Genomic DNA, 56,865 nt, shown 5'->3' with positions numbered 1-56,865 from the left:
ACCCGGCCACCTTCGTAGGAGATGTCTCGCAGGCTGAGCGGCGGGCTGACCAGGCCGGCCCGGTGCCGCCAGTGCCCGGTCGCGGGGTCGAAGCGATAGTCCTCGAGCAGCCGCCACCCGTCGCGGGCGACCAGGCGCACGGCCTCGACGATGTAGTCGACGACCGTGTCGGACACGAAGTAGTTGAAGTTGACCCGCACCCAGCCGGGCTTGATGCCCTCACAGCCACCGGCGATCTCGCGCTCGAACTCGTGCGAACGCTCGAGGTCGATCCCGAGCAGCCGGTGTCCGTACGGCCCGGCGCACGAGCAACCGCCGCGCGACTGGATGCCGAACAGGTCGTTGAGGAGCGCGACCACGTAGTTGTGGTGGAGGTAGCGCCCCGAGGGCGACCGGACCACGAACGACACGATCGAGAGCCGGTCGGCGTCGAGGTTGCCGAGCAGCTCGATCGCCGGCTCGTCGCTCCAGGCGGCCACCGCCTTGCGCAGGTGGCGCTCCTCCTGCTCGCGGATCGTGTCCGTGCCGACGGCCTCCTTGAGCTGGAAGACCATCCCGGCCCGGATCGACTCGATGATCGCCGGGGTGCCGCCCTCCTCGCGATGGGTCGGGTCGTCGAGGTAGCGGTGGTCGTCGTCGTTGACATAGGCGACCGTGCCGCCGCCGGGCACGTCGGGGACCCGGTTGGCGAACAGCCCGCGGCGCGCCACCAGCACCCCGGGGGTCGACGGTCCGCCGATGAACTTGTGCGGCGAGATGAACACCGCGTCCTTGTACGACAACGGCCGGCCCGGGCGCGCGCCCATCTCGACGTCGACGTACGGCGCGGCCGCGGCGAAGTCCCACAGGCTGAGGGCACCGTGCTCGTGGAGCAGCTCGGCGATCGCGGCGCTGTCGGACACGATGCCGGTCACGTTGGACGCCGCCGAGAACGACCCGATCCGCAGCGTGCGGTCGGCGTACTTCTCCAGCTGCTCGCGCAGGTCCGCCTGGTCGACTCCCCCGTCGTCGTCCTGGCGGATGGTGACGACGTCCGCGATCGACTCGCGCCACGGGAGCTCGTTGGAGTGGTGCTCGTAGGGTCCGATGAACACCACCGGCCGCTGTTCGGACGGGATGTGGTCGGACAGCGCGTGGGCGTCCTCCAACGCCGAGGGGATTCGCAGACCCAGCACGCCGATCAGCTTCGCGATCGCGCCGGTGCACCCCGATCCGGCAAAGAGCACGACGGTGTCGTCGTCGCCCCCGACCGCCTCCCGGATGATCGCCCGGGCGTCCTCGCGCAGCCGCGTGGTCTGCAGGCCGGTGCCGCTGGACTCGGTGTGGGTGTTGGCGTAGCCGGGCAGCACCTCGTCGCGGATGAAGTCCTCGATGAAGCTCAGTGCCCGCCCGGACGCGGTGTAGTCGGCGTACGTGACCCGGCGCCGTCCGTACGGCGTGTCCATGAGGTGGTCGTCGCCGATCACCGAGTCCCGGATCAGGCGGAGGAGGGCCTCCCGGTCACGGTCCGTCATGCACAACCACCCATGACGACCATGGTCCCACCGCGGGAGGCCCTCCCGCAGACCTACCGCACGACGAGCTGTGCCGAACGGTGTCCGGAGACGACTCCGTCGAACGGCCCGGCGACGTCGGTGCTGATGACATCGCCCCGTCCGCGGCGGCTGATCGAGGACAGCGAGACCTGGAGCTGGTCGTTGCGGACCAGGTTCTCCACCGCCGTGCGCGCCTGCGCGAGCGAGGTCATCGGGCCCAGTCCGCCCGTCTCCTGGCCGCCGACCAGCTCGAGCCCACCCATCTGACCCGCCATCCGTCGCGGCACCTGCACCCACAGAGGCACCGTCGTGGTGCCGCCGGAGCCGCTGAGCACCGCGCGCAGCGTGAGCGTGCTGCCGGCACGGACCGGGATCGAGTCACGACGGCTCAGCGTCGTCCACTTCCCGGCGACCTTCCGCTGCAGACCGGTGATCCGGTACGCCGTTGCGTCGTCGGTCGCGGTCGTGTTGTTCGTGACGCCGGTGATCGTGACGCCGGGGATCCCGGCCAACGCGTAGACGACGTCGCCCAGCGCGTAGCCGACCTCGTAGGACAGGTCCCACTCCGAGACGTAGCGGTTGGCGCTCGACAGCTCGAACGGCGCGCCGTCCGGCCCGGTGCCCGTGACGGTCCACCCGGCGACCTCGCTGCCCTGGATCGTGCCGTCGATGACGCGGTCGTGGTTGGCGATGAACTCGTAGAGCGTCGTGCTCGCCAGCGCGTCGGGGGTCTGCACGGACACGTGCGAGGTCCCTTCACGGCTCTGGCCGGCGTACGCGAGTGTCGAGGTCACGTCGGTCGTGGCGGGAATCGGGCCCAGCGCGCCGCTGATGCCGGTGAGCCGATCCTGGGAGATCGTGCCGGCCGGGCTGCCGAGGTTGGCCACCTTGAACCCGGCAAGCAGGTCTTCCTGGATGTAGATCGCGTCTGCGGGGTGCAGCGTCAGCGTGGTGGCGCCGAGGTGGTCCAGCGGGTGGCCGAAGCCGACGACGTTGGCGCCGCACACCGAGGTCGCGGTGCCGATCGCGGCCATCGTCACGTCGCCGTAGGCAAGGGACGCGGCCAGGTTGCCGCCCGCGACGACGGTCTCGGGTCCGGCGATGCCGGGCGCGGCCCGGCCCACGGCGTACGCCGAGCGCGGGATGTAGCTGCGGTTGCCGGCGTGCTCGGCCACCGCCGAGAGCTGGCGGGCGCCCACCCCCGCGACCGCGAACGGGGCCGGGAGCTGGTCGAAGCCCTGCGCGGCCTGGGCCGCGGTCACGTCGGTCGCTCGGGCGATCGTGCGGGCCGCGGCACTGTCGACGGCGACGGTGCGAGCCGGGTGGGCGGGGAGGTAGTCGTCCATGTCGGCGAACGGCGTCACACCGGCCACCGGCGACGGACCGGTTGCGAGCCCGTAGGCCACCGCACCGATCAGCCGGCCGTCCTGGGCGTAGACGGGGCTCCCGGACATGCCCTGCCAGATGCCGACCCGGTCGATCTCCGGCGAGGTCAGCCGGACCATCACCATGTCGATCCCCGGTGCCACTCCGTCGGCCAGGACGCCGAGGACCTCGCCGGTGAAGCCGTCCGGGGTGGTGCCGTGGCTGACCGTCAGGCCGGTGACGGCCTGCCCGCCCGCGAGGTCGGCGACCGGGTACGGCGTCGCGCAGTCGCCGGCCGGGGCCGCGGCCTGCGCCGTGCCCGTGACACCGGTGACGGCGGCGAGGCCGAGTCCGCCGACAGTGATGAGTGATGCCAGGGCACGACCCCGGCGGTGAGCGATGAGCCGCTGCATGAGCGTCGATCCTCCCGAAAGACCGGGCGCGGATCTCGCGCCCGTGACCATGAGACTCCGATGGGCACGAACTGGTTGCGAGGCCTGCCGATGACCCCACATTCGTGCGAAGGTGGGCTAGCCTGCGTTGCGCCGCTGCTCCGCCGAGCGGAGCCCGAGGGTGACCTCGCGAGAGCGGTTCGGACCACGACATAGGGTGGCGCGGTGACCAGCCCGTACCAGAGCCTCCGGCAGACGGAGGCCGTCGCCCGCCGCGCCCTCCTCGCCGTCGAGACCTACGACGTCCGCCTGGATCTCGCGAGCGACGAGCAGACCTTCGGGTCCGTCACGACCATCCGGTTCGCCAGCCGCGGTGGCCCGACGTTCGCCGATCTCAAGCCCGTGCGCGTCAACGAGATCCGACTCAACGGCCAGGTGATCGACCCCGACCTCCTCGTGCGCGGTCGCCTGGCGATCGACACCCTCGAGGGCGCCAACGAGCTCGTCGTCGACGCGGTGATGCCCTTCCGCAACGACGGCGAGGGGCTGCACCGCAGCGTCGACCCGGCCGACGGGCGCCACTACGTCTACGGCATGTCGTTCATGGAGGCCGCGCCCACGGTGTTCGCGTGCTTCGACCAGCCCGACCTCAAGGCGCCCTACACGTTCCACGTCCGCGCACCCGAGGACTGGACGGTGATCGGCAACGCACCCGGCAGCAACCCCGAGCCGGGCGTGTGGGAGTTCGAGCAGACGCAGCCGCTGTCGACGTACTTCGTCACGCTGGTCGCCGGGCCCTACCACGTGATCCGCGACGAGCACGACGGGATCCCGCTGGGTCTCTCGGCCCGCGCGAGCATCGCCCGCGACCTCGACGCCGATGCCGACGAGCTGTTCACGATGAGCCGGGCCTGCTTCGACGAGTTCCACCGGCTCTTCGGCATCCGCTACCCGTTCGGCGACTACCACCAGGCCTTCGTGCCCGAGTTCAACGCGGGTGCGATGGAGAACCCCGGGTGCGTGACGTTCCGCGACCCGCTGATCTTCAGCAGCCGGGTCACCCGGGGCGTGCGGATCCAGCGCGCCACCACCGTCGCCCACGAGATGGCGCACCAGTGGTTCGGCAACATCGTCACCCCTCAGTGGTGGGACGACCTGTGGCTCAACGAGTCGTTCGCCGAGTACATGGGCAACCGGGTCACCGCCGACGTCACCGAGTACGACGACGCCTGGACCCACAACGCCTACGCGCGCCGCCAGTGGGGGCTCGTCGCCGACCAGCGGCCGAGCACCCACCCGGTCGCGGGCAACGGCGCGGCCGACGCCGGCTCCGCGCTCCAGGACTTCGACGGCATCTCCTACTCCAAGGGCTCGAGCATCCTCAAGCAGCTCAACGCCGCGCTCGGCGACGAGGTGTTCTTCGCCGGGGCGATCGACCACTTCACCCGGCACCGGTTCGGCAACGCCACGATGCACGACCTGTTCGCGAGCTGGGAGCGGGCCGGAGCCGGCGACCTGTCCTCGTTCACCGAGAGCTGGCTGCGGACTGCGGGCCCCGACACGATCGTGCTCGACCGGGAAGCCGGCGCGGTACGACGTACTCCCCCGGCCGGCCACCCGGCGGACCGCTCCCACACGTTCCGCGTCGCCCAGGCGCTTCCCGACGGCAAGTGGGAGGTGGCGCCGCTGACCGTGGCGGGCCCGGAGACGGCGTACGCCGTTGCCGAGGGCGCCGCCGTGGTGCTCGATCCCTACGAGGACACGTGGGCGCTGGTCCAGCCCGACTCGACGACGGTCGCCACCCTCAAGGCCCTGCTGCCCGGCACCGAGGACACCCTGCTGCGCGCGGGCGTGTGGAACAACGTGCGCAGCGCGTTCCACAACGCCGCCATCGCACCCGCCGACGTGATCGACCTCGTCGAGGCGGGATTGCCGATCGAGGACAGCGACGACGCGCTGTTCTACACGATGCCCTGGGTGGTGGCGAAGGTCGTCCCGCTGACCGCGGATCCCGACGACGCGCTGGCCCGGGTCCACCGCGCGGCACTCGCTAAGGCCCACGCCTCGGGTCCGGCGACTCCGCTGCAGCTTGCCGCGTTCCAGGCCGCAGTGTCGTCGGCGGGTTCCCCCGACGACCTGCGCGGCTGGTTGACGGGCCGAGACCTGCCGGCCGGGGTCGAGGTCGATCTCGATCTGCGCTGGCGGGTGCTCGTGCGGCTCGCGGCGCTCGGGGAGACCGATCGCACCGAGCTGCAAGAGGCGCTCGATGCCGAGCCGACCGCTCGCTCCCGGGTCGAGCACACCCGCGCCGTGTCCTCGCTCCCGGACGCGGAGGCGAAGGCGTGGGCCTGGGAGCGGTTCACCGGGCAGGTGGACGTGCCCAACTACGAGCTGGAGGCTGCCGGCACGGGGATGTGGCGCGGCGGCCAGGAGGAGCTGCTGGCGCCGTACGTCGACCGGTACTTCGACGAGGTCGCCGCGACCGCCCAGGTGCGTAGTGGATGGGTGCTCGCCGACAGCGCCATGTGGTTCTTCCCGCTGCTCTTCGAGACCACCGAGACGCTGGAGCGCGCCCGGGCGCTGATCGGCGACGACGACTTCGACCTCGCCATGCGACGCCGCGTCGTCGACCTCGCCGACGAGCTCGAGCGCCGGATCGCGATCCGGGAGACCTACCCGGCATGACCTGCCCATGACCACCGACCGCGCGCGGCGCCCCGGACCGACGGTCCGCACGCGTGTGCTCGAGCACCTCGCGGACAGCACCGAACGCCGCCACGAGGACAGGCTCGCCACCGAGGAGCCGCTCGAGATCAGGCTCACCTGGCCTGGGGCGCCCGCCCGGCGGGTGTGGGTGACGATGCGGACACCCGGCCACGACTTCGAGCTGGCCGCGGGCTGGCTGGTCCACGAAGGGCTGACCGAACCCGACGGCATCTCGGGCGTTGCCTACTGCACCGACGCGGACCTCGCTCCCGAGCAGGAGTTCAACGTCGTCACCGTGACGCTCGCCGGTCCGCCGACCCGTGAACCCGGGCATCGGCACGTCGGCCAGTCCGCGGGCTCCTCCGCGTGCGGGGTCTGCGGCAAGGACACGGTCGCGGAGGCCCTGGCCGTCCCCGCCGCGCGCCGCTGGGAGGGCGGGCTGCCCTCCCCCGACGTCGTACGCCGGCTGCCCGCGCTGCTGCGCTCGCAACAGCCGCTCTTCGACCGGACCGGCGGTGTGCACGCGGCCGGGCTCGCCACCGCGGCCGGCGAGCTCCTCGTCGTCCGTGAGGACGTCGGTCGCCACAACGCCGTCGACAAGGTCACCGGCGCCCGGCTCCTGAGCGGATCGTCCCCAGCTGAGGCGTGCCTGGTGGTCAGCGGCCGCGCCGGGTTCGAGCTCGCCCAGAAGGCGGTGGCGGCCGGCGTCGGCGCCCTGGTGGCCGTCGGCGCTCCGACCAGCCTGTCGCTACGCCTGGCGACTGAGTCGGGGCTGGCGCTCTTCGGGTTCACCTCGAGCGAACGGTGCGTGCGGTTCGCCTAGCGGTTGTGCGCCGTCTGGGTCTCGACTGTTGGCGTCCTGTCGCCGCCGATGCCGCGAGGCGGGGACCTTCGAAGCTGCACGGCCGCGGATCGGTCCGGCCGTTGACAGCGTCTGGAGCCCACCGTCACCATCCAAGTGTGATCGGGCGCCTGTGGCATTCTCTCGTTGCAACCGCAGTCTTCGTACCTCTTGTGGTTCTCGGCGTGCAATCGCCATCGGACGCGGGATCTGACACCGTTGTCGACCCTGGCGGCGGATGGACGTGGTCGGATTGTCTCTACCACTCGCCTGCACTCGCCGGAAGTACTCAGGTGGAACGATTCACCGTCAGCGGCAAGGCCGCGGGGGACTACTTCTTGACCTGCACGGGCGTTCGGCACATCAAGGACGGCCACGGCTTCGACAGTGACACCGTGGGTTGCATCAACAAGGTGCTCACCAAGGCCAAGGCAAAGGAAACGTCGAACACCGACGCCTCGAACTGGTTGATCACGGCGACTCACGCCTACCCGCTGGGCACCCAGTACCTGTTCGGATACGTCGTCGCAAACAAGTCGAGCGGTGTGATTGTCACCGCCTACACGGAGTCGTCACCCACAGACACGGGCAGCGGTGACTGGAACAGTTGTCGGAACGACATCTGACGGCCATTCGTCACGAGATCGGCGAGAACGGCTGGGGCCGATTCATCGTCGAGACGCCGCGCGAGCGTGTCTCGACGGAGATCTCCTATGTCGTCAATGTGGTGGAGCAGCTCACGCAGGCCGCACGGCAGGTGGTTGACCAGCACGATCACGTGCGGCTCGAGTGGGACACGGAGCTGGCTCGGGCAACCGTTGAGATAGCGCCAGAACCAGAGGAGCGCGTCTCGTTCCAGATCACCTGGACGGGACGCGCGGACTCGCCCACGACTGGCTTCGGGTTCCACCTGGCCACGACCCAGTCGACACGACGTTTCGTCGAAACAGTGCTGGCATTCGTCGACAGCGTCGACGTGGACAGGTACACCTCGGAATGGTCGCCGAGCTGGCCGGCCGACGCTGTCGACTCGCTACGGCAGTGGGCTCTTCGCAGTTGAGGCTCTGATCACGGCCCGGCCGGACCGCGGACGACGGCGACCACGGCGTGTTCGCCGGGGTTCACGTCGAGGTGGCGGCCCACCGGATCGAGGTACCGGCTCCGGTAGTCCCGCGCATCGACGTCCTCGACCAGCTCCAGCCCCGCGTCCGCGAGCAGCCCAGCCATCTCGGGCGGGTCCACGCCGAAGAGCCAGGGCTCCGACGAACCACCCGTCACCCCGATGGTGAGCATCCACCCCTGGCCGCGCCCGCCACGGACGAGGTCGCGCAGCACGTAGGTGAGCACGATCGCGCTCCCGGGCGACGCCGTGCCGACGTACGCCAACGTGGCCCGCACCGCGTCCCCGGTGAGGTACTGGGTGACGCCCTCCCAGAGGAAGAACGCGGGCCGGTGCGGGTCGAACCCTGCCGACAGCAGCGCCGCCCCCAGCGGCTCGCGGCCCAGATCGACGGGCACGAAGCGCACCTCCCACGCCGTCGGGACCACGCCGCGCAGACGCGCACGCTTCTCGACCTGGGTCCCCGCCAGGTCGACCTCGAAGACCGTGGTCTCCGCGAGCGAGCCCAGCCGGTAGGCCCGCGTGTCGAAGCCTGCCCCCAGGATCACCAGCTGGTCGGTCCCGGCGGTCGCCTGCATCGTGACGACGTCGTCGATGTAGCGGGTCCGCATCACCTGGGAGCCGTACGTCCCCGCGCCGAGCGAGCGGACCACCTGGTCCTGCATCGGCCCCGACCGCGCCATCGCGGTCAGCATGGGATCGAGCAGCCGCGCGACGACGGGATCGTCGAACTGTCGCAGGCCCCCAGGCTGTGCCTGCTCCACCAACCGGCAGAACGCCGCTCCCATCGCCGTTCGACTCACCGCGGGCCTGGCCACGCCTCATCCAAGCACCGGGCCCGCCCGCGGACGCGTCGGACTCCCGCGCCGGCGACGAGAGCCTCGTCACCGAGGCGAGCCGCGTCGGCGCGCCCCCGCGGCGATGTCGGCGCCCGCTCCTAGCGTTGCGGTGTGCGCATCCTCCACACCTCCGACTGGCACCTCGGGCGGTCCTTCCACCGGGAGGGCATGCTCGGGCACCAGGCTGCGTACGTCGACCACCTCCTCGAGGTCGTCGAGCAGGAGGCGGTCGACCTGGTGGTGGTCGCCGGCGACGTCTACGACCGAGCCCTGCCTCACGTCGACGCGGTGCGACTGGCCGACGAGGCGCTCGCCCGGCTGGCCGCGAGCAAGGCGCGGGTGGTCCTCACGAGCGGCAACCACGACTCCGCGCAGCGGCTCGGGTTCAGCTCGCGGCTCATCGATGCGGCCGGGGTGTTCATCCGCACCGATGCTTCCGGCGTCGGCACCCCGGTGCTGCTCGAGGACGAGCACGGCCCGGTGGCCGTCTACGGCATCCCCTACCTCGACCCCGACGCGGTCCGTGAGCCCTGGGGCCTCCCGGTGCGCAGCCACGAGGCCGCACTCACCGAGGCGATGCGACGGGTGCGCTCCGACCTGGCCGGCCGTCCCGGCACCCGCTCCGTCGTGCTGGCCCACGCGTTCGTCGCGGGCGACCCGGCCCCGGTGGAGATCAGCGACTCCGAGCGGGACATCAGCGTGGGCGGGGTGTCGCTGGTGCCCACCGGTGTGTTCGACGGCGTCGACTACACCGCCCTGGGCCACCTGCACGGTCGCCACACCCTCACCGAGTCCGTGCGCTACTCCGGATCGCCGCTGGCCTACTCCTTCTCCGAGGCGTCCCAGGTCAAGGGCTCCTGGCTGGTCGACCTCGACTCCTTCGGCGTCCGCGAGGCCCACTTCATCGCGGCCCCCGTCCCGCGGGCCCTCGCCCGGCTCCGCGGCACCCTCGACGACCTACTGACCGACCCCCGCCTCGACGTCCACGCCGACGCCTGGGTCCAGGCCACCCTCACCGACGACGTCCGCCCCCTCCAGGCGATGGACCGTCTCCGCCGGCGGTTCCCCCACGCGCTGGTCCTCGGCTTCGAGCCCACCGGTGGCACCCCGACGGGAGTGCCGGCTGCTCCGCCCCGGGGGCGCTCCGACCACGCGATCGCCCTCGACTTCGTCGAGCAGGTTCGCGGCACGCCCGCCAGCGAGGCCGAGTCGGCCCTGCTGCTCGCCGCCTGCGACGCGTGCTGCGAAGACCCCGACGTCGACGTGCTGGTGTCGGGAGGGCAGGCCCCGTGAGGCTGCACCACCTCGAGATCACCGCGTTCGGGCCGTTCGCCGACACCGTGTCGGTCGACTTCGACGAGCTCTCCGACGCCGGACTGTTCCTGCTGTCCGGCCCGACCGGCTCGGGCAAGACCAGCGTGCTCGACGCGGTGTGCTTCGCGCTGTACGGCGACGTCCCGGGCGACCGCAGCACGGCCAAGCGACTGCGCTCCGACCAGGCCGCGCCCGGCGTACGCCCCCGCGTCACCCTGGAGGCCACGCTGTCCGGCCGCCGGTTCCGGATCGTCCGCTCGCCGTCGTGGGAGCGTCCCAAGAAGCGCGGCACCGGCACGACCACGGAGCAGGCCTCGGTCTCGATCGCCGAGCGTCTCGACGGCGCCTGGGTCACCCACTCGACGCGGCTCGACGAGACGGGCCACCTGGTGACGCGGCTGGTCGGCATGAACACCGCCCAGTTCACCCAGGTCGCACTGCTGCCCCAGGGCCGGTTCCAGGCGTTCCTGCGAGCCCGTTCCGAGGAACGGCACCACCTGCTCCAGCAGCTGTTCCGCACGGGCCGGTTCGAGGACGTCGAGCGCTGGCTGCGCGACCGGCGCCTGGCGCTGGGCCGTCAGGCCGACGACGTACGCCGCCGGGTCGACGAGCTGGTCAGCCGGGTCAGCGAGGCCACCGGCGAGGAGCCCCCCGCCGCTGAGACCGGCACCGACAGCACCGCGTGGGCACGTGGCCTGCTCGACGACGCCACCCTGCAGTGCTCCGAGAGCGCCGCGGCCGCAGCGCTCGCCGCCGACGACGAGGCCCGGGCGCGCGCCGCCTCCCAGGAGGGCCGCACGCTCACCGAGCGGCGGGCCCGTCTCGACGCCGCCACGGCCGAGCACCGCCGGTTGGTGGCGGCCGGCGTCGAGCACGAGGCCGCCCGCACGCGCCTCGACGACGCTCGCCGCGCTGCGGGGGTCGTGCCGCTCCACGCTGTCGCGGTCAGGGCGCAACGCGCCCACTCGGCCGCCCGGACCCAGGTGGCCGCCCTCGAGGTGACCGACCGCGAGGCCCTCGATGCGGCGGTCTCCGAGGCAGTCGACGCCGCCGCGCGCCTGCGCGCGCTCCGGCCGCGCGCCGCACGCCTCCGGGAAGTCGTCGCCGAGACCGGCCGTCTCGAACGACGACGAGTCGTTCTCGTCGCCGAGCAGGAGGCGGCGCACGCGGCCGCCGTCGCGCTCGTCGAGGGCCTCACGCTGCAGGTCGAGGAGGCCCGTGCCGCCCTCACCGAGGCGACCACCGAGGCCCAGCGGCTGCGCGGGCATGCGCTCGACCTCCGCGAGGCGCGCCTCGACGGCATGGCTGCCGAGATCGCCGGTGCGCTGGCCGTCGGTGCGTCCTGCCCGGTGTGCGGCTCCTGCGACCACCCCCACAAGGCCGCGGCACGCGCAGGTGCACCCGACGATGCTGCCGAGAAGGCCGCACTTCGCGCCGCCGACGACGCGGCGGCCACCGAGCATCTCCGCGACGTCGAGGTCCGCGACCTGGTCGCGCGCCTCGCGGCCGCCACCGAGCGAGTCGACCAGGTCCCGCCCGCGCTCGCCGCCGAGGAGAGCGCGGTGGTGACGGCTCTCGAACGGCTGGCCGACGAGGCCGCGGGACTCGACGCCGAGCTCGCCGACTACGACGAGTCGCTGGCGGCGGCGTACGCCCACCAGGAGCAGGCCGCACGCGCGGCCCTCACCGCGCTCGACTCGCTCGAAGCGGCCGACCGCACGCTCAGCGAGGCGCAGCAGTCCCTGGCTGTGGCCGTCGCCGAGGCCGGGTTCGACTCGGCCGACGCGGCGAGCGCCGCGAGCCTCGACCAACACGCCTACGACCGCCTCGCGACGGCTGTCGCCGAGCACGACCGGCGCCTCGCGGCGGTGGCCGCAGTGCTGGCCGAGCCCGGCGCCGCGGAGGTGGCGAGCGCGACGCTGCCCGACCTCGGCGCGCTGGAGCACGAGCACCGGGTCACGCTCGACGCGCTCGGCTCCGCCCGCGCCCGCGAGTCGGCCTGGACGACCCGGGCCCGGCGACTGGCCAGCCTCGTGACGGAGCTCGACGACGCCCTGGCCACCTGGGCGCCGCTCCGCGACGAGCTCGACCTCACGACCGGGCTCTGCAGCTTCGTGGAGGGCAAGTCGGGCGACAACCAGCTCCAGATGCGGCTCTCGGCCTACGTCCTCGCCTATCGGCTCTCCCAGGTCGTGGCCGCCGCCAACGCCCGGCTGAGCCGGATGAGCGACCAGCGCTACTCCCTCGAGCACACCGGGCGCCGCGGCGCCGGCGAGACCCGCGGAGGCTTGAGCCTGCTCGTGCGCGACGACTGGTCGGGCGAGTCCCGCGACCCTGCGACGCTGTCGGGTGGCGAGACGTTCGTCGTCTCGCTCGCCCTGGCGCTCGGGCTCGCCGACGTCGTCACCCAGGAGGCCGGTGGAGCCGACCTCGACACCCTCTTCGTCGACGAGGGCTTCGGCTCCCTCGACGCCGACACCCTCGACGACGTCATGGACACCCTCGACTCACTCCGCGACGGCGGCCGCGTCGTCGGTGTTGTCAGCCACGTCGCCGAGATGCGCGACCGCATCCCGACCAGGCTGGTGGTCACCAAGTCGCGCCGCGGCTCGACGCTGGCGATCAGCCGCTGACCTGCGGCGCGACCCTCAGACGTCGACCGAGCCGTGGTCGGCGTCGTAGGTGTCGCCGGTGAGCTTGGTCTTGGCGAAGCTGATCAGCGAGGCGACCTTGCCGCCCGGCGTGTCCCAGTACTCCCCCTGCTCGACGTCGACCCGCAGGAGCACGGCGTTGGGGTCCTCGGGGCCGCCGGGCAGCCACGCCTCGGCGAACGTGTTCCAGAGCTCCTCGAGCTTGGCGAGGTCGTCGACGACTGCGGCCTGTCCGTAGACCGCGACCCACGAGTCACGCGCGGAGAACGTCAGCGACACCCGCGGCTCATGCTCGATCGCCCGAGTGTGCGCGGTGTCGCGGGCCGTGATGAACCACAGCTCGGCCGAGGGCTCCACCTCTTGGCGGGCCATCGGCACGCTCCGCGGCCCCTCGGGTCCGAACGTGGTGAGCATCGCGATCGGGATGTCGCCGATCAGGTCGACGAGCTGCTTCTGGCTTGCGGAGTCGGTCATGGCCACGACGTACCCGAACCCCCTGCATCCCATCCGGTAGGTTCGCGACCATGAGCGGGCCGGTCCTGGATTCGTCGTTCACCGCACTCCCCTATCGCGCTCTCGGCGACGCCGCGCTGAGCCGGGCCCGCGAGCTCGGGGCGAGCCACGCGGACTTCCGCTTCGAGCGGGTGCGCTACCAGAGCCTCGGGGTGCGCGACGGCGTGCTGCAGGGCGCGAACGACACCGAGGACCTCGGCTTCGCCGTACGCGTGATCCACCAGGGCGCCTGGGGCTTCGCGTCGGGCGTGGTCCTCTCACCCGACGAGGCGGTGCGGGTCGCGGAGACGGCGGTCGCCGTCGCCCGGGTCGCGGCCGAGATGACGAGCGCTCCCGTCGAGCTCGCCGACGAGCCGGTGCACAACGACGTCACGTGGGTGTCGTCGTACGTCGTGAACCCGCTCGACGTGCCGGTCCGCGACAAGGCCGAGGTGCTCATCGGCTGGACCAACCGACTGCGCGCGAGCGCGGCCGTCGACCACGCCTCCGCGCACCTGCTCCAGGTGCAGGAGAACAAGTACTACGCCGACCTCACCGGCACCCGCACCACCCAGCAGCGGGTGCGGCTGCATCCCGGCTTCGAGGCGATGGGGTCCACTGCGGACGCGTTCGACTCGATGGCCAGCATCGCCCCGCCCGTCGGTCGCGGCTGGGAGTACCTCACCGGCGGCCCCGGCAGCTGGGGCTGGGACACCGAGATCGAGCAGGTCCCCGAGCTCCTCGCCGAGAAGCTCGCCGCCCCCAGCGTCGAGGCCGGCACCTACGACCTGGTGATCCACCCGTCCAACCTGTGGCTGACGATCCACGAGTCGATCGGGCACGCGACAGAGCTCGACCGGGCCCTGGGCTACGAGGCCAACTACGCCGGCACCTCGTTCGCCACCCCCGACCTGCTCGGCACGCTGCGCTACGGCAGCCCGGTCATGAACGTCACCGGCGACCGCACCGAGCCCCACGGCCTCGCCTCGATCGGGTACGACGACGAGGGCGTGGCCACTCAGCGGTGGGACATCGTCAAGGACGGGGTGCTCGTCGGCTACCAGCTCGACCGGGCGATGGGCCGAATGTTCCCGGACCTGAACGGCGCCCGCTCCAACGGCTGCGCCTACGCCGACTCACCCGGCCACATCCCCATCCAACGGATGGCGAACGTGTCCCTCCAGCCCGCGCCGGACGGCCCCTCGACCGAAGAGCTGATCGGCCGGGTCGAACGCGGGCTCTACGTCGTCGGCGACAAGTCGTGGTCGATCGACATGCAGCGCTTCAACTTCCAGTTCACGGGCCAGCGCTTCTACCGGATCGAGAACGGCCGGCTCGCCGGCCAGGTCCGCGACGCGGCGTACCAGGCGACGACCACCGACTTCTGGGGGTCGATGGAGGCGGTCGGCGGCCCTGAGACCTGGGTCCTCGGCGGCGCGTTCAACTGCGGCAAGGCCCAGCCTGGCCAGGTCGCGAGCGTCAGCCACGGTTGTCCGACCGCGCTGTTCCGCGACGTCCGCATCCTCAACACCACCGACGAGGCCGGCCACTGATGAGCACTCCCGTCTCCCCCCAGTCCTTCGTCGAGCACGCGGTGGCGACCTCGGTCGCCGACGACTGCGTGGTGATCGTGCGCGACCGCACCAGCGCCAACCTGCGGTGGGCCAACAACACGCTGACCACCAACGGTGTGATGCGCGGCGTCGACGTCACGGTGATCTCGTTCGTCCGCACGGCTGCGGGCGTGGCCACCGGCTCGATGACCGGCAGCGTCACCACCCAGGAGGGTGTCACGGCGCTCGTCGACGCTGCCGACGCCGCCGCCCGCGCCGCGTCACCCGCGGAGGACGCCGCCGACCTGGTGCGCGACGCGGTCTCCCCCGACTGGGACGACCCGGCGGTCCCGACCGACATACACGTGTACGACGCGGTCGCGCCCGCGCTCGGCGAGTCCTTCCGCCGTGCCGCCGCCGAGGGGCGGGTGCTCTACGGGTTCGTCAACCACGAGTCGACCACGACGTACCTCGGCTCCACGACCGGACTGCGGCTGCGCCACGTGCAGCCCACCGGCCACGTCGGGTGCACCGCCAAGAGCGCCGACCTGGCCCGCAGCGCCTGGATCGGCGCTGCGACCCGCGACTTCACCGACGTCGACCCGCTCGCACTCGATGCCCAGCTCGCGCAGCGACTGCGGTGGGCCGAGCGCCAGGTCGACCTGCCGGCCGGGCGCTACGACACGATCCTGCCGCCGACCGCGGTCGCGGACCTGATGATCGACGCCTACTGGTACGCCGGCGCGCGCACCGCCCACGAGGGCCAGTCGGTCTACAGCAAGCGCGGCGGCGGCACCCGCATCGGCGAGACGCTCGCCCGACCGGGGGTGAGCCTGTTCTCCGACCCGGCGTACCCCGGACTGGAGTGCGAGCCGTTCGCGCTCGCCACCAGCTCGAGCAACGAGTCGTCCGTGTTCGACAACGGCCTGCCGCTCGAGCCCACCGACTGGATCCGCGACGGCCGGTTGGCCGCGCTGTTGCAGACCCGCCACTCCGCGGCGATGACCGAGCAGCCCGTCACGCCGGCGATCGACAACCTGGTGCTCGCCGTCGACGGCGCCTCGGGCTCCATCGAGGACCTGGTGGCCGGGACCGAGCGCGGGCTCCTGCTCACCTGCCTGTGGTACATCCGCGAGGTCGACCCGCAGACGTTGCTCCTCACCGGCATCACCCGCGACGGGGTCTACCTCGTCGAAGGCGGCGAGATCACGGGGGCGGTGAACAACTTCCGGTTCAACGAGAGCCCGGTCGACCTGCTCACCCGCTTCACCCACGCATCGGTGACCGTCCCGGCGTTCAGCCGCGAGTGGGGCGACGACTACTTCTCGCGCACCGCGATGCCGGCGCTGCGGGTGCCCGACTTCAACATGTCGAGCGTGTCGCAGGCTCGTTAGCCGACCCGCGTGGCCAACGAGCCCAGCACGTACGACGCCAGGTTCGCGGCCACGAAGGCCACCGTCAGCGCGGTCGCGAGGTACGCCGGCAGCCGGACCCGGTGCAGGTCCTCGTGTCCGGCCCGCACGGCGTACCGCCAGGCCACCGCGGTCGGCACCGCGAACACCAGCAGCGCCGGCGCGCCGGCGCCCACCGCAACCCACCACGGCACCTGGTCGTCGCTACCGGGCTCGTAGCCATAGACAGTCGCCAGCCCCTCTCCGACCACGAAGGCCGCGACGAAGGCGAGCGGGTAGAGCAGCAGCGAGAGCCAGGCGCGGCGGTAGGCGGCCCGCTCGGCGAGGGACATCGTCATCACGACCTCCTTGCCTCTCCCGGCGTCTCCATGGTCCTCGTCGGCGCTCCGGAGCGGCAGAGCCCAAGGACCCGCGATCGTGACCGGGGTCTCTTGCAACCGGATCGGCGGCCCGGGCGTATCCCCCGTGTTCGATCCCGAACGACCACCCCGACACACACGATCAAGGAACGTCCCATGCGCAGCACCCAGTTGATCACCGGCGCCCTGGCCGTCGTCGCGACCTCTGGCCTGATCGGCCAAGGGTTCCCGGCGTCGGCAAGCGAGCCGACCACCACCCGCGAGCGCGGCATCGTCGTCGAGTGCACGGGCACCATCAAGGGCAGGCCGGTCTACACGAGCCTGTACGAGAGCAACGTCGCCCGGAACACCATCCAGATCCTGGTCGGCGACGACGACCACCAGGCCGGCGGCAGCCGCGACACGGACCGCGACTTCCGCGAGGGACGCCAGGTCTCCGGGGCGCTCAAGGTCGCGGGCAGCCGGGCCCTGGTCGAGGGGACGGCCCGCAAGGTCGGCACCCGGCTCGCCGTGCACGAGGAGCACGACGACGCCGGTCAGCACATCACCGTCGACGGCTTCCACCGTCGCCTCGCGACCGACCTGACCCTGCACTGGAAGGGTGCGACCGCACCGCTGACGTGCGACAACGCGTTCGTCTACGACCTGCAGGTCACCAAGGAGTCCACGGTCTGACCGTCGGCTAGCAGCAGCGGCCTCCCGCGTCCCGGGCGTCTCCGACAAGGCGCCCGGGCCGCTGGTCTCCCGACCGGGCCAGGCGCATCCGACGCGTCAGTCGACGGTTGCATGACATCTCGGTGATCTCCCGGACAGCGCGGCCGCGGTTGGCCTAGGTTCGAGCGCGCCCCCTCACCGGAATCGAGATCCTCATGCGCACCAGCGTCCGCGCACGCCTGACCGGCGTCCTCGCGGCTGCCGTCCTCGGCGTCACCGTCCTCAGCGCCGCACCGGCCAGCGCTGACGACACCCCACTGCCGATTGTCGTCCCCGACAGCGTCACGCTCTACCCCGGCCAGACGACCCAGATCAACGTCCTCGCGAACGACAGCTCGCCGACGGGCGCCGACCTGGCGCTCTGCCGCGTCCCGGAGCCGGACCTCAGCAGCACGCTGCCTGTCATGGTGGCGGAGCTCCCGGCGATCCTCGGCGGCGAGGCCGGCGACCTCCTGGTCGGCGCCGGCTCCCGGTCCGGCACCTTCACCGTCGACTACTTCGTCTGCGACGAGGTCCACCTCGCCCCGGCCCAGCTGACCGTCGTCATCCTGCCGGTCGAGCCGGTCATCGTGCAGAAGGTCGCCGACCGGCCCAACAAGCTCAGCGTCACCAACACCAACACGGCCTCGGTCGGCTTCTGGTACGCCGACCCGCGTGCGCGCCGCCCCGACGGGCGCCTCCGCATCCCGGCCGGCGCCACGGTGACCGTGACCGTGCGCCGGCACACGATCCTCTGGTTGGCGCTCATCGGCGGCGGCCACGGGAAGGGCTCCCCCTTCGGCTCGCCCGGTCTCGCCGACTCCGGCGTGGTGCGCCACATCAAGCTGCGTCCCGGCACGGAGCTGCCGCCACCCCGGCACGGCGGCATGGTCCTGCCGCCCGGCCTGACGGTCGCCGGGCGATGGGGTGCCATCGACCGCGGTTGATGGCTCCTCAGCTGCGCGGCAGACCCCCAGGGATGGGGGCCTCCGGGTCGTACGGCTCCTTCGTGTAGACGAAGGTCGCGACCTCGAGGTGGCCGACCGTGCCGTTTGGACGGCGTACGACGTGCAGGGTCTCACCGGCGTGGTAGCCGGAGGTGCCCACGACCCGGCCGTCGCGCACCGCGAAGCGGTAGGCCTCCACCCCGTTGCGGCGGGCGACCAGCTCATCGCCCTCCCACACGAAGACGACCGGCGTGTTGCCCCAGTGCCACACGCCGGGCACGCCCGCGAGCACGGGCGGCAGGGCGGACGGCGGGCGCCAGGGCGCCGGCAGCGTCGGCTCGCAGCGCTCCAGGTCCTCGAGCAACCCGATCACGGTCTCGGCCGGCGAGAAGCCCGTCGTCGCGTTGGCCAGCACGACGCCACCGGTACGCCGACGTCGGTCCACGAGGACCGTCGCGAGGAACCCGGGCATCGAGCCGGTGTGCCCGGCCAGCGTGCCGGAACCGCCGGCGAACAGCTGGAACCCCAGGCCGTGCGCGGACCGCAACCCGTCCTCGGGGCTGCCGGACTGGGGCGCGAACGCCCGCGCGAGGTCGTCGGCAGAGAGCACCTCGGGGTGCCCGGTGCCCAGGAACGCGGCGTACGTCGCCAGGTCGGTGATCGTCGCCCACGCTTGTCCGGCGGGCGCCATCGCGCCGTTGTCGGTGGCGGGTTCGTCGACCAGCGTTCCCTCGTAGGGGTGCACGGAGTGGCCCTGCGCGGACGCACCGGTCGCCAGGTACGACGTGCGCGTCATGCCCAGCGGCACCAGCACGCGGTCCTGGACCGCGTCCCACCACGTCGAGCCGACCAGCCGGGCGGCCACCTCGCCGAGGATCGCGTAGCCCAGGTTGGAGTAGTGGAACCGCTCGTGCGCGCCGAACGCGGCACCCGTGCCGTCGTTGGCGGCCATCAGGTCCGCGAACGACCCTCCCGGGGTCCGCTCCCACCACGACCCGGCCGGCTCGGACTGGAGCCCGGCGTCGTGGGCGAGCAGCGTCCGCAGCGTGCGATCGGCGTACGGGTGCCCGGCCAGGTCGCCCAGCACGGCCGACGCGGGATCGTCCAGCGCCACCCGCCCGTCGCGCACCTGCTGCAGCACCAGGACCGCGGTCATCGTCTTGGTGATCGAACCGATGCGGTACTGCACGTCGAGCGGGTCGTGACCCGCCACCGCAGGTCCGCCGTACGACCCGAACCACGCCGGCGCACCGTCGCGCACCACCCCGGCGACCACCGACGGCAGCCGCCCGGACGCCTGGGCCGTGGCCAGGCGAGCGAGCAGACGGCGCGCGGTGGTGTCCGTGACGGTCGGTGGGGTGTTGCTCACTCCGCGAATGCTTCCAGGGGCGGGCACGAGCACACCAGGTGCCGGTCGCCGTAGGCCTGGTCGATCCGCGCCACCGGCGGCCAGTACTTGTCAGGGTCGATACCGGTCGGGAACACCCCGAGCTCACGCGAGTAGGGCCGGTCCCACTCGCCGACCAGCGCGCGAGCGGTGTGCGGCGCGCCGCGCAGCGGCGAGTCCTCGGGCGTCCACTCCCCCGCGGCGACCCGATCGATCTCGCCACGGATCGCGATCATCGCGTCGATGAACCGGTCGATCTCGGCGAGGTCCTCGGACTCGGTCGGCTCGACCATGAGCGTGCCGGCGACCGGGAACGACATGGTCGGTGCGTGGAACCCGTAGTCCACCAGCCGCTTGGCGACGTCGTCGACGGTGACTCCGGAGTCCTTGGTCAGGCCGCGCAGGTCGAGGATGCACTCGTGCGCGACCAGCCCGCCGTGGCCGCGGTAGAGCACCGGGTAGTGCTCGCCCAGCCGCGCCGCGACGTAGTTGGCCGACAGCACCGCCGCCGCGGTCGCACGGGTCAGGCCCGCCGCGCCCATCAGCCGGATGTAGGCCCAGGAGATCGGCAGGATGCCCGCGGACCCGTACGGCGCCGCGCTCACCGGGCCGATGCCCGACCGCTTCGACTCCTCGGGGTGCATGCCGTGGGAGGGCAGGTACGGCGCGAGGTGCGCGCGCACCGCGACCGGACCGACACCGGGGCCACCGCCGCCGTGCGGGATGCAGAACGTCTTGTGCAGGTTGAGGTGGGAGACGTCACCGCCGAACTGACCCGGCTTGGCGTAGCCCAGCAGCGCGTTGAGGTTGGCACCGTCGACGTAGACCTGGCCGCCGTGCGCGTGCACGATCTCGCCGAGCTCGGTGATGGTGTTCTCGTAGGCGCCGTGGGTCGACGGGTAGGTCACCATGATCGCGGCCAGGTCGTCGGCGTGCGCCTCGCACTGGGCACGCAGGTCGTCGAGGTCGACCTCGCCACCGGCGCCGGACTTCACGACCACCACGCGCATGCCGGCCATCACTGCCGAGGCGGCGTTGGTGCCGTGGGCCGACGACGGGATCAGGCACACGTCGCGCTGCTCTCCACCGTTGGCCCGGTGGTAGGCACGGATCGCGAGGAGGCCCGCGAACTCACCCTGCGACCCGGCGTTGGGCTGGATCGAGACGGAGTCATAGCCCGTGACCTCGGCCAGCCAGGTCTCGAGCTCGGTGACGAGCTGCCGGTATCCCTGGGCGTCCTCGGCCGGCGCGAACGGGTGCAGATCGGCGAAGCCCGGCAGCGAGATCGGCTCCATCTCGGTCGTCGCGTTGAGCTTCATCGTGCACGAGCCCAGCGGGATCATCCCCCGGTCGAGCGCGTAGTCGCGCGCCGAGAGCCGCCGCAGGTAGCGCAGCATCGCGGTCTCGCTGTGGTGGCTGGAGAACACCTCGTGGGTGAGGTACGCCGTGCTGCGTCGAAGTGACTCCGGCAGCGCGTCGGCCGTGGCGGCGTCGACCGCGTCCAGGTCCACGCCCGCGACCCCGAACGCCTTGAGGACGCTGGACAGGGTGGAGCGCGTGGTGCACTCCGAGGTGCTGATCCCCACGTGGTCGGCGTCGACGAGACGCAGGTGCAGCCCGAGGGCGCGCGCGGCGGTGACGACGTCGGCCGCCCGTCCGGGCACCGGCACCGTCAGCGTGTCGAAGTAGCTCTCGTGCGCGACGGCGTACCCGCCCTGTCCCAGCGCCGCGGCCAGCACCGCGGCGTAGCGGTGGGTGCGGGTCGCGATCGCGCGCAGGCCCTCGGGGCCGTGGTAGACGGCGTACATCGCGGCCGCCACCGCCAGCAGCACCTGAGCGGTGCAGATGTTGGAGGTCGCCTTGTCGCGGCGGATGTGCTGCTCGCGGGTCTGCAGGGCGAGCCGGTACGCGGGGCGGCCCTCGGCGTCCACGGAGACGCCGACCAGACGGCCGGGCAGGTGTCGCTCCAGCCCGGCGGAGACCGCCATGAAGCCCGCGTGCGGGCCGCCGTAGAACAGCGGTACGCCGAACCGCTGGCTGGAGCCGACCACCACGTCGGCCCCGAGCGTGCCGGGCGCCTCCAGGACGGTCAGCGCGAGCAGGTCGGCGGCGACCACGGCCAGCGCGTCGCGCTCGTGGGCTTGCGTGATCACGGTCCGCGGGTCGAGCACCCGGCCCGAGGCGCCGGGGTATTGCACCAGCACACCGCACAGCGGGCCGTCGGGCAGTCCGTCGGTCAGGTCGGCGACCACGATCTCGATGCCGAGACCGTGGGCGCGGGTGCGGACCACCTCGATGGTCTGCGGGAGCGCGTCGGCGTCGACGACGAACGGGCCCTCCGCGGACCGCTTGGCGCGGCGTACGAGCGTCATCGCCTCCGCCGCCGCCGTGCCCTCGTCGAGCAGCGAGGCGTTGGCTGTCGGCAGCCCTGTCAGGTCGCCGACGACCGTCTGGAAGTTCAGCAACGCCTCGAGCCGGCCCTGGGAGATCTCCGGCTGGTACGGCGTGTAGGCGGTGTACCAGCTGGGGTCCTCGAGCACGTTGCGGCGGACCACCGGCGGCGTGATCGTGGCGTGGTAGCCCAGGCCGATCATGGTCTCCCCCGGCCGATTCGCCTGGGCGATCGTGCGCAGCTCGCGCGCCACCGCGGCCTCGGTCAGCGGCTTGGGGAGGTCGAGGTCCTCGGCGGAGCGGATGCCGCCGGGCACGGCCGCGGTCATCAGCGCGTCCAGCGAGTCGAACCCGAGCCGGCCCAGCATGGCCTCGACGTCCTCGGGACGCAGCCCGATGTGGCGGTCCACGAACGGCAGCGCGTCGTCGAGCTCGGTGAGCGGGCGGTGGTCTGACATGAGGGGCTCCTCGAAGGACGTTCGGGTGCCTCCCCCTCTGTCACACCGCCGGGTGGCGCTCCAGAGTGCCTGACCCGCACGGTCCTGAGGCCTGAGAGGTTCCGGGGAGGAATTGCCCCTTCGGCGCCCCGTCCGCAAACCACCGGCCGGGGACTCTCCCGTGCAGGAGTGTCAGCACGACCAATCTACCTTGGCGACCCCGAAAGCACGTTGACCCGCCCGAAAAGTCTGATGGCGGGCTCGCAAGCTCGCCCGCTTTCGGGCGGGTCGACGTGGAAGCGGTGGTGTCAGCCGGTCTTGCGTGCGGCGCGGCGCGCGGCGAGCTCGTCGCCGGCGGTCGGGACCGCCTCGGGCTCGGCGGTGCGCTCGCTGGGCAGCTCGGCGAGGGTGCCCTCGATCTCCTGCCAGACACCGCCGATCGCGATGCCGAAGACGCCCTGTCCGCCCTGGAGCAGGTCGATGATCTCGTCGTTGCTCGTGCACTCGTAGACCGAGACGCCGTCGCTCATCAACGTGACGCGGGTCAGGTCGTCGGTGCCGCGCTGGCGCAGGTGCTGCACCGCCGTACGGATCTGCTGCAGCGAGATCCCGGCGTCGAGCAGCCGCTTGACGACCTTGAGCAGCAGGATGTCCTGGAAGGAGTAGAGCCGCTGCGACCCGGAGCCCTTGGCGCCGCGCACGGTGGGCTCGATGAGGCCGGTGCGAGCCCAGTAGTCGAGCTGCCGGTAGGTGATGCCGGCGGCGTTGCACGCGGTCGGCCCGCGGTAGCCGGTGTCACTGGGCAGCGGGGACACGTCGTCGGTGAAGAGCAGACCCTGCTCCTCGGCCTGCTCCGCGGCGCGGGCGACCTCGACTTCCTGCTGCTTCTCGTTCTCGTTCACGCGGTCCTCCGGGACGGCTATCCGTTGCGCGTAACACCGGGGAAGTAGTTACAACGGCGATAGTTCAAGGTAGGCCCCCACCGGACCGCCGTCAAAGACGCCCGCGGCGTGTCGCAAACCCTCACCCTCTACCTGAGAGTTAGGGATCGACAGCCGGCAGAATGGTCGTCGTTTGGTCCCCAACGGCAGAACTTCGGCTCGAATCTCTGTCGTTGGGGACCAAACGACGCCAACTTCAGGCGTGTGCAGTCGGCCCCGACGCAGCCATGCCCAGGGGGCGAAGGCGGCCTGGATCGAAGCGGGCGTCGAGCGACGACAACGCGGCCAGGTGCGTGCCGTCGGTGCGCTCAGGGTTCGGTGGGGGCGTCGAAGTCTTCGGGGGTGACCTGGTCGAGGAACTCGCGGAACTTCTCGACCTCGTCCTCCTGCTCGGCGGGTACGGCGAGGCCGGCCTCGTCGAGGACCTCCTCGGCGCACACGATGCGGCTGCCGGTGCGCAGCGCCAGCGCGATCGAGTCCGAGGGTCGCGCACTCACCTGGGCGCCCGATCCGAAGACGAGGTTGGCGAAGAACACACCGTCCTTGACGTCGGTGATCTGCACCTCGGTGAGCTCGTTGCCGGTCGCCTCCAGCACGTCCTTCATCAGGTCGTGGGTCAGCGGCCGCGGCGGGACCACGCCCTGCTGGGCGAAGGCGATCGCCGTCGCCTCCGCGGCCCCGATCCAGATCGGGAGGTAGCGCTCGCCCGAGACCTCGCGCAGCAGCACGATCGGCTGGTTCGAGGGCATCTCCACCCTGACTCCCATGACATCGACTTCGCGCACGCCACCACAGTAACCCCCGGCGCCAGGACCCGCGTCAGGCTCAGGTGGAGCGGAGGCCGGCCTTCACCAAGGTCGCGTGCAGTCGCACCGAGAGCGCGGCGATCTCGCTGACGGTCTCCTCCGCGCGCGCCTTGGCGGCGGCGTCGCGGCCGCGCTTCTGCGGGGCGACCACCTGCTCGACCAGTCCGACCTCGCGGTCGGCGGCGGTCTTGTAGGCACGCAGGTGCCGCGGCTCGAAGCCGTAGTCCGCGAGCTCGCGCGCGGTCTGGGCGATCACCAGCGCATCGGTGTCGTAGTGACCGGTGCCCGCGCGGGGGGTGATCAGCCCGAACTGCTCGAGCTGGTCGAGCAGGTCCTCGGTGATGCCGGCGATCTTGACCAGCTCTCGCCGGGAGAGCCGGACCTGGTCGCGCCGGGCGAACGAGGCAGGGCTGGGCAGGCCGTCGGCAGCCAGGGCCACGGTGGGCACCGTGGGTACGACGGGCTCGATCGGCGGCGGCTCGAGGCCGCGGTCGATCGCGTCGAGGTGCTCCCCGATCACCTTCAGCGGCAGGTAGTGGTCCCGCTGCATGCGCAGGACGTAGCGCAGCCGTTCGACGTCGTCGTGGGAGAACTTCCGGTAGCCCGCGGCCGTCCGCTCCGGCTTGATCAGCCCCTTGTCCTCCAGGAAGCGGATCTTGGGGATCGTGATCCCCGGGAAGTCCGGGCGCAGCTGGTCGAGCACCTGCCCGATGTTCATCCGCGCCCGCGCGGCCGACGAGGCGCCCGTGGCCGCGGACACGTCCCGGCTCACCTGCCTGCGTGCCCGGAGAAGAACACGAGGCGGTACTTGCCGATCTGGACCTCGTCACCGTCGGTCAGCTGCACCCGGTCGATCCGGTCGCGGTTGACGTAGGTGCCGTTGAGGCTGCCCACGTCGCTGACGGTGAAAGTGTCGCCCGAGCGGTGGAACTCGGCGTGCCGGCGCGAGACCGTGACGTCGTCGAGGAAGATCTCGCTGTCGGGGTGTCGCCCGGCGTTCACGACGTCGGCGTCGAGAAGGAACCGGCTGCCGGCTCCGGGACCGCGCTGCACGACGAGCAGTGCGTGCCCACTCGGGAGCGCGTCGACCGCCGCGGCGTCGACGGCGTTGAGCTGGCGGTCTGAGGTCTCGACCTTGTCGCTGCCGAGGCCGATCGAGATCGTGGCCGTGGACTCCTCCGAGAGCTCCGCTCCCCCGGGCGCCGGGGTCGCCGGTGATCCAGGAGTCGCGGTGACGAGGCGGTTCCCACACTGGGCGCAGAAGCGCGCGTCATCGGGGTTCTGCGTGCCACACGCTGTGCAGAACGGCATCGGTCTGTCCTTCGGTCGGGCGGCAAACCCTCAAGTCCGGGCTGAGGTTGATGGTTGCTCCGAACCTATCAGCCCCGCCGTGGTGATCAAGACCGATTGCGACAGCAGGACGCTCAGGCGTCGAGCGAGCCCTCGTACGACGAGGCGTCCATGAGCCCGTCGAGCTCGGTGCGGTCGCTCGGCACGACCTCGAAGAGCCACCCGCCGCCGTAGGGGTCGTTGTTGACCAGCTCGGGGGTCGCGTCGAGGGCGTCGTTGCGGGCCACCACCTCGCCGGAGACCGGCGCGTAGACGTCGCTGACCGACTTCGTGGACTCGAGCTCGCCGCAGGTGCTGCCCGCGGTCACGGACTCGCCCAGCTCCGGGAGGGAGACGTAGACGATGTCCCCGAGCGCGTCCTGGGCATAGTGGGTGATGCCGATCCGGACCGATCCGTCGTGCTCCCCGGGCTCGCGGACCCACTCGTGCTCGGTGGTGTACTTCAAGTCGTCGGGGTACAAGGCGTCTCCTCCAGGATGGACCGCGCGGGCGGCACGTGACGGGTGCTCAGCGCTGACGTTACTGCTCCGAATCGGGTTCGGCGTACTCAGGTTCGGACGGCTTGACGACACTCTCGATGTCGAGCGATCCGAGCTCGTCCACGGTGACGCTGGCGCCGTCGCCCTCGAAGAGATCGCGGGGTCCGTCGGGGAAGTCGACGCCCGAGCTGGCGAGCGTGTGGGGCTCGCCGATCACGTCGATGACGTACGGCGAGCTGACCAGCTGTCCGCCGATGAGCAACCCTCCGGCGGTGTCCTCGACCGCGGTGTTGGCGACCACGCGCACCTGACCGTTGACCTGGATCGCCTCGGCCCCCGAGGTGCGCAGCTCCTGGAAGGTGTCCACCATCGTCTGCACCTCGACGGTGCCGGTCTCCTCGGTGACGGTCAACCGGATGCCGGGACCGGTGACCGGCACGAGCCCGGCGAGGATGGACAGGGTGTCGGCCTCCTGCTGCGCCTGGGCGAGGGCGGCCTCGCGGGCCCCGGTGGTGGAGAGCAGGTCGTCGCGAGCATGCTGCAGGCGGGCGATCTGTGCCTCGGAGCGCTGGCTGGTGCCGGCCAGGCCGTTGAGGAGGTTGATCAGGTCCTGCTCACGCAGGCTGCCGTAGGTGTCGTCGACCTCGGTGAAGCGCACCTGGGTGACCGCGGCGAAGCCGAGGACGGCGAGCAGGACCGCCACCATCACCTGCCCGCGCGAGGGTCGCAGGAGCGCCCGGGCCAGCCGCTCCCGGCCGGTGCTGCCGTCCGCGGCGCCGGTGCCGGTGGTGTCCGGGGTGGGGTCAGGCATGGAACAGGTGCCTGCGGATCGCGGCGGCGTTGGAGAAGATCCGGATGCCGAGGACGACCACGACGCCGGTGGTCAGCTGGCCGCCCACGCCGAGCTTGTCGCCGAGGAAGACGATGGCTGCGGCGATGACCACGTTGCTGAGGAACGACACCACGAAGACCTTGTCGTCGAAGATGCCGTCCAGGTAGGCGCGCAGCGCGCCGAACACGGCGTCCAGTGCCGCGACCACGGCGATCGGCAGGTAGGGCTCGAGGCTCGGGGGTACGTCGGGCTGGAACACGACCCCCAGCACGATGCCCACCAGGAGTCCGAGTGCGGCGATCACGGCGCTGCCTCCTTCCGAGGCTTCTCGAGGTTCTGCTTCGCGGTCCCCTCGGCAGCCCAGGCGAGCCGGAGCAGGCGCGGCGGGGCGGCCGGGAGGGAGAGCCGGTTCTCATTCTCCATGGTCACGGGGAAGCCGAAGTGCGCGGCCGTGTTGCGGAACCGCAGGCCGCTCGTGGTCTCCATCAGGTCGGCCTGCAGCGTCCCGGGATTGCCGATGGCCGTGACGACGTACGGCGGGGACAGCGACCGGTTGTTGCCGGTGATGCGGACCGTGATCCCGGAGTTGCGGATCGCGGAGCGGGCGGTGAGGCGCTGGCCGTTGACCGCGATCGCCTCGGCGCCGGCGTTCCAGAGGCCGTCGACCAGCGACCGGAGGTCGCGGTCGCGCACGGCCACGCCGTCGGCGTCGTCCACGGTGATGCGCACCCCCGGGCCGGTGACCGCCCGGAACCCCGTGACGACCCCGAGCCGCTCGACCCGTGCGAGTGCGGACTGGGACGACGCGCTGACGTCGTCGAGGTTGTCCTGCAACGAGACGTCGAGCTCGCGCAGGTCGACGACGCGGGCCTCGAGCTTCGCGACGTCGCTGCGACGCTCGTCGATGTTGGCGATCAGCGAGGCGCGGCTGGCGGTCTGGACGCCGGCCTGCTCGGAGTTCTGCACCGCTGCGATCGTGACGAGCAGGCCGAAGACGGCGATCACCGCTGTGGCGGTGAAGAGTGAGCGGCGCCGAGACGTTCCGCCGCCCTCGCGAGCCCGGCGTTCGGCGACGTGGCGATAGTCCTCGTCGAGGGACTGCTGGGTGATCAACGTGAGCAGCGGGATGGCGACCCGCTCAGCCGGGGTGGTCTCAGGCATCGGGCACGACCTCACCCTCACGACGCCGCTCCGTGGTGGCCAGGAGCGTGCGCACCTGCCAGGCGTAGAGCAGGCCGGCCCACCAGTAGAGCCCGATCCCCCAGAGCGCGAACGCCCAACCGAAGACGTTGGCCAGCGTGGCGACCGTGCCGTCCCCGTCACCGAGGAGCAGCAGCGGGAAGGCGTAGAGGAGGTTGAACGTCGCGGCCTTGCCCAGGAAGTGGACCGGCAGCGCGCTGTAGCCGCGGGTCCGCAGCAGCGGCACCAGGCCCCACAGCAGCAGGTCGCGCAGCGGCAACGACAGGGCAGCCCACCAGGGGATCACCTCCCGCAGGGCCAGCCCGACGACCACCGCCAGGATGTAGAGGCGGTCGGCCACCGGGTCGAGGATCTGCCCGAGCGTCGAGGTCTGGCCCAGCCGCCGGGCGAGGTAGCCGTCGAGGAAGTCGGTGACCCCGGAGACCATCAGCAGGGCCAGCGCCCAGCCGTCCGCCTCGGGGCCGAGCACCAGCCACAGGAACACCGGCACACCGGCCAGCCGGACGAGGCTGAGCAGGTTGGGCAGCGTCCACACGCGGTTGCGCGTCGAGTCGTCCGCCACTGCTTGCCTGTCTGCCCGGGTGCGTTGCCGGGGCCACCCTACTGGCCGCCGGGCCCGGAACAGCGTCAGACGTGGTCCTCCAGGTGCGCGGCGTCGCGGATCTCGCCCACCAGTTCCTCGATGACGTCCTCGAGCGTCGCGAGCCCGAGCGTGCGGCCCTCCGCGTCGACCACGCGTGCCATGTGCGCGCCGCGGCGCTGCAAGGTCTCGAGCGCACCGTGCAGCGGCTCGTCGGCGTCGACCGGTGCGAACGGACGGATCCACTTGTCCTCGACCGGCCGGGCGCGGCGCGCCTCGTCGGGCTCGAGCACGTCCTTGATGTGGAGGTAGCCCAGGAGCGAGCCGTCGGCGGCCTCGACGGGGAACCTGCTGAACCCGGTGGCGGCGCACAGCGACTCGACCTCGGCGCCGGTCGACCCGCGCGGCACGGTCGTGAGGGAGTCCGGTGGCATCAGCACCGCGGCCACCGTCTTCTCGGTGAACCCCAACGCACCGGCGAGCCGGTCGTACTCGTCGGCCTCCAGCAGGCCCTCGCCGCGGGACTCCTCGACCAGCGCGGCGACCTCCTCGCGCGTGAACGTCGAGCTCACCTCGTCGGTGAGCCGCGCGCCCAGGAGGCGCAGCACGCCGGAGGCGATCGCGTTGATCACCACCACCACGGGCCGCAGCACCGTCACGATCCCCCAGATCGCCGGACCGAGCACGAGGGCGGCCCGGTCGGGGCCGGCGAGTGCGATGTTCTTGGGGATCATCTCCCCCAGCACCACGTGCAGGTAGACGACGACGGCCAGCGCGATCACGAACGACGTGGGGTGCAGGAACGACTCGGACACGTGCGCGGCGTGCAGCACGGGCTCGACGAGGTGCGCGACCGCCGGCTCGCCGACCGCGCCGAGCACCAGGGAGCACACGGTGATGCCGAGCTGGTTGACCCCGATCACCAGCGAGATGTTCTCCATCGCCTTGATCGTCGTCCGCGCCATCCGCGAGCCCGCCTCGGCTCGCGGCTCGAGCTGGGTACGCCGGGCCGAGACGAGTGCGAACTCGGCACCGACGAAGAACGCGTTGCCGAGCAGCAGCAGCACGGCGAGCGGGATCGCGGTCGCGGCGCTCATCGCTCCTCCTCCTGCTCGTCGGGGCCTTCGAGGAGCCGCAGGGTGAGCCGGTCGATCCGCAGGCCGTCCATCCGGTCCACCGTCAGGACCGCGAGCTGCTCGCGCGGCTCGTCCGGGTCGGACCGGTCCGGCACGCTCACCTCGGCCAGGTCGCCGACCTCCGGCACCCGCCCGAGCACCCTCAGCACCAGCCCAGCGATCGTGTCGTAGTCCTCGTGGTCGGGCAGCACGACCCCGGTGAGGTCCTCGACCTCGTCGGGGCGCAGCAGCCCCGAGAGCGACCAGGATCCGTCCCGTTGCAGCCTGGCGTTGGCGCTGAGCCGGTCGTGCTCGTCGGAGATGTCCCCGACGATCTCCTCGACGACGTCCTCCAGCGTGACGATGCCGGCGAACCCGCCGTACTCGTCCATGACGACCGCCAGCTGGAAGCCGTCCTTGCGCAGCAGGGCCAGCAGCGGGTCGAGGCGCAGCGAGTCGGGCACCACGATCGGCTTGGCCATCAGGTGCTTGACCTTGGTGGTCGCCCGCTCGTAGACGGGCAGGGCGACGGCGTTCTTGACGTGTACGGTCCCGACGACGTTCTCGTCGGCGTCGAGCACCGGGAACCGGGAGTGACCGGTCGCCCGGGTCAGCTCGATCACCGCGCTGGCGCGGTCGTTGGCCTCGAGGCTGTTGGAGCGCACCCGCGGGGTCATGATCTCCCCGGCGGTGCGGGCCCCGAACTCCACCGAGCGCTCCATGAGCTCGGCGGTCTCGACGTCGAGCGTCCCCAGGTCGGCCGAACGCTGGATCAACGAGGCGAGCTCCGTCGAGCTGCGGGCGGAGCGCAGCTCCTCCTGTGGCTCGATCCCGAGGCGGCGTACGGCGGCGTTCGCGGAGCCGTTGAGCACCCGGATCGGCCCGCGCGCGAGCGCGGTGAAGGTGCGCTGGAACCGCTGGGTGGCCCGCGCGACCTCCATCGGCTTGGCGAGAGCGAGGTTCTTGGGCACCAGCTCGCCGAAGATCATCGTCAGCACGGTGCCGAGGGTGAGCCCCACACCGACCGCCGTGGGGGTGATCGCGCCCTCCGGGGTGCCGAGCGCGCGCAGGGGCCCGTCGATCAGGTCCGCGATCGCCGGCTCGGCCAGGTAGCCGATCGCGAGGTTGGTGATCGTGATCCCGACCTGGGCGCCGGAGAGCTGGGTGGACAGGCTGCGGATCGCCTGCTGCACCCCGCCGGCGCCTGCGTCACCGGCCGCCGCCGCTCGTTCGACCTGGCTGCGGTCGACGGTGACGAAGGCGAACTCGGCGGCCACGAACACGCCGCAGGCGAGGATCAGGAGCAGCGCTGCCACCAGCAGCAGCCACGCGGTCATCGTTGCTCTCCCTGGGAGGAGAGCCGGGGACTTTGAGAGCCGTCCATGAGCTGGGCGTCGAGTCCTCACTGGGTATCGGGTTCGGTGCCCCCGCACTCTACCGGGGCGGGCGCCGCGGCGACATTCTCCGAACTCTCCCGGCAGCGGCCCCTCACGCTTACGCTGGTCGCGCCATGTCCCAGTCTCGGTCTCGGGTCACCACCCCTCCAACTCGCCGCGCCCTCGTCGCGGGCGCAGCCTCCGGCGTCGCCGCCGGGGCCGTGGTCGCCGCGAGTCCTGCGCGCGCGGCCACGACGTACGCCCCGGCCCACTACCGCGGCCACCGCCTGCTCGCGGCGTCCGCCCGGCACCTGGTCGGCCGCTTCTCCTATGGCGTGACGCCGGCGCTCGCGACCCAGGTCCGGGCCGCAGGCGGAGCGGCGCGGTGGTTCGAGGCCCAGCTCGCGCCCGCCTCCGTGCCCGACCCCGGCACCGACGCCCTGCGGGCGTGGTGGCCGAGCCTGTCGCGCGGCGCGACCGAGCTCTGGCAGCGACAGGTCGACGAGGTCGAGGGCGTCTGGGAGGTGATGTTCGACTACCAGCGCTGGGTGCTGCTGCGTCGGATGCGTTCGCGCCGCCAGCTGCTCGAGGTGATGACGGAGTTCTGGGAGAACCACTTCAACGTCCCGGTGAACGGCGACGCGCCCGGCTTCTGGCGACGGCAGTACGGCGACGAGATCCGCGAGCGCGCACTGGGCCGGTTCGAGGACCTGCTGCAGGCCACGATCACCCACCCGGCGATGCTGATGAGCCTCAACAACGTCGACTCCACCAAGTCCCACCCCAACGAGAACCTCGGTCGCGAGCTCCTCGAGCTGCACACGGTCGGCCGCGGGAACTACGACGAGGACGACGTCAAGGACTCGGCGCGGATCCTGACCGGCTGGGGCGTCGACATGTGGGAGACGTTCGCGCCCGTCTACCGCCAGAAGTGGCACGCCACCGGCCCGGTCCAGGTGATGGGCTTCAGCCACCCGAACGCCGACGCCGACGGCCGGCCGGTCACTCGGGCCTACCTGACCTACCTGGCGCACCACCCGGGCACCGCCCAGCGGGTCGCGCGCAAGCTCGCGGTGAAGTTCGTCAGCGACGACCCGCCCCAGGCGCTGATCGACCAGCTGGCGCAGGTCTACCTCGACCACGACACCGCCATCGCGCCGGTGCTGCGCGCCCTGGTCGCCTCGCCGGCGTTCACCGCCGCGGTCGGCGCCAAGGTCCGTGACCCGGGCGAGGACATCGTGGCGTCCTACCGCGCCCTGGACGTGCGGCTCACCCAGCCACCGGAGGGAGACGCGGGCGAGGAGCACGCGGCCAACGCGCTGCTGTGGCAGGTCGACGGCATCGGCACCAAGCCGTTCGACTGGCCGCGCCCCGACGGCCAGCCGGTCGACAACCGGTCGTGGGCGTCGCCCTCCCGCATGCTCGCCTCGATGTCGCTCCACCTCGACCTGTCCGGCGGCTGGTGGCCGACCGAGGGCATCACCTACCACCACCCGGCGTGGTGGGTGCCCGACTTCCCGATGCGCTTCGACCTGCTCGTCGACCACCTCGCGCAGGTGCTCCTCCATCGCCGATCGACCGCGCAGCTGCTCGAGGCGTGCTGCCTCGCGGTCGATGTCGCACCGCGTGACCGCATCACCCGCGACCACGACCTCGTGAAGTGGAACATGCCGCGACTGCTCACCACGTTCCTCGACTCCCCCGCCTTCCTGACCCGGTGACCGCCATGGACCCCTCCCTGCGATCCGCGCCGTGCTGCTCCGAGTACGCACGCCTGTCCCGGCGCGGCCTGTTCTCCGGGCTGGTGGCGCTGGCGGGCGCGACCACGGTCGTGGGCTCGGCCGCGATCACCACGTCCGCCGCCGCGCTGACGCCGGCCCGCTCGGTGCTCGTCGTCCTCTCGCTGCGCGGCGCGGCCGACGGCCTGTCCCTGGTCGTCCCCCACGCCGATCCCGTCTACTACAGCGCGCGGCCCGGCATCGCCGTGCCATCCGACCGGCTGCTCGCCAAGGACGGCGCGTTCGGCCTGCACCCCCAGCTGGCGCCCCTGGTGCCCCTGTGGGAGTCGGGTCGGCTGGCGGCCGTCCACGGCACCGGTCTTCCGGTCCCGAACCGCTCCCACTTCTCGGCGATGGAGGAGGTCGAGGACGCCGACCCGGGCTCGGAGGCCCGCACCGGCTGGCTGAACCGGTTGATCGGCACCGATGCGGGCACGTCACCGCTGCAGGGCTTCAACGTCGGCGGCGGAGTCGTGCCGACGTCGCTCTACGGTCCGCAGGCCGTCATGTCCGCGGCAGACGTCGAGTCGGTCCAGATCCCCGGGGACGACAAGTGGGACACCACGAAGGGCCGTCGCTCCTCCCTGCACCGGCTCTGGGACCAGGACCCGAGCACGCTCGGTACGGCGATGCGCTCGCTGTTCGGGGCGCTGGACGACTTCGGACCGGTGGCCTCGACCACGGACGGTGCCGCGTCGTACCCCCGCTCGGACCTGGGGCGCGCACTGTCCGAGGTGGCCCGGGTGATCCGCGGCAACGTGGGCGTCGAGGTGATCACCGTCGACCAGGGCAACTGGGACATGCACGCCGACCTGGGCGGGCCCGAGCGCGGCTGGCTCCACGACAACGCCCACGACCTGGCCACGTCGATCGCGGCGTTCTTCGGCGACCTCGGGAGCCAGGCCGACAAGGTCACGCTGGTCACGATCAGCGAGTTCGGGCGCCGGGTGGCGGAGAACGACAGCTCCGGCCTCGACCACGGCTACGGGAACGTGATGTTCCTGGCCGGTGCCGGGGTCAAGGGTGGCCGCTACTACGGCACGATGGCCCCGCTCACCGGCGACGTGGACTCCGACGTCCCCGTGACCACCGACTACCGAAGCGTGCTGGCCGAGGTCGTCTCGACGCGGTTCGGGGCCTCCACGGCCGAGGTCTTCCCGCGGTTCTCCCCCGAGCGTGTCGGCGTGATGACCTCGCTCTAGGCCCCTGCACGGACCGTCGACAAGAACGTGTTCTATCTGGGACCGTGTGGCCCGTGCGCGTCATCCAGTGGGCCACCGGCGGAGTCGGCCGAGCCGCGATCGAAGGCATCCTGCTCCACCCCGACCTCGAGCTCGTGGGCTGCTGGGTGCACAGCGCCGCCAAGCACGGGATCGACGTCGGCGAGATCATCGGCACCGACCCGATCGGCGTGCGCGCGACCAGCAGCATCGAGGAGATCCTGGCGATGGAGGCCGACGCGGTGCTCTACGCGCCGTTGATCCCCGACCGCGACCAGGTCGCCGCGCTGCTGCGCTCGGGCAAGAACGTCGTCACTCCCGTGGGCTGGTTCTACCCCACCGAGAAGGACGGTGCCCCGCTCGCCGCCGCCTGCGCCGAGGGACGTACGACGCTCCACGGCACCGGCATCAACCCCGGTGGCATCACCGAGCTGCACCCGTTGATGTTCTCGGCGCTCTCCTCCGCGGTCACGTTCGTCCGCGGCGAGGAGTTCTCCGACATTCGCACCTACAACGCCCCCGACGTGGTGCGCCACATCATGATGTTCGGGGGCCGGCCGGAGGAGGCGATGGGCGGCCCGATGCTCGGGCTGCTGTCCGGGGGCTTCATCCAGTCGGTGCGGATGTGCCTGGACGCGCTGGGGTTCTCCCCCGACGCCGAGATCCGCACCTCCCAGGAGGTCGCGCTCGCGACCGCCCCGATCCAGACGCCGATCGGCGTGATCGAGCCCGGCCTGGTCGCCGGCCAACGGTTCGTGTGGGAGGCGTTCGTGCGCGAGGACTGCGTCGTACGCATCGCCGTGAACTGGCTGATGGGCGAGGAGCACCTCGAGCCGGCGTGGTCCTTCGGACCCGAGGGTGAGCGGTTCGAGGTGGAGGTGCGCGGCGACCCCAACACGTTCGTCACGATCAAGGGCTGGCAGCCCGAGACCGTCGAGGAGGGGCTGGTGCGCAACCCGGGCGTGGTCGCGACCGCCCTGCACTGCGTGAACTCCATCCCGTACGTCGTGGCCGCGGAGCCGGGGATCCGGACCTACCTCGACCTGCCGCTCATCGCGGGACGGGCGCACCCCGACCTGCGGTGACCCGCACGCCGCGACGCGGCGTGGGCCGGGTCGGCTCCGCCGGTCCCAGGCGCGCCACCATCTGCGGCACGTGGCCGTGCAGGACCGCGCCCAGCCGTGCGCGCAGGGCCGGGCTCGCCTCGCAGGGCTGGTTCTCGAACGCCGCCGACAGACCGGCCTGGGCCGCCATCAGCAACACCCGCTCCAGGGCCTGCCCGGCGTGCAGCCAGTCGGCGGGCTCGTCGTCGTGGGTGGCGAGCACCACCACGGCGGGCGCCTCCTCGACCAGGCGGGCATCGGCCGCGCCGAGACGGTGCCCGAGGTCGAGGTGGGCGACCACGAAGCGGGTCGGCACCAACGACGCGATCGAGACCGGCAGACCGTCGCCGCTGCGCCGGATGCGGAACCATCGAGCCAGCTCCCGGCGCCAGCCACGGTCGCACCACAGGACGTGATCGGCCTCGCCCACCAGGGACGCGACCGAGTCGCGCTGGAGTGCATCCATCACGTGCAGGCAGGCACCCTCGGCGCTCGCCGCGGCACGGAGGGCGGCCAGGACGACGGGCTCGATGCGCGCCCGCTCGAACGGCCCGTGGTGGGTGCGTCGGACCGCGAGGGCGTCGTACAGCGCGGCCTCGTCGCCGGGCTCGCCGGTCAGGTGCACGGTGGCCAGGTGGTCGGGGTCGTCGTCGGGGAACGCTGCGACGACCGTGCCGCTGCCGGCATGGGCGGCCGCGACCCGGAGCGCGAAGAGCGCGGCGCCGCAGCTGATCACCAGCTCACGGCCGCGCGGGTCGTTGACCGGCAGGGCGCGGGCCCGGTCGGCGTAGAGCTCCAGCCGGGACTCGTCGGCCGAGACCGACCAGCGCCAGGGCTGGGTGTTGTGCGACGACGGCGCCCAGGCGGCGGCTGCGACGAGCTCGGTGACCGACATGAGACCTCCCATGCCCGAGCCTGACGCGCCGGGCCGGTGGCCGGTCAGGGGCGAAGGTCCGCGCTGCGGGAGCCGCTGGACCCGCACGTCGTCACCGACCCGTGCGGCCGATTGCGTCCTGGCCGGCGTGGGGGCCGCGGTCGACCTGCTGCACGCCCGCGTCGTCGTGCCTGAGCCGATCCACCTCGTGCTGGACGTCGGCGACCTGCACGATCGTGCAGAGGGTCGCGATCGCGATCACGAGAGCGATCGCCACGGCATGAAGTACGTCGCGCATCGGCAGTCCCCCCAGACCTGGTGATGCGGGTGATGTCCCTGTCCCCATGATGCCACCGCACCGCGCGCCAGACCCGTCGCTCTGCGTGATCTTCGCGACGCCCGCTGCCGGCCGAGGACAGCTACTTGCGGATCGACTCCAGGCGGGTGACGGCCTCCTCGAACTCGGAGACCAGGTCGGCCATCACGTCGGCGACCGGGCGTACGTCGTTCATCCGGCCGACGATCTGGCCGATCGGCATCGAGATCACGTCCGGGTCGCCCGAGGCGTTGATGCGGTTGTGGGCGTCGGCGACGAGCAGGTTCTGCAGCGGCATCGGCAACGGCTCGGGCGCCTCGGCCTCGGCCCAGGCCTCGGTCCACTTCGTCTTGAGCAGCCGCGCGGGCTTGCCGGTGTAGATCCGGGTGCGGACGGTGTCGGACGAGGTCGCCCGGGTGAACGCCTCGGTCCAGCCCGCGTTGGACTGGAGGTTCTGGTACTCCTCGGTGCCGAGCCAGATCGAGCCCGTCCACACGCCCTGCGAGCCCAGCGCCAGGGACGCGGCGATCTGGCGTCCCGAGCCGATGCCACCCGCGCCCAGCACGGGCACGTCGGGTCCGACGGCGTCGACGATGTCGGGCTGCAGCACCATGCTGGCGATCTCACCGGTGTGACCACCGGCCTCGTACCCCTGGGCGACGATGATGTCGACGCCATTGGCCACATGGGAGCGAGCGTGCTTCGCCGCGCCGGCGAGCGCGGCGACCAGGATGCCCTGCTCGTGGCACTTCTCGATCACGTCGACCGGCGGGGACCCGAGCGCGTTGGCGATCAGCACCGGCCGGTGGTTGAGCGCGACGTCGAGGTGGGACCGGGCCACCGAGTGCAGCCAGCCGAGCACCCCGTCGCGGCCCTCGCCCTCCGGCAGTGGCGGTACGCCGAGCTTCTGCAGGGTGCGCTCGACGAAGCTGATGTGCTCCTCGGGGATCATCGACTTCAGGTCGACCGAGGTGCCCTCGGTCGGGATCTTCATCGGCATCACGATGTCGACGCCGTACGGCTTGCCGTCGGTGTTGTCGTCGAGCCAGCTCAGCGTGCGCTCGAGCTCCTCGGTGTCGTTGAACCGGACGCACCCCAGGACACCGAGGCCACCGGCACGCGAGACCGCCGCGGCGACGTGCTCGGAGGGGGTGAACGCGAAGATCGGGTAGTCGATCCCGAAGGTGTCGCAGATCGCGGTGCGCATGGTCATCTCTCCTGAGATCGAGCCTGGACGGGGTGTGCGGTCAGACGGAGGTCGGGTCGACGGTCGGCGCCTTGGCGGCGAAGCCGGCCATCGCGAGCTCCTTGGCACGTGGGTACTGCGCCTTGCCGGTGGCGTTGCGCGGGATCCGGTCGACGATCGTCAGCGAGCGCGGGAGCTTGTAGCCGGAGAGGAACTCGCGCAGGTAGGCCCGCAGCTCCTCGAGCTCCAGGGTCGCGCCCTCGCGGAGCTCGACGACCGCGGCAACCGCCTGCCCGTACTTCTCGTCGGGGATGCCGACCACGAGCACGTCGTAGACCGCGGGGTGGCCCTTGACGGCCATCTCGACCTCTTCGGGGTAGACCTTCTCCCCGCCGGTGTTGACGCAGTTGGAGCCGCGGCCCAGGAGCGTGACCCGGCCGCCCTCCTCGATCCGGGCGAAGTCACCGGGGACCGAGTAGCGCGCGCCGTCGACCTCGATGAACGTGGCCGCGGACTTCACCGGGTCCTTGTAGTAGCCGACCGGCACCGAGCCACCACGAGCCAGACGGCCCGTGCGGCCGACGTGGGCCTCCATGTCGAGGATGCGATTGTCCTCGTCGAGGACCACGCTGCCGGGGCCGAGCCCGACGACCGGGCCGTCGGTGGAGATGTTGTTGGGGTCCTGCATGCCCATGCCGCCGAAGCCGGTCTCGGTGGAGCCGACGGAGTCGGTGAAGATCGCGTTGGGGAAGGCCGCCATCCACCGAGCCTTGACCGGAGGGCTGAAGATCGCCGCGCTGCTCGAGATCGCGAACAGGCTCGACCCGTCGAAGCCGCCGGCCTCGTAGGCCTCGATGAGGGGGCGCGCCATCGCGTCACCGGTCATGAAGATCAGCTGAACCTTCTCGCGATCGATGATCTCCCAGGTCCGCACCGGGTCGAACTTCGGCTCGAGGATCGTGAGGTGGCCCGCGAACAGGTGCATGAGGAGCCCGGCCTGGGCGCCGCCGTGCATGAGCGGGCTGAGCGGGAAGGTGACCATCCGCGGGTCGTTGGCCTGCTTGGACTGGTCGAGCTCCTCGAGCTCCTGCCCGGTGTAGAAGTCGATGCCGCCGCCGAGCACCCGCCAGAAGTCCTCGTGGCGCCACATCACGCCCTTGGGGAACCCGGTGGTCCCGCCGGTGTAGATGATGTGGATGTCGTCGGGGCTGCGCTCGCCGAAGTCGCGCTCGGCGCTCTGACCCGCGATCGCTTCGTCGTAGTGGACCCCGCCGTACGACGAGAAGTCGGAGGCGTCCGCGGGGTCCAGGGCGTCGTCGAGCACGACGGCGACCTGGAGCTTCTCGTGCTTCGGCCAGCACTTCGCGACCAGCGGCGCATAGGAGCGCTCGTGGATGAGCGCGACGACGTCGGCGTTGTCGAAGATGTAGTCGAGCTCGCTCTCGACGTAGCGGTAGTTCACGTTGATCGTCGTGGCCCGGATCTTGACGATCGCCAGCGTCGCGATGACGTGCTCGATGCTGTTCTTGGCGTAGATCGCCACGTGGTCCCCCGGCTGCACGCCCTGCGCCTGGAGGAAGTGCGCCAGCCGGTTGGACTCCGACTCCAGCTCGGCGTACGTGACGGTCCGGTCACCCACCTTGAGCGCAGCGTTGTCGGGCGCAGCATCGACGGCGTGTTCGAAGAGGTCAGCGATGTTGTGAGCCACGCGGCGAGACTAGAACACGTTCTCGTTCTTGGCTAGCATCGCGCTCCATGACCACCCCGGAGACCACCTCTGCAACCGAGACTCCCCACTGCCTCGTCGAGCAGGACGGCCACAAGCTGGTCGTCACGATGAACCGCCCCGAGACGCGCAATGCGCTCTCCGGGGAGATGCTGGCGATCATGGAGGAGGCCTGGGACCGGGTGAACTCCGACGACTCGATCAGGGCCTGCATCCTCACCGGGGCCGGCGGCGCCTTCTGCGCGGGCATGGACCTCAAGGCCGCGACCAAGCGATCGCCGGACGACAGCTTCAAGGCGGGCTTCGACCCCTCGGCGATCAAGGGCCTGCTCAAGGGGTTCCGGTTGACCAAGCCGTTGATCGCCGCGGTCGAGGGACCCGCGATCGCCGGCGGCACGGAGATCTTGCAGGGCACCGACATCCGGATCGCCGGCGAGTCGGCCCGGTTCGGCATCTCCGAGGCCAGGTGGAGCCTCTACCCGATGGGCGGGTCGGCGGTCCGGCTCCCCCGCCAGATCCCGTACACCGTCGCGCTGGACCTGCTGCTCACCGGTCGGCACATCAAGGCACCCGAGGCCAAGGAGATCGGGCTGATCGGGCACGTCGTACCCGACGGCGAGGCCCTCGCCAAGGCGCACGAGATCGCCGACCTCATCTGCGCCAACGGCCCGCTCGCGGTCCAGGCGATCCTCAAGACCGTCCGCGACTCCGAGGGCAAGCACGAGCAGGACTGCTGGGCCGAGGACGCCCGGGTCGGCATGGCGGTGTTCGCCTCCGACGATGCCAAGGAGGGCCCCCGGGCGTTCGCCGAGAAGCGCAGCCCGTCCTTCGAGGGGCGCTGACCGCTCAGAGGTAGGGGTTCCGTCCCGCCCCGCCGAGGTCGCTGGCAGACTGGGTGGGTGCCGTGGCCGACCTGGGACCAGGCCGCCGTGGCCGCCGTCCTCAGTCTCTTGCTGGGATGGACGCTGCGCCGGATCCGTTCCGATCTCGCTCGCACGCTGGAGCCGGCCGCCCTCGAGTTCGCGCTGATCTCCGCGCTGTACTCCGTGTGGCGGCTGGCCCGGATGCTGCCGCTGGCCACCGACTCCGGCGCCATGCAACGCGGCCGCGACATCGACCGCATCCAGCACGCGCTGCACCTGCCCAGTGAGCTGTCCCTCCAACACCTGGTGCTGCGCCATGACTGGCTCGGCTCACCGACCACGTTCTACTACGCGACGGTGCACGTGCCCGCACTGATCGCGTTCTTGGTCTGGCTCTTCGTCCGCCACCGGGACCGCTACCCCCACTGGCGCAACGGCCTGGCCCTCGTCACCGCGGCCTGCCTGGTGATCCGGTTCGTCCGGGTCGCGCCACCGCGGTTCTTCCCCGACCTCGGCTACGAGGACCTCTCGCACCACTACGGCATCTCGATCTACGGCTCCGACGTCACGTCCGGGGTCTCGGACCAGTTCGCCGCGATGCCGTCGATCCACGTGGCCTGGGCCGCGGTGGTCTCGTTCGGGATCGTCGCGGCCTCCACCAGCCGCTGGCGCTGGGTGTTCCTCCTCCACGTCGTCCTCACCGCGCTCGTGGTGTCGGCCACGGCCAACCACTGGTGGCTCGACGGCATCGTCGCGGTCCTGCTGCTCTGGGGCGGGCTCGGCCTCGACACGGCCGTACGCCGGCGCCTCGCACGACGTCGCGAGCTCGGCGCGCCGCCGCCGGAGCTCGTGCCGGCTCCGGCGTACGCCGAGGACCTCTGAGTTGAGGGCTCAGCGGGTGTAGACGCCGTCCGGCATCCGCACCTGCACCGGCTCGCCGGCCTCGGAGAGGGTGATCGCGATGTCGCCGAACCTCGCCCGGTGACCAGTGAGGTCCACCTCCCGCGGCTCCGCCCCGTGCCGGCCGGCGCGCCACTCCCCCCTGCGGCCGTACCACCACAGGGTCCCGTCGTCGTCAAGGAGGAAGTAGTCGGTGGTGTACGCCCCGTCCAGCTTCCAGGTCAGCGCGGAGGCGTTGATGCGGTCGATCGCGTACGTCTCGTCCACGTAGATCAGCAGCAGCTCACCGCTGGGTCCGTCGAAGGTGAGTGCGTCCCCGGGAACCATCGCGAGCCAGGACCGGCCCGGCGCAGACGACGGCGAGTCCGGAGGTGCGGAGGGCGACCCGGGCGAGGAAGCGCAGCCCGCCAGCAGGAGGACCACCAGGGCGACAGCGAGCTTCACGCGCGCCATCATCCACCCGGCTGGCGTCGCTCAGAGCGTCGCGCGCAGGTGGCGTAGCCGGCGTTCGTGGTGGAGGGCCGGCACGTCGTGGCGACCGAACGCGTGGACGGCGATCTCCTTGGGCGCGTTGATCTCGTGGTAGGCCGCGAACACCGTCGACGGCGGGCAGATCTCGTCCATGAGACCGACGCTCATCAAAGTCGTCGCCCGGATCCGCCGGGCCAGCAACGCGCAGTCGACGTAGCGCAGCGTGTCGAGGGCCTGGTCGGCCAGGTCGACCTGCTGGGCCAGGAAGTTGGCGACCTCGCGGTAGGGGAACTCACCGGTCAGGCCGACCGCCCGCTGCAGGTCGCAGAGGAAGGGCACGTCGGCATGGCACACCGAGACGAGGTCGGGCTGGAGGGCTGCCGCGGCGAGTGCGAGGCCGCCACCCTGGCTGGTGCCCTGGACGGCGAGCCGCGTGGCGTCCACGCCGTCGAGCTCGGAGGCGACCTGGACCGCGCGGGCCGCGTCGGTGATCAGCCGGGTGTAGTAGTAGGTCTCCGGGTGCGTGATGCCGCGCGTCATGACGCCCGGGTACTCCGGGCCGTCGGAGTCGCGGCCGGGGTCCCCGGTCGCGCCGATGGTCCAGCCCCCACCCTGTCCGCGGGTGTCCATGACGAACGTTGCGATGCCGATCGCCGGCAGCGCGAGGTGCTCCACGGGAAGGCCCCGGCCGCCGCCGTACCCGATGAAGGTGACGACGACCGGGACGTCCCGGGCTCCGGGGGGCTGGAGGAACCATCCCCGGATCCGATCACCGCGCGCGCCGGAGAACTCGACGTCGTGGACACGGACGGCGCCGTAGGCGTCCTCGGCGTGGCGGGTGAGCGTGGGTGGTGCGGCGGCCTCGGCGGCTTCGGCGAGGCGGGCCGCCCAGAAGCCGTCGAGGTCGCCGGGCTCCGGTGTGGAGATGCGGTAGTCGCGCAGCTCCGCCTCGGAGAGGTCGAACCAGGGCATCAGCGGGCCTCGATCGCGACGGTCGGCTCGAGCACACGCTCGGGTCCGACCTGTCGGGTGACCCCGGTCAGCTCGAGGTGCAGCACCGCGCGGATGTCGGCGCTGGAAGCTCCGACCTGCAGCTCGACCGCGCCCGGCTCGACGATCCGCACGAGGTCGCGCCCGGTGAACGACGTGAGGTCGGCCGACAGCTCGAAGCGCACCCGCGTGCGCTCCCCCGGCTGCAGGTCGACGCGGGCGGCGGCGACGAGCTGCTGCACAGGCCGGACGACCGAGGCCACCGGGTCGTGCAGGTAGACCTGGACGACCTCGGAGACCGGACGGTCGGCCTCGTTGGCGAGCTCGACCGCGATCTCACAGCTGCCCTCGGTGTCCCACTGCTCCCCGCTGAGCGTGGCCACGTCACCCCAGGTGGCACTGGCGTACGAGAGACCGTGCCCGAACGGGAACAGCGGGGTCGGGTCCACCACGCTGACCTCGCTGTGCCGGCCGAGCGGCGCGGCGAGGTACGTCGAGGGCTGGGTCGACCCGGCGCCGGGGAAGCTCACGGGCAGGCGCCCGGAGGGGTTGATCCGGCCGGTGAGCACGTCGGCGAGCGCGCGTGCGCCCTCCTCTCCCGGGAAGAACCCGCACACCACCGCGGCCAGGCGCGAGGCCTGCCGGCTCAGGTCGTAGGGCCGGCCGACGAGCAGCACGGCGACGACCGGCGTGCCGGTGGCGAGGAGCGCCTCGAGCAGCTCCTCCTGGCGACCCGGGAGGTCGAGCGTGGCGACGTCGCAGCCCTCGCCGGAGGTGCCCTTGCCGAACAGGCCGGCCTGGTCCCCCAGCACCGCGACGCACACGTCCGCCGCCTGTGCCGCAGCGACGGCCTCGGCGATCTGCTCGTCGGTGCCGTCCAGCACCGGGCAACCCAAGGCGTAGGTCACGTCGTGGTCCGCGGCGAGCGCCTCGCGGACCGTGGGCACCTCGAGCCCGATCTCGATGTCGTCGTAGTGGACGAGCACGTGCATCGGGAACGAGTAGCAGCCCATGAAGGCCTGCCCGGTGTCGGCCCGGGGACCGACCACGGCGAGGCGGGCGCCCTCCCGCAACGGCAGGACACCGTCGTTGGACAGCAGCACCGTCGAACGGCGGGCGAGGTCGAGCGCGATCGCCCGCCCCGCTGCGTCGTCGAGGTCCACGTCGCGCACCTCGGCGGGCGACCAGTCGGGGTCGAGCAGCCCCAGCTCGCACTTCTGGGCCAGCACGCGCGCCAGGGCCCGGTCGACGAGCTTCTCGTCGACGAGACCGTCCTCGACCGCCTTCAGCAAGGGCTCGCCGTAGGCGTTCACCGACGGCAGCTCGACGTCGATACCCGCCTCCAGGGCGAGCTGCGCGGCCTCGCCGGCGGACCCGGCCACGTGGTGGAGGGTCTCGAGGAAGGCGATCGCGAAGTAGTCGGCGACGACCGTGCCCGAGAAGCCCAGCGTGTCGCGCAGCAGCGTCGTGAGCAGCGCTCGGTCCGCGGCCGCGGGCACCCCGTCGGTGTCGGTGTAGGAGTTCATCACCGAACGCGCACCCGCACGCAGCGCCATCTCGAACGGCGGCAGCATCACGTCCGCGAACTCGCGCGGACCCATCGACACCGGCGCGAGGTTGCGCGCCGCGCGCGACGCGGAGTAGCCGGCGAAGTGCTTGAGGGTCGCGACCACGCCGCCGGACTCCAGGCCGCGCACGTAGGCGCTGCCGATGAGGCCGACGAGGAACGGGTCCTCGCCGAGGCTCTCCTCGACGCGTCCCCAGCGGGCGTCGCGGACGACGTCGAGCACCGGCGCGAGCCCCTGGTGGATGCCGAGGCTGCGCATGTCGGCCGAGATCTTCGCACCCATGCGCTCGACGAGCCCGGGGTCGAACGACGCGGCCCAGCACAGCGGTGCGGGGTAGACGGTGGCCTGCCATGCGTTGAGGCCGGTGAGGCACTCCTCGTGGACCTGGGCCGGGATGCCGAACCGGTTCGCGGCGATCACCTGGCGCTGCCGCTCGGCCAGCGCCTCGAGGCCGGCCAAGGGGGTGACCGGCTCGGTGCCGAAGGGCCGGGTCAGCTGACCGAGGCCGTCGGCGATGAGGTTCGCCCAGAGCTGGGCCGGACCCATGCCGTCGCGCAGCATCGGTGCCATCTCGCCGACCTCGGGGTCGACCTTCCAGATGCCCGAGAGCTGGCCGATCTTCTCCGACAGGGTCATGCGCCCCATCAGGTCGCCGACCCGGGCCTCGACGGAGGCCTCGGGGTCTTGCCACAGCTCGGTCACGTTGTTCCTTCCGGTGATGCCGTGGACTGCCGTGCGACCAGCGTGGTCTCGAGCGTCAGGCGCGTGTCGGCGACCGGGTCGCCGTCGATCAGGGCCACCAGCATGCGGATGGCGTCGTACCCCATCTGCCGGATCGGCTGCTGGACGGTGGTGAGCGGGGGGTCGGCCAGTGCCGACTCGGGAATGTTGTCGAAACCCACGACGGAGAGCTGACCCGGCACGGAGATGCCGAGCTCGGCCGCCACCTCGAGCGTGGCCAGCGCCGTGCGGTCGTTCGCCGCGAAGATCGCCGTGGGCCGATCGGGCATCAGCAGGAGCTCGCGAGCGGCGTCGCGACCCTGGTCGTGCTCGAAGGCGCCGAGCCTCAGCAGGCTCTCGTCGATCGGTACGCCGGCCGCCGCGTGCGCCTCTCGGTAGCCGCGCTCTCGCAGCCGGGCGGAGATCAGGTCGGGCCGTCCCGTGACCATGCCGATGCGCCGGTGCCCGAGCTCGAGCAGATGGTCGACCCCGAGGCGAGCACCCTGGAGGTTGTCCGCGGCGACCGTCGGCAGGCTGGAGCGGCCGGTGTGCGGGTCGACGGCGACGATCGGACCGTCGTGCTGCACGTCCGTCACGGTCGGGGTGACCAGGACCGCCCCGTCGACCAGCGTGCCCATCAGCCGGGAGAGGTAGCGCCGCTCCCAGCCGACGTGCTCGTCGACGCGACCGCCGGCGGAGTAGGCGAGGAGCTCGAAGCCGGTGCCGCGGATCGCGTCCGCCGCACCCTTGAGCACCTCGGCGCTGAAGGGCTCGAAGTCGGCGACCAGCACGCCGATCACGTTCGTGCGGCTGTTGCGCAGGCTGCGGGCCACGAGGCTCGCTTCGTAACCGAGACGCTTGACGACCTCGGTGACGTGCTCGAACGTCTCGCTCGCCACGCCGTACCGGCCGTTGATGACCTTCGAGACCGTCGACACCGAGACGCCGGCCTCGGCCGCGACCTGCTGCATCGTCACCCGGCCGTTGGTCGGCAGCGCACCTGAGCGTGCCTGCCCGTCGCGATCCGGGGTGCTGGTTTCCACTGTGAGGTCCTCCCGCAAGCTCTCGGGCCGTCAGCCCTTGACCGCACCCTGCAGTCCGCCGACGATGCGTCGCTGCATCGTCAGGAACAGCAGGAGGGCCGGAATCATCGCCAGCGTCGTGAAGGCGAGGACGCCCGCGGTGTCGGCCGAGTGCTCGGTGGAGTAGTCCGCCACGCCCAGCGGAAGCGTACGCATGTCGTCCTGCAGCAGCAGCAGCGGCAGCAGGTACGCGTTCCACGATCCGACGAAGGCCAGCACACCGGTGGTGATCAGGCCGGGCAGCGAGAGCGGCAGCGCGAGCCAGCGGAAGATCCCCACCCGGGAAGCGCCGTCGATGAGCGCGGCCTCCTCGAGCTCCTTCGGGATCGCCATCAGGAACGGTCGCAGGATCACCACCGTGATCGGCAGCGCGAACGCCGCCTGCGGCAGTGCGACTCCCCACCAGCTGTTGCCCATGTGCAGGTCACGGGTGACCAGGATGAACAGCGGGATGATCGCCACCGCGGCCGGGAACAGCAGGCCGAGGACGAACACCATGAACAGCGGCTCCCGGAGCTTGAACTGGTAGCGCGCGAGCGGGTACGCCGCCATCACCCCGAAGAGCACCGCGACCACCGTGGTGATCAGGGCGATGACCGTCGAGTTCACCGCATAGCGCCAGAAATCGGGGTTGCTCACCACGCCCGAGTAGTTCTTGAACACCCACGGATGGGGCAGACCGGCGGGGTCACGGGCCAGCTGCTCGTTGCTGCGGAAGCCGCCGAGGGCGCCGTACAGCACGGGCCCGAGCGTCAGCGCGGCCGCCGCGAGGGCGAGGCAGTAGACCAGCGGGCCGCCGCCCCCGAACTCCTTGCGTCGCGTTGCCATGTCCTTCACCTCACCGTTCGGTCTGCGTGTCGCGCCGCAGCACGAACGTCTGGTAGGCCAACGCCATCACGAAGCCGATGACGAACAGCACCACCGACGCCGCGCCTGCGATGCCGAAGTTGTGTCGCTGAGTGCCCTGGTTGATCAGGTAGGTCGCCATCGTCGTGGTCGCGTTGGCGGGACCGCCGCCGGTCAGGATCCACACCATGTCGAACAGCTGGATCGAGCCGATCATCGACAAGAAGGCCCAGGTCCTGATCGTCGGACCGAGCAGCGGGATCGCCACCCGCCGCTGGACCTGCCACCAGCTGGCGCCGTCGAGCTGGGCGGCCTCGTAGAGCTCCTCGGGGACGCTCTGCAGGCCTGCCATGAACAGCAGGATGGCCAGGCCGAGGTACTTCCACGTCAGCACCGCGAACACCGTCCACAGCGCCAGGTTGGGTGTGCCCAGGAAGCCCTGCTCGGGCGGGGTGAACCCCATCCCGGAGATCAGGCCGTCCACGACACCCGACTCCGGCTGCAGCAGCTGGAACCAGATGACGCCGGCGATCACCTCGGCCACGACGTACGGCACGAAGACGACCGTGCGCAGCACGCCCCGGAAGCGGATCTTGCGATTGAGCAGCAGCGCCACGGCCAGGCCGAGTGGGAGCTGCACGAGGATCGAGAGGATCACGATCGTGAAGTTGTGCACGACCGCGTCGGTGAAGACCTGGTCATGGAGGACGCGGTCGTAGTTGCGCCAACCCACGAAGTCGTCCATCGGGCCGAAGCCCTTCCAGCGGTAGAACGACATCCGCACCGCGGAGGCGATCGGCCAGACGACGAACAACGCCATCAGGGTCAGCGCCGGAGTCACGAACAGCGTGATCTCCAGCCGCTGGCGCCAGGGACCGTCCTGCCGGGGGGCCACCCGGCGCGCATTCGCGCGCCGGGTGACCTCCGCGTGCGCGGGTGCCGCGGTGACGGCGGCGCCCTCGTTAGACATCGTCAGATCATCCCTCGTCTGCCGCGGCCTGCTGGGTGGCGTCCACCACGTCCTGCGGGGTGGCCTTGCCGGCGAACAGCAGCGCGATCTCGTCGTTCATCGCTCCGCCGACGGACTCACCGAAGGCGGTGTCGAAGTACAGCTGGATGAACGGCGCCGCGTCGCGGACCTTGAGCAGACCGGCCAGGGCCGGGTCCTTGACCGAGCCGGACGCCGCCGGGTTGGTCGGCAGACCCATGTCGTTCTCGGCGAAGCCGATCTGGACCTTGTCGGACAGCAGGTACTTCACGAAGTCGACAGCCGCATCCGGGGCGTCCTTGGAGACGGCCCACGCGTCGCCACCACCGAGCTGAGCGGTGGGGTCGCCCGCGCCGCCCTCGACAGCCGGGAAGGGGAACCAGCCGGTCTTGTCGCCGAGGCCCAAGCCGTCATCGGTGAGGCCCTGCATGACACCGGGCTCCCAGTGTCCCTGCATCTCCATCGCGACCTTGCCCGTGGCGAGCAGGCCGGACGCGGACGTCGCGCCCTCCTGGGCCGGGGTGCTCAGGAAGCCGGGGTTGAACGGCTCGGTCTTGAGCAGGTCGTCGACGACCTCGCCGGCCTTGACGAAGCACGGGTCGGAGAAGTCGAGGCTCGTGACGGCGCCCTTGAGGACGTCCTCGGAGCAGGAGCGCAGCGCGGTGTAGTACCAATAGTGCGCGGCCGGCCACTTGTCACCGGCGCCCACGGAGATCGGGGTGATCCCGGCGTCCTTGAGCTTGCCGATCGCGTCGTAGAGCTCGGTCATCGTGGTCGGAGGAGTGGTGATCCCGGCCTGGGCGAACAGGTCGGTGTTGTACCAGAAGCCCACGACGCCCATCGAGAACGGCAGCGCGTAGGTCTTGCCGTCCACCTGCCAACCGGCGACGGAGCCGCCGATCTTGGCGATCTCCTCGGACGCGTCGTCGGAGATGTCGCGGACCAGGCCCGCCTCGACGTGGTCGGCGAGCTCGCCGCCGCCACGCTCCATGTAGATGTCGGGCAGGTCACCGCTCTGGAAGGAGGCGGCCAGCTTGTCGACCATGTCCTCGTGCGCCATAGCGCTGATCTCGATCTTCACCCCGGGATGGTCGGCCTCGTAGTCCTTGGCCACCTGCTCGTAGTAGCCCTTGCCGGGCTCGTTGTTCGAGTTGTGCCACCACGTGATGGTGGTGTCGCCACCCTTGCTCGACGACCCACCGCCGTCGCTGTCGCTGCCACAGGCCGACGCGAACATCAATGCGCCAGCACACAACGCGGCAAGCGCCGCGTTTCGAGTCTTCCGCCTCATTGGGAACCCTTCCATTTGCCCACGGCTGTGTGGGACGTCCGTCACACGAAGGAAACGTCCCACTTGCCCCTTGCGCATGTCAATCGTTATCGATAACGATTTCCATGTGATCACCGCCTCTCTCGCCCACCGCTCCCACTTCTCCCACGTCGTCGTGCGGCGCCCCGATGGGACCCCCGTCGCGGACACCGCGGTGGTGGTCCGACAGCTCCGGCACGCGTTCGCGTTCGGCAACATCGGCTTCGACTTCGTCGACCTCGCGGCCGGCGAGGCGGGCGCGTCCGGACGCGGGCCCAACGTCTTCGGTGGCGCCGACCGCGAGTCCGCCGAGCGCCTCGTCGACCTGTGGCTGGAGGTGTTCAACACCGCCACGCTCCCGTTCTACTGGGCCGGGTTCGAGCCGCTCGAGGGCCGGCCCGACACCGAGCGGCTGCTCGCGGCGGCCCGGTGGTTCCGCGACCGCGGAGTCGCGCTGAAGGGGCACCCTCTCGTGTGGCACACGCTCGCGCCGGACTGGCTCCGCACCCGGCCGGACACCGAGGCCGAGGAGGTCGTCCGGGCGCGGGTACGCCGCGAGGTCACGGCGTTCGCCGGACTCATCGACACCTGGGACGCCATCAACGAGGTGGTGATCATGCCGGTCTTCGACAACGAGTCCGAGCAGAACGCCATCACCCGGCTGTGCCGCCGGATCGGCCGCATCCCGATGGTCCGCCTGGCCTTCGACGAGGCCCGCGGCGCCGCGGACTCAGCCGATGCCCGGGTGCGGCTCGTCCTCAACGACTTCGACATGTCCACGGCCTACGAGTGCCTGATCGAAGGCGTCCTCGAGGCAGGCATCCAGGTCGACGCCATCGGGCTGCAGAGCCACATGCACCAGGGCTACTGGGGCGAGGAGCGCACGCTCGCGACGCTGGAGAGGTTCGCCCGCTTCGGCCTGCCGCTGCAGATGACGGAGACGACGCTGCTCTCCGGGGACCTGATGCCTCCGGAGATCGAGGACCTCAACGACCACCAGCCGGCCGGCTGGCCCTCGACGCCCGCCGGCGAGGAGCGCCAGGCCGACGAGCTCGTCCGGCACTACCGCACGCTGCTCTCGCACCCGGCGGTCGAGGCGGTCAACTACTGGGGGATCACCGACCGCGGCGCCTGGCTCGGCGCCCCGGCCGGCCTGGTGCGCACCGACGGCACGCCCAAGCCGGCGTACGACGCACTGCGCCGGCTGGTCAAGGAGGAGTGGTGGGTCTCCCCCACCACGTTGCACACCGACCACGAGGGCCGGGTGCGGGTCGAGGGCTGGTACGGCGACTACGCGCTCGACTGCGCCGGCGCCACCGCGACGTTCGCCCTCGAGCGCGGCGTGGCCGAGACGGAGGCGGTGCTCGCGTAGGGGTCAGCCGACGGCGCGCTCGCCGGTCCAGTACTGCGCCCGCAAGGCCTTCTTGTCGGGCTTGCCGAGCGCGGTGAGCGGCAGCGCGTCGGCCACGATCACCTGCTTGGGCGCCTGCACGGAGCCCTTGCGCTCCTTGACCATGTCTTGGATCTCCGCGGTCATCTGGGCGATGGCCGCGTCGTCTCGAGCCGCCTCCGACCGGAGCACGACGATCGCGGTGACGGCCTCGCCGAACTTCTCGTGCGGAGTGCCGATCACTCCGACCTGGGCGACGGCAGGGTGGGCCGCGACGACGTCCTCGACCTCGCGGGGGAACACGTTGAAGCCGCCGGTGACGATCATGTCCTTGGTGCGGTCGACGATGTACCAGAACCCGTCGTCGTCCTCGCGGGCCACGTCGCCGGTGTGCATCCACCCGTCACGGAACGTCTCGGCGGTCTCGTCGGGCAGGTTCCAGTAGCCACCGGCGAGCAGCGGGCCGGCCACGCAGATCTCACCGGGCTCGCCCACCGGTACCGGCTTGCCGTCCTCACCGAGCAGGGCGGTCCGGATGAACGCCGAGGGGCGACCGCACGAGGACAGCCGGCGCTCGTCGCCCGACACGTGGTCGTCCTTGGCCAGGTAGGTGATCGCCATCGGCGACTCGGACTGCCCGTAGTACTGCGCGAAGATCGGACCGAACCGGTCGATGGCCTCCTTCAGTCGCACGGGGTTGATCGCCGACGCGCCGTAGTAGACGGTCTCCAGCGAGGAGAGGTCGCGGGTCCGCGAGTCGGGGTGGTCCATCAGCGCGTAGAGCATCGAGGGCACCAGCATGGTCGCGGTGATCCGCTGCTCCTCGATCGTGCGCAGCACCTCGGCCGGATCGAACTTCGCCAGCACGTACAGGCAGCCGCCCTTGAGCACGGTCGGCACGAAGAAGGCAGCGCCGGCGTGGGACAGCGGCGTGCACATGAGGAAGCGGGGCGCCTCCGGCCACTCCCACTCCGCCATCTGGATCTGGGTCATCGTGTGCATCTGACGTGAGGTGCCGATGACGCCCTTGGGCTTGCCTGTCGTGCCGCCGGTGTAGGTGATCGACACGATGTGGTCCGGATCGAGGGTGACCGCCTCGAGCGGCCGCGGGTCGAACGACGCGGCCGCGGCGTTGAGGTCGTGACCCACGTGCGCCAGATCCTCGGGCACGGGTCCGATCGTGAGCACCTTCTCCAGCTTCGGGCACCGCTCCAGCAACCCGAGCGCCCGCTCCACGAACATCGGCACGGGGTCGATGGTGATGCTGGTGATCTCGGCGTCGTTGATCACGTAGGCGTGGTCGTCGAGGGAGCCCAACGGGTGGAGCGACGTACGCCGGTAGCCCTGGGTCTGGCCCGCACCCAGGATGAACAGCACCTCGGGCCGGTTGAGGGCGAGCAGCGCCCCCGCCGTGCCCCGGCCCGCGCCGAGCGCCTCGAACGCCTGCACGTACTGGCTCATGCGTTCCGCGGCCTGCCCACCGGTGATCGTCGCGTCGCCGAGATGCATCACCGGTTGGCGTCGGTGCCGCTTGAGCGCGGCCACCATGAGGTGGCCGTTGTGGGTCCCGAGTCGCATGTCGTCCGTCATAGGTCCCGAGATTAGAACGTGTTCCAGTTTCGCGCCAGTTGCCCGCGCGAACCGGGACATTCGCCACTGGCGGAGCGTCCCGCGCGGGAGTTGGCTGACGGCATGGCCGTGGTCGTGGTCGATCACCTGCACAAGACCTACCGCAGAGTCGTGGCCGTCGACGACGTCTCGTTCGAGGTCGAGGCCGGCGAGATCTTCGGGATCCTGGGGCCGAACGGTGCCGGCAAGACGACGACCGTCGAGTGCGTCCAAGGGCTGCGCCGCCCGGACTCCGGGACGATCCGGGTGCTCGGGCTGGACCCCACGACCCAGGGCGAGCGGCTCCGACAGCGCATCGGCTCTCAGCTCCAGGCATCGGCGCTCCCCGGCCGGCTGAGGGTCGCGGAGTCGATCCGGCTCTTCGCCGCCTTCGCCGACCACCCGGTCGCCCGCGACGAGCTCCTCCACCGCTGGCGCCTGGACGAGGTGCGCGACACGAGCTTCGACAACCTGTCCGGTGGCCAGCGTCAGCGGCTGTTCATCGCGCTGGCGTTCGTCAACTCCCCCGAGCTGGTCCTGCTCGACGAGCTGACCCAAGGCCTCGACCCCCAGGCGCGGCGATCCACCTGGGACCTGATCCGTGAGATCCGCGAGGGCGGTACGACGGTGCTGCTGGTGACCCACTTCATGGACGAGGCCGAGCATCTGTGCGACCGGGTCGCGGTGGTGGACAGCGGCCGGGTGGTCGCCGTGGACACTCCACAGGGACTCATCGACGGCCTGGGGCTGCCCTCCGTCGTGCGCTTCACCACCGCTGACGAGGACCTCGACTGGCTGGCGAACATCGCGGGGTTCGGCTCGATGTCGCGGCGCGGCCAGGCTGTCGAGGTCCGCGGGACCGGCCCGCTGCTGGCCCTGGTCGCCTCCGAGCTCGTCGCGCGCGGGAACGCGCCCCTCGACCTCCGGGTGGACCGCCCCACCGTGGAGGACGCCTTCCTCGCGCTGACCGGCCGCGACCTGAGGGAGTGATGGCGATGCGCGGCTACCTGACGATGACGACCGCCGAGCTCCGGCTCCTCCTCCGGGAGCCCTTCTCCGTGGTCTTCGTGCTGGCGTTCCCGCTCATGATGATGCTGCTGCTGGCGGCCGTCTTCGGCAGCGACGCGGCCGACGCGAGCGACATGGAGAACGGCATCCTCGTGTGGCGTGGAGCCAAGCCAGCCGACTACTACACCGCCGCATCGGTCGCGGTGATCGTCGCCGCCCTCGGCCTGATGACGCTGCCCATCACGCTTGCCGGCTACCGCGAGCGTGGCATCCTCCGGCGGTTCCGCGCCTCCTCGGTCTCGACCACCGCGCTCGTCTGCTCGCAGCTCACGATCGCGTTGCTGACGTTCGGGGCCGGAGCTGCGGTGATGGCGGTCGTCGCCAGGATCATCTACGGCACCATGTTGCCCCGTGACGCGATCGGGGTCGTCGTCGCGGTGTTGATGGGGACCGCCGCCTTCGGTGCGATCGGACTCATGCTCGCCAGCCTCCTCCGGACGAGCCGGTCGGCGCAGGGCATCGGGCTGCTGCTGTTCTTCGCGCTCTGGCTCATCTCCGGCACCTCGCCACCCCGAGCGGTCCTGCCTGCCGGTCTTCGCGAGGTCGGCGCGGTGCTACCGCTCGGCCCGCTGGTCGACGCGTTGCAGGACGCGTGGTTCGGCTTCGGCTGGAACGGGACCGGCCTCGCCGTCCTCGCGGCGTACGCCGTCGGTGCGGGGATCCCGGCCCTGTGGCTCTTCCGCTGGGACTGACCGGGTCCCAGCCGCGCCGGCCCGTCGCTCAGGCGAGCAGCTCGGCGACCGAGCGGATCTCGTCGGCGGACCGGCAGCTGAGGAGCAGCGTGGTCACGCCCGTCTCCTCCCACTGCGCGACCCGCTCCCTGACCTCGCCTGCGGAGCCGATGATGTGCATGTCGTCCACGAGCTCGTCGGGGACCAGCGCGGTGGCACGGTCCTTCTCGCCCGCGAGGTAGAGCCGCTGCACCTCCGCGGCCAGGTCCTCGTAGCCCATCCGGGCGAACACCTGGTTGTGGAAGTTCGCCTCCTTGGCGCCCATGCCGCCCATGTAGAGCGACACGAACGGCCGCATCGCGTCGAGCACGGCCTGCTTCTCCTCGGCGCTGGAGACGACCTGCAGGTGGCAGGTCGCGGCGATCTCGAAGTCGTCCCTCGTCCGCCGCGCGCCGGGTCGGGCGAACCCCTCGTCGAGCCAGGGCCGGTACATCGCGGCCGACTTGGGCGTGTAGAAGATCGGGATCCAGCCGTCCGCGATCTCGGCGGTCTGCGCGACGTTCTTGGGGCCTTCGGCGCCGAGCCAGATCGGGATGTCGGCGCGCAAGGGGTGCACGATCGGCTTGAGCGGCTTGCCGAGGCCCACGGAGCCCGGGCCGTGATAGGGCAGCGGGTAGTGCGGGCCCTCGTTGGTCACCGGCGCCTCGCGGGCCAGCACCTGGCGGATGATGCCGACGACCTCGCGGGTGCGCGCCAGCGGCTTCTCGAACGGCTGGCCGTACCAGCCCTCGACGACCTGTGGCCCGCTCACGCCCATCCCGAGCACGACCCGGCCACCGGAGAGATGGTCGAGGGTGAGCGCGTGCATCGCGATCGAGGTGGGCGCCCGCCCCGACATCTGCACGATGGAGGTACCGAGGCGGATCCGCGAGGTCTCGCGACCCCACCAGGCCAGCGGGGTGAACGCGTCACTCCCCCAGGCCTCGGCGGTGAACACGGCGTCGAAGCCGGCCTCCTCGGCGGCGGCGACCAGCTCGCCCACGCCCTGCGGGGGCTGTGCGCCCCAGTAGCCCAGCTGCAGTCCCAGCTTCATCGGCGTGTCTCCTTTGTCGGATGTCCGGACCCGGTGCTTGCCCGATCCTAGAACGTGTTCTAGTTTCAGACCATGACACGAACACTGTCAGCACCGGTCACCGTAGCGTTCGACTACACGCGATCCACGGGACCCGTCCTCGGGCGCTTCTTCTCCGGGCTCCGCGACGGCATCGTCGTCGGCGCGCGCACCTCGGACGGCCGGGTCGTCGTGCCTCCTCCGGAGTTCGACCCCATCACCCATGAGCCGGTCACCGGGTTCGTCGACGTCGCCGCCGCCGGCACCGTCACCTCGTGGTCGTGGGTGCCCGAGCCGGTGAAGGGCCAGCCCTTCGACCGTCCGTTCGCCTGGGCGCTGGTGACGCTCGACGGCGCGGACACCCCGATGCTGCACGCACTGGACGTCACCTCCCCCGACCAGGTCTCGACCGGGATGCGGGTGCGGGTGCGTTGGGCCGACGAGCGGGTCGGCGCGATCACGGACATCGAGTGTTTCGAGCCGGCCGATGCCGACGCCGCTGGTTTCGAGGCTCGCTCCGCTCGCACCTCAACCAACGGCGGGGACGCGGTCACCCGGGTGATCACCCCGGTCTCCCTCGACTACCTGTACGCCGCGAGTCCCGAGGAGTCCGCGTTCTACCGCGGCCTCAACGAGGGCCGCATCGTCGGCCAGCGCTGCCCCACGTGCCAGAAGGTCTACGTCCCGCCGCGCAGCGCCTGCCCGTCGGACGGCACGCCCACCGCCGAGGAGGTGGAGGTGTCGCAGACCGGCACCATCACCACGTTCTGCGTGGTCAACGTGCCGTTCCTCGGCCAGAAGATCACCCCGCCGTACGTCTCGGCGTACGTCCTCCTCGACGGCGCCGACATCGCCGTGCTCCACCTCATCCTCGGTGTCCCCGCGGCCGAGGTGCGGATGGGCATGCGCGTCAAGGCGGTCTGGAAGCCGGAGGAGGAGTGGACCTACTCGTTGGAGAACATCGACCACTTCGAGCCCACCGGCGAGCCAGACGCGGACTACGACACCTACCGGCACCACCTCTGACCGGCCTCGAGATGGGTCACCCAGCGATGGACCACACAGCAATGGAGTGCACAGCATGAGAGACGTTGCAGTCGTCGGCTTCGCCCAGCGACAGATGCCGGAGTTCGACGGGTCACCGACCTGCGTCGAGCTGCTGGTCCCGCTGTTCGCGGAGTGCTACGAGCAGACCGGCTGGACCCGACGCGACGTCGGGTTCTGGTGCTCGGGATCCTCGGACTACCTGGCCGGGCGGTCGTTCTCGTTCGTGTCGGCCGTGGACGCGATCGGGGTGATCCCCCCGGTCAACGAGTCGCACGTCGAGATGGACCTGGCCTGGGCGATGTACGAGGCCTGGCTGAAGATCCAGACCGGCGAGGTCGACACCGCGCTCGTCTACGCCTTCGGGAAGGCCTCGGCCGGGGTGCTGCGCCGGACGCTCGCGCTCCAGCTCGAGCCCTACACGATGACGCCGTTGTGGCCCGACACCGTGTCGCTCGCCGGCCTGCAGGCCCGCACCGGCATCGACGCCGGCGCCTGGGACGAGCGGGCCATGGCGGAGGTGGCCAACCGGTCACTGACCGACGCCGAGAAGAACGAGTACTCGATCCGCAAGGGTGGCTCGTCGGTGGAGGAGCTCCTGGCCCGTCCCATGTACGCCGACCCGCTGCGCAAGCACGACTGCTCGCCGGTCACCGACGGCGCAGCCGCGATCGTGCTCGCCGCCGGCGACAGGGCGCGGGAGGTGCGCGAGCGACCGGCCTGGATCAGCGGCCTCGCCCACGTCATCGACCCGATCAGCATGGGCACCCGCGACCTCACCCGCGCTCCGTCGGCGGCCCGTGCCGCCGCGGCCGTGGACCTCGACGGGGTGGAGGTCGCCGAACTGCACGCGCCCTTCAGCCACCAGGAGCTGATCCTGCGCCGCGAGCTCGGCCTGGCCGACGACGTACGGATCAACC

51 protein-coding genes and 1 riboswitch (2 of these 52 running past the window's edge) are annotated in these 56,865 nt (G+C 71.4%); of the genes, 20 read left to right on the top strand and 31 right to left on the bottom strand.

What is annotated here, in order from left to right; genetic code table 11:
- Together AC3ANS_RS10245 and AC3ANS_RS10240 are read right to left on the bottom strand one after the other, a co-directional pair.
- Positions 1–1,514, bottom strand: the 5' portion of a protein-coding gene (locus tag AC3ANS_RS10245) for an aminotransferase class V-fold PLP-dependent enzyme (RefSeq protein ID WP_488296059.1). 289 nt of this gene lie to the left of the window's left edge; only the first 1,514 of its 1,803 coding nucleotides appear in the window; its start codon is at positions 1,512–1,514; its stop codon lies beyond the left edge, outside the window.
- Positions 1,515–1,567: 53 nt separating this feature from the next.
- Positions 1,568–3,313, bottom strand: a complete 1,746-nt coding sequence (locus AC3ANS_RS10240; RefSeq protein WP_488296058.1) for a SpoIVB peptidase S55 domain-containing protein — start codon at positions 3,311–3,313, stop codon at positions 1,568–1,570.
- A gap of 204 nt (positions 3,314–3,517) precedes the next feature.
- Between AC3ANS_RS10240 and pepN the strand changes: the two genes are divergently transcribed.
- The 4 genes from pepN (at position 3,518) to AC3ANS_RS10220 (ending at position 7,899) form a co-directional block, all read left to right on the top strand.
- A complete protein-coding gene (gene pepN, locus AC3ANS_RS10235; protein ID WP_488296057.1) occupies positions 3,518–5,977 on the top strand; it encodes an aminopeptidase N in 2,460 nt (819 codons plus the stop codon).
- A gap of 7 nt (positions 5,978–5,984) precedes the next feature.
- Positions 5,985–6,821 carry a formate dehydrogenase accessory sulfurtransferase FdhD gene (locus tag AC3ANS_RS10230; protein WP_488296056.1) on the top strand — a complete coding sequence of 279 codons (837 nt, stop codon included), beginning with the start codon at positions 5,985–5,987 and terminating at the stop codon, positions 6,819–6,821.
- A 311-nt stretch (positions 6,822–7,132) separates the two neighbouring features.
- Positions 7,133–7,465 carry a hypothetical protein gene (locus AC3ANS_RS10225; RefSeq protein ID WP_488296055.1) on the top strand — a complete coding sequence of 111 codons (333 nt, stop codon included), beginning with the start codon at positions 7,133–7,135 and terminating at the stop codon, positions 7,463–7,465.
- Positions 7,447–7,899, top strand: a complete 453-nt coding sequence (locus tag AC3ANS_RS10220; protein ID WP_488296054.1) for a hypothetical protein — start codon at positions 7,447–7,449, stop codon at positions 7,897–7,899. The genes AC3ANS_RS10225 and AC3ANS_RS10220 overlap by 19 nt, the downstream gene beginning before the upstream one ends.
- Before the next feature lie 8 nt (positions 7,900–7,907).
- On the opposite strand, the gene AC3ANS_RS10215 is transcribed toward AC3ANS_RS10220, so the two are convergent.
- Positions 7,908–8,777 carry a class I SAM-dependent methyltransferase gene (locus tag AC3ANS_RS10215; protein ID WP_488296053.1) on the bottom strand — a complete coding sequence of 290 codons (870 nt, stop codon included), beginning with the start codon at positions 8,775–8,777 and terminating at the stop codon, positions 7,908–7,910.
- A 132-nt stretch (positions 8,778–8,909) separates the two neighbouring features.
- Here AC3ANS_RS10215 and AC3ANS_RS10210 point away from each other — a divergent pair, with 132 nt between their 5' ends.
- Entirely contained in the window at positions 8,910–10,091 is a 1,182-nt protein-coding gene (locus AC3ANS_RS10210; RefSeq protein ID WP_488296052.1) for an exonuclease SbcCD subunit D, read from the top strand.
- On the top strand, positions 10,088–12,745 hold the full coding sequence (locus AC3ANS_RS10205) for an AAA family ATPase (protein ID WP_488296051.1): 2,658 nt from the start codon (positions 10,088–10,090) through the stop codon (positions 12,743–12,745). The genes AC3ANS_RS10210 and AC3ANS_RS10205 overlap by 4 nt, the downstream gene beginning before the upstream one ends.
- 15 nt (positions 12,746–12,760) lie before the next feature.
- Here the strand turns inward: AC3ANS_RS10205 and AC3ANS_RS10200 are convergent, their stop codons facing one another.
- Positions 12,761–13,237 carry a pyridoxamine 5'-phosphate oxidase family protein gene (locus AC3ANS_RS10200; protein WP_488296050.1) on the bottom strand — a complete coding sequence of 159 codons (477 nt, stop codon included), beginning with the start codon at positions 13,235–13,237 and terminating at the stop codon, positions 12,761–12,763.
- Positions 13,238–13,287: 50 nt separating this feature from the next.
- Here AC3ANS_RS10200 and AC3ANS_RS10195 point away from each other — a divergent pair, with 50 nt between their 5' ends.
- On the top strand, positions 13,288–14,808 hold the full coding sequence (locus tag AC3ANS_RS10195) for a TldD/PmbA family protein (RefSeq protein WP_488296049.1): 1,521 nt from the start codon (positions 13,288–13,290) through the stop codon (positions 14,806–14,808).
- A complete protein-coding gene (locus AC3ANS_RS10190; RefSeq protein ID WP_488296048.1) occupies positions 14,808–16,202 on the top strand; it encodes a metallopeptidase TldD-related protein in 1,395 nt (464 codons plus the stop codon). Before AC3ANS_RS10195 ends, AC3ANS_RS10190 begins: the two co-directional genes overlap by 1 nt.
- On the opposite strand, the gene AC3ANS_RS10185 is transcribed toward AC3ANS_RS10190, so the two are convergent.
- Positions 16,199–16,558, bottom strand: coding sequence for a hypothetical protein (locus AC3ANS_RS10185; RefSeq protein ID WP_488296047.1), 360 nt, complete (start codon positions 16,556–16,558; stop codon positions 16,199–16,201). The genes AC3ANS_RS10190 and AC3ANS_RS10185 overlap by 4 nt on opposite strands.
- A 177-nt stretch (positions 16,559–16,735) precedes the next feature.
- On the opposite strand from AC3ANS_RS10185, the gene AC3ANS_RS10180 reads away from it, so the two are divergent.
- Positions 16,736–17,254, top strand: coding sequence for a hypothetical protein (locus AC3ANS_RS10180; RefSeq protein WP_488296046.1), 519 nt, complete (start codon positions 16,736–16,738; stop codon positions 17,252–17,254).
- Positions 17,255–17,448: 194 nt separating this feature from the next.
- A complete protein-coding gene (locus AC3ANS_RS10175; protein WP_488296045.1) occupies positions 17,449–18,219 on the top strand; it encodes a hypothetical protein in 771 nt (256 codons plus the stop codon).
- 7 nt (positions 18,220–18,226) lie between these two features.
- On the opposite strand, the gene AC3ANS_RS10170 is transcribed toward AC3ANS_RS10175, so the two are convergent.
- From AC3ANS_RS10170 to AC3ANS_RS10110, 13 genes are all read right to left on the bottom strand, one after another.
- Positions 18,227–19,588, bottom strand: a complete 1,362-nt coding sequence (locus tag AC3ANS_RS10170) for a serine hydrolase domain-containing protein (protein ID WP_488296044.1) — start codon at positions 19,586–19,588, stop codon at positions 18,227–18,229.
- Entirely contained in the window at positions 19,585–22,455 is a 2,871-nt protein-coding gene (gcvP, locus tag AC3ANS_RS10165; protein ID WP_488296043.1) for an aminomethyl-transferring glycine dehydrogenase, read from the bottom strand. Before gcvP ends, AC3ANS_RS10170 begins: the two co-directional genes overlap by 4 nt.
- Positions 22,456–22,524: 69 nt before the next feature.
- Positions 22,525–22,626: riboswitch (glycine riboswitch) on the bottom strand.
- A gap of 116 nt (positions 22,627–22,742) precedes the next feature.
- Positions 22,743–23,336, bottom strand: a complete 594-nt coding sequence (locus AC3ANS_RS10160) for a MerR family transcriptional regulator (RefSeq protein WP_488296042.1) — start codon at positions 23,334–23,336, stop codon at positions 22,743–22,745.
- A 347-nt stretch (positions 23,337–23,683) separates the two neighbouring features.
- On the bottom strand, positions 23,684–24,160 hold the full coding sequence (locus AC3ANS_RS10155; protein ID WP_488296041.1) for a bifunctional nuclease family protein: 477 nt from the start codon (positions 24,158–24,160) through the stop codon (positions 23,684–23,686).
- Positions 24,161–24,200: 40 nt separating this feature from the next.
- A complete protein-coding gene (gene ftsR, locus AC3ANS_RS10150) occupies positions 24,201–24,899 on the bottom strand; it encodes a transcriptional regulator FtsR (RefSeq protein ID WP_488296468.1) in 699 nt (232 codons plus the stop codon).
- Between the two features lie 50 nt (positions 24,900–24,949).
- Complete coding sequence (locus AC3ANS_RS10145) at positions 24,950–25,492, bottom strand: zinc-ribbon and FHA domain-containing protein (RefSeq protein WP_488296040.1); 543 nt, start codon at positions 25,490–25,492, stop codon at positions 24,950–24,952.
- 113 nt (positions 25,493–25,605) lie between these two features.
- On the bottom strand, positions 25,606–25,992 hold the full coding sequence (gcvH, locus tag AC3ANS_RS10140; protein ID WP_488296039.1) for a glycine cleavage system protein GcvH: 387 nt from the start codon (positions 25,990–25,992) through the stop codon (positions 25,606–25,608).
- A 58-nt stretch (positions 25,993–26,050) separates the two neighbouring features.
- Positions 26,051–26,821 carry a DUF881 domain-containing protein gene (locus AC3ANS_RS10135; protein WP_488296038.1) on the bottom strand — a complete coding sequence of 257 codons (771 nt, stop codon included), beginning with the start codon at positions 26,819–26,821 and terminating at the stop codon, positions 26,051–26,053.
- The gene (locus AC3ANS_RS10130) at positions 26,814–27,146 is read right to left on the bottom strand and encodes a small basic family protein (protein ID WP_488296037.1); all 333 of its coding nucleotides are present in this window, start codon (positions 27,144–27,146) and stop codon (positions 26,814–26,816) included. Before AC3ANS_RS10130 ends, AC3ANS_RS10135 begins: the two co-directional genes overlap by 8 nt.
- Positions 27,143–28,003: a DUF881 domain-containing protein gene (locus AC3ANS_RS10125; RefSeq protein WP_488296036.1), complete on the bottom strand. Its 861-nt coding sequence runs from the start codon at positions 28,001–28,003 to the stop codon at positions 27,143–27,145. Before AC3ANS_RS10125 ends, AC3ANS_RS10130 begins: the two co-directional genes overlap by 4 nt.
- Positions 27,996–28,604, bottom strand: coding sequence for a cardiolipin synthase ClsA (clsA, locus tag AC3ANS_RS10120; RefSeq protein ID WP_488296035.1), 609 nt, complete (start codon positions 28,602–28,604; stop codon positions 27,996–27,998). Before clsA ends, AC3ANS_RS10125 begins: the two co-directional genes overlap by 8 nt.
- Before the next feature lie 65 nt (positions 28,605–28,669).
- Positions 28,670–29,719: a hemolysin family protein gene (locus AC3ANS_RS10115; RefSeq protein ID WP_488296034.1), complete on the bottom strand. Its 1,050-nt coding sequence runs from the start codon at positions 29,717–29,719 to the stop codon at positions 28,670–28,672.
- Positions 29,716–31,074 carry a hemolysin family protein gene (locus tag AC3ANS_RS10110; protein ID WP_488296033.1) on the bottom strand — a complete coding sequence of 453 codons (1,359 nt, stop codon included), beginning with the start codon at positions 31,072–31,074 and terminating at the stop codon, positions 29,716–29,718. Before AC3ANS_RS10110 ends, AC3ANS_RS10115 begins: the two co-directional genes overlap by 4 nt.
- A 173-nt stretch (positions 31,075–31,247) precedes the next feature.
- Between AC3ANS_RS10110 and AC3ANS_RS10105 the strand changes: the two genes are divergently transcribed.
- The 3 genes from AC3ANS_RS10105 to AC3ANS_RS10095 are packed head-to-tail and all read left to right on the top strand — an operon-like array spanning position 31,248 to position 35,196.
- On the top strand, positions 31,248–32,834 hold the full coding sequence (locus AC3ANS_RS10105) for a DUF1800 domain-containing protein (RefSeq protein ID WP_488296032.1): 1,587 nt from the start codon (positions 31,248–31,250) through the stop codon (positions 32,832–32,834).
- A 5-nt stretch (positions 32,835–32,839) separates the two neighbouring features.
- A complete protein-coding gene (locus tag AC3ANS_RS10100) occupies positions 32,840–34,093 on the top strand; it encodes a DUF1501 domain-containing protein (protein WP_488296031.1) in 1,254 nt (417 codons plus the stop codon).
- Between the two features lie 53 nt (positions 34,094–34,146).
- Positions 34,147–35,196 (top strand): NAD(P)H-dependent amine dehydrogenase family protein, encoded by a 1,050-nt coding sequence (locus tag AC3ANS_RS10095; RefSeq protein WP_488296030.1) that lies wholly within the window; start codon positions 34,147–34,149, stop codon positions 35,194–35,196.
- On the opposite strand, the gene AC3ANS_RS10090 is transcribed toward AC3ANS_RS10095, so the two are convergent.
- From AC3ANS_RS10090 to AC3ANS_RS10075, 4 genes are all read right to left on the bottom strand, one after another.
- Positions 35,162–36,121, bottom strand: a complete 960-nt coding sequence (locus tag AC3ANS_RS10090; RefSeq protein WP_488296029.1) for an Acg family FMN-binding oxidoreductase — start codon at positions 36,119–36,121, stop codon at positions 35,162–35,164. The two genes, AC3ANS_RS10095 and AC3ANS_RS10090, sit on opposite strands and share 35 nt — an antisense overlap.
- Before the next feature lie 79 nt (positions 36,122–36,200).
- On the bottom strand, positions 36,201–36,386 hold the full coding sequence (locus tag AC3ANS_RS10085; protein WP_488296028.1) for a hypothetical protein: 186 nt from the start codon (positions 36,384–36,386) through the stop codon (positions 36,201–36,203).
- A gap of 121 nt (positions 36,387–36,507) precedes the next feature.
- A complete protein-coding gene (locus AC3ANS_RS10080; protein WP_488296027.1) occupies positions 36,508–37,611 on the bottom strand; it encodes an NAD(P)H-dependent flavin oxidoreductase in 1,104 nt (367 codons plus the stop codon).
- Between the two features lie 40 nt (positions 37,612–37,651).
- Complete coding sequence (locus AC3ANS_RS10075) at positions 37,652–39,298, bottom strand: acyl-CoA synthetase (RefSeq protein ID WP_488296026.1); 1,647 nt, start codon at positions 39,296–39,298, stop codon at positions 37,652–37,654.
- A 47-nt stretch (positions 39,299–39,345) separates the two neighbouring features.
- Between AC3ANS_RS10075 and AC3ANS_RS10070 the strand changes: the two genes are divergently transcribed.
- Both AC3ANS_RS10070 and AC3ANS_RS10065 read left to right on the top strand, forming a co-directional pair.
- On the top strand, positions 39,346–40,158 hold the full coding sequence (locus tag AC3ANS_RS10070; RefSeq protein ID WP_488296025.1) for a crotonase/enoyl-CoA hydratase family protein: 813 nt from the start codon (positions 39,346–39,348) through the stop codon (positions 40,156–40,158).
- Between the two features lie 57 nt (positions 40,159–40,215).
- Positions 40,216–41,061: a phosphatase PAP2 family protein gene (locus AC3ANS_RS10065; RefSeq protein WP_488296024.1), complete on the top strand. Its 846-nt coding sequence runs from the start codon at positions 40,216–40,218 to the stop codon at positions 41,059–41,061.
- Positions 41,062–41,070: 9 nt separating this feature from the next.
- Here AC3ANS_RS10065 and AC3ANS_RS10060 read toward each other — a convergent pair whose 3' ends face one another.
- From AC3ANS_RS10060 to AC3ANS_RS10030, 7 genes are read right to left on the bottom strand one after another with little or no spacing between them, the layout of a single operon-like run.
- Complete coding sequence (locus AC3ANS_RS10060; protein WP_488296023.1) at positions 41,071–41,523, bottom strand: hypothetical protein; 453 nt, start codon at positions 41,521–41,523, stop codon at positions 41,071–41,073.
- Positions 41,524–41,553: 30 nt separating this feature from the next.
- On the bottom strand, positions 41,554–42,522 hold the full coding sequence (locus AC3ANS_RS10055; protein WP_488296022.1) for an acetylxylan esterase: 969 nt from the start codon (positions 42,520–42,522) through the stop codon (positions 41,554–41,556).
- On the bottom strand, positions 42,522–44,810 hold the full coding sequence (locus AC3ANS_RS10050) for a glycoside hydrolase family 3 N-terminal domain-containing protein (RefSeq protein WP_488296021.1): 2,289 nt from the start codon (positions 44,808–44,810) through the stop codon (positions 42,522–42,524). Before AC3ANS_RS10050 ends, AC3ANS_RS10055 begins: the two co-directional genes overlap by 1 nt.
- Positions 44,807–45,871, bottom strand: coding sequence for a LacI family DNA-binding transcriptional regulator (locus tag AC3ANS_RS10045; protein WP_488296020.1), 1,065 nt, complete (start codon positions 45,869–45,871; stop codon positions 44,807–44,809). The genes AC3ANS_RS10050 and AC3ANS_RS10045 overlap by 4 nt, the downstream gene beginning before the upstream one ends.
- 30 nt (positions 45,872–45,901) lie before the next feature.
- A complete protein-coding gene (locus tag AC3ANS_RS10040) occupies positions 45,902–46,738 on the bottom strand; it encodes a carbohydrate ABC transporter permease (RefSeq protein WP_488296019.1) in 837 nt (278 codons plus the stop codon).
- A 10-nt stretch (positions 46,739–46,748) separates the two neighbouring features.
- Complete coding sequence (locus AC3ANS_RS10035) at positions 46,749–47,726, bottom strand: carbohydrate ABC transporter permease (RefSeq protein ID WP_488296018.1); 978 nt, start codon at positions 47,724–47,726, stop codon at positions 46,749–46,751.
- 7 nt (positions 47,727–47,733) lie between these two features.
- Positions 47,734–49,035, bottom strand: a complete 1,302-nt coding sequence (locus AC3ANS_RS10030; protein WP_488296017.1) for an extracellular solute-binding protein — start codon at positions 49,033–49,035, stop codon at positions 47,734–47,736.
- 106 nt (positions 49,036–49,141) lie between these two features.
- On the opposite strand from AC3ANS_RS10030, the gene AC3ANS_RS10025 reads away from it, so the two are divergent.
- Positions 49,142–50,425: an endo-1,4-beta-xylanase gene (locus AC3ANS_RS10025; protein WP_488296016.1), complete on the top strand. Its 1,284-nt coding sequence runs from the start codon at positions 49,142–49,144 to the stop codon at positions 50,423–50,425.
- Positions 50,426–50,428: 3 nt separating this feature from the next.
- On the opposite strand, the gene fadD8 is transcribed toward AC3ANS_RS10025, so the two are convergent.
- Complete coding sequence (gene fadD8 / locus AC3ANS_RS10020; RefSeq protein ID WP_488296015.1) at positions 50,429–52,033, bottom strand: fatty-acid--CoA ligase FadD8; 1,605 nt, start codon at positions 52,031–52,033, stop codon at positions 50,429–50,431.
- A 102-nt stretch (positions 52,034–52,135) separates the two neighbouring features.
- Here fadD8 and AC3ANS_RS10015 point away from each other — a divergent pair, with 102 nt between their 5' ends.
- Both AC3ANS_RS10015 and AC3ANS_RS10010 read left to right on the top strand, forming a co-directional pair.
- Entirely contained in the window at positions 52,136–53,041 is a 906-nt protein-coding gene (locus AC3ANS_RS10015; RefSeq protein WP_488296014.1) for an ATP-binding cassette domain-containing protein, read from the top strand.
- A 5-nt stretch (positions 53,042–53,046) separates the two neighbouring features.
- Positions 53,047–53,811: an ABC transporter permease gene (locus AC3ANS_RS10010; protein ID WP_488296013.1), complete on the top strand. Its 765-nt coding sequence runs from the start codon at positions 53,047–53,049 to the stop codon at positions 53,809–53,811.
- A gap of 28 nt (positions 53,812–53,839) precedes the next feature.
- Here the strand turns inward: AC3ANS_RS10010 and AC3ANS_RS10005 are convergent, their stop codons facing one another.
- Positions 53,840–54,883, bottom strand: coding sequence for an LLM class F420-dependent oxidoreductase (locus AC3ANS_RS10005; protein ID WP_488296012.1), 1,044 nt, complete (start codon positions 54,881–54,883; stop codon positions 53,840–53,842).
- 72 nt (positions 54,884–54,955) lie between these two features.
- On the opposite strand from AC3ANS_RS10005, the gene AC3ANS_RS10000 reads away from it, so the two are divergent.
- On the top strand, positions 54,956–55,927 hold the full coding sequence (locus AC3ANS_RS10000; RefSeq protein ID WP_488296011.1) for a Zn-ribbon domain-containing OB-fold protein: 972 nt from the start codon (positions 54,956–54,958) through the stop codon (positions 55,925–55,927).
- Between the two features lie 55 nt (positions 55,928–55,982).
- Positions 55,983–56,865, top strand: the 5' portion of a protein-coding gene (locus tag AC3ANS_RS09995; protein ID WP_488296010.1) for a thiolase domain-containing protein. 185 nt of this gene lie beyond the right edge of the window; the window shows 883 of its 1,068 coding nt (coding positions 1–883); it begins with the start codon at positions 55,983–55,985; the stop codon falls past the right edge of the window.

The organism is Nocardia sp. 149-1B, assembly GCF_057747975.1.
This window is presented reverse-complemented; position numbering and strand designations above follow the sequence as displayed.

Excerpts from the sequence above, each read along its gene's own strand:
- AC3ANS_RS10240 (WP_488296058.1), bottom strand. The coding sequence starts at position 3,313 with ATGCAGCGGCTCATCGCTCACCGCCGGGGTCGTGCCCTGGCATCACTC.
- AC3ANS_RS10230 (WP_488296056.1), top strand. The coding sequence starts at position 5,985 with ATGACCACCGACCGCGCGCGGCGCCCCGGACCGACGGTCCGCACGCGT.
- AC3ANS_RS10200 (WP_488296050.1), bottom strand. The coding sequence starts at position 13,237 with ATGACCGACTCCGCAAGCCAGAAGCAGCTCGTCGACCTGATCGGCGAC.
- AC3ANS_RS10195 (WP_488296049.1), top strand. The coding sequence starts at position 13,288 with ATGAGCGGGCCGGTCCTGGATTCGTCGTTCACCGCACTCCCCTATCGC.
- AC3ANS_RS10190 (WP_488296048.1), top strand. The coding sequence starts at position 14,808 with ATGAGCACTCCCGTCTCCCCCCAGTCCTTCGTCGAGCACGCGGTGGCG.
- AC3ANS_RS10185 (WP_488296047.1), bottom strand. The coding sequence starts at position 16,558 with ATGACGATGTCCCTCGCCGAGCGGGCCGCCTACCGCCGCGCCTGGCTC.
- AC3ANS_RS10180 (WP_488296046.1), top strand. The coding sequence starts at position 16,736 with ATGCGCAGCACCCAGTTGATCACCGGCGCCCTGGCCGTCGTCGCGACC.
- AC3ANS_RS10175 (WP_488296045.1), top strand. The coding sequence starts at position 17,449 with ATGCGCACCAGCGTCCGCGCACGCCTGACCGGCGTCCTCGCGGCTGCC.
- gcvP (WP_488296043.1), bottom strand. The coding sequence starts at position 22,455 with ATGTCAGACCACCGCCCGCTCACCGAGCTCGACGACGCGCTGCCGTTC.
- ftsR (WP_488296468.1), bottom strand. The coding sequence starts at position 24,899 with ATGAACATCGGGCAGGTGCTCGACCAGCTGCGCCCGGACTTCCCGGGG.
- AC3ANS_RS10145 (WP_488296040.1), bottom strand. The coding sequence starts at position 25,492 with ATGCCGTTCTGCACAGCGTGTGGCACGCAGAACCCCGATGACGCGCGC.
- AC3ANS_RS10135 (WP_488296038.1), bottom strand. The coding sequence starts at position 26,821 with ATGCCTGACCCCACCCCGGACACCACCGGCACCGGCGCCGCGGACGGC.
- AC3ANS_RS10125 (WP_488296036.1), bottom strand. The coding sequence starts at position 28,003 with ATGCCTGAGACCACCCCGGCTGAGCGGGTCGCCATCCCGCTGCTCACG.
- AC3ANS_RS10115 (WP_488296034.1), bottom strand. The coding sequence starts at position 29,719 with ATGAGCGCCGCGACCGCGATCCCGCTCGCCGTGCTGCTGCTGCTCGGC.
- AC3ANS_RS10110 (WP_488296033.1), bottom strand. The coding sequence starts at position 31,074 with ATGACCGCGTGGCTGCTGCTGGTGGCAGCGCTGCTCCTGATCCTCGCC.
- AC3ANS_RS10105 (WP_488296032.1), top strand. The coding sequence starts at position 31,248 with ATGTCCCAGTCTCGGTCTCGGGTCACCACCCCTCCAACTCGCCGCGCC.
- AC3ANS_RS10100 (WP_488296031.1), top strand. The coding sequence starts at position 32,840 with ATGGACCCCTCCCTGCGATCCGCGCCGTGCTGCTCCGAGTACGCACGC.
- AC3ANS_RS10090 (WP_488296029.1), bottom strand. The coding sequence starts at position 36,121 with ATGGGAGGTCTCATGTCGGTCACCGAGCTCGTCGCAGCCGCCGCCTGG.
- AC3ANS_RS10085 (WP_488296028.1), bottom strand. The coding sequence starts at position 36,386 with ATGCGCGACGTACTTCATGCCGTGGCGATCGCTCTCGTGATCGCGATC.
- AC3ANS_RS10080 (WP_488296027.1), bottom strand. The coding sequence starts at position 37,611 with ATGCGCACCGCGATCTGCGACACCTTCGGGATCGACTACCCGATCTTC.
- AC3ANS_RS10070 (WP_488296025.1), top strand. The coding sequence starts at position 39,346 with ATGACCACCCCGGAGACCACCTCTGCAACCGAGACTCCCCACTGCCTC.
- AC3ANS_RS10055 (WP_488296022.1), bottom strand. The coding sequence starts at position 42,522 with ATGCCCTGGTTCGACCTCTCCGAGGCGGAGCTGCGCGACTACCGCATC.
- AC3ANS_RS10040 (WP_488296019.1), bottom strand. The coding sequence starts at position 46,738 with ATGGCAACGCGACGCAAGGAGTTCGGGGGCGGCGGCCCGCTGGTCTAC.
- AC3ANS_RS10035 (WP_488296018.1), bottom strand. The coding sequence starts at position 47,726 with ATGTCTAACGAGGGCGCCGCCGTCACCGCGGCACCCGCGCACGCGGAG.
- AC3ANS_RS10030 (WP_488296017.1), bottom strand. The coding sequence starts at position 49,035 with ATGAGGCGGAAGACTCGAAACGCGGCGCTTGCCGCGTTGTGTGCTGGC.
- fadD8 (WP_488296015.1), bottom strand. The coding sequence starts at position 52,033 with ATGACGGACGACATGCGACTCGGGACCCACAACGGCCACCTCATGGTG.
- AC3ANS_RS10015 (WP_488296014.1), top strand. The coding sequence starts at position 52,136 with ATGGCCGTGGTCGTGGTCGATCACCTGCACAAGACCTACCGCAGAGTC.
- AC3ANS_RS10010 (WP_488296013.1), top strand. The coding sequence starts at position 53,047 with ATGCGCGGCTACCTGACGATGACGACCGCCGAGCTCCGGCTCCTCCTC.
- AC3ANS_RS10005 (WP_488296012.1), bottom strand. The coding sequence starts at position 54,883 with ATGAAGCTGGGACTGCAGCTGGGCTACTGGGGCGCACAGCCCCCGCAG.
- AC3ANS_RS10000 (WP_488296011.1), top strand. The coding sequence starts at position 54,956 with ATGACACGAACACTGTCAGCACCGGTCACCGTAGCGTTCGACTACACG.